49 protein-coding genes and 1 riboswitch (2 of these 50 only partly in view) are annotated in these 57,671 nt (G+C 65.3%); of the genes, 23 read left to right on the forward strand and 26 right to left on the reverse strand.

From position 1 onward, the window contains the following. Nucleotides 1-2, forward strand: partial view of a hypothetical protein gene (locus tag CFE42_RS10755; protein WP_004627974.1) — a 2-nt sliver only. The gene continues 304 nt to the left of window position 1, outside the view; only 2 of the gene's 306 nt are visible here; the start codon falls outside the window, past its left edge; only part of the stop codon is in view: it crosses the left edge, with 2 bases visible at nucleotides 1-2. A 9-nt stretch (nucleotides 3-11) separates the two neighbouring features. On the opposite strand, the gene CFE42_RS10760 is transcribed toward CFE42_RS10755, so the two are convergent. Then, entirely contained in the window at nucleotides 12-263 is a 252-nt protein-coding gene (locus CFE42_RS10760; RefSeq protein WP_004627975.1) for a hypothetical protein, read from the reverse strand. Between the two features lie 96 nt (nucleotides 264-359). Further along, on the reverse strand, nucleotides 360-815 hold the full coding sequence (gene fur / locus CFE42_RS10765) for a ferric iron uptake transcriptional regulator (protein WP_037043717.1): 456 nt from the start codon (nucleotides 813-815) through the stop codon (nucleotides 360-362). Between the two features lie 634 nt (nucleotides 816-1,449). Here fur and CFE42_RS10770 point away from each other — a divergent pair. Beyond that, on the forward strand, nucleotides 1,450-2,337 hold the full coding sequence (locus tag CFE42_RS10770) for a LysR substrate-binding domain-containing protein (RefSeq protein ID WP_004627985.1): 888 nt from the start codon (nucleotides 1,450-1,452) through the stop codon (nucleotides 2,335-2,337). 77 nt (nucleotides 2,338-2,414) lie between these two features. Here the strand turns inward: CFE42_RS10770 and ahpF are convergent, their stop codons facing one another. Next, nucleotides 2,415-3,989 (reverse strand): alkyl hydroperoxide reductase subunit F, encoded by a 1,575-nt coding sequence (gene ahpF, locus CFE42_RS10775; protein ID WP_004627986.1) that lies wholly within the window; start codon nucleotides 3,987-3,989, stop codon nucleotides 2,415-2,417. 125 nt (nucleotides 3,990-4,114) lie between these two features. Then, the gene (ahpC, locus tag CFE42_RS10780) at nucleotides 4,115-4,678 is read right to left on the reverse strand and encodes an alkyl hydroperoxide reductase subunit C (protein WP_004627987.1); all 564 of its coding nucleotides are present in this window, start codon (nucleotides 4,676-4,678) and stop codon (nucleotides 4,115-4,117) included. 402 nt (nucleotides 4,679-5,080) lie between these two features. Here ahpC and glgA point away from each other — a divergent pair, with 402 nt between their 5' ends. From glgA to CFE42_RS10840, 12 genes are all read left to right on the forward strand, one after another. Continuing rightward, entirely contained in the window at nucleotides 5,081-6,712 is a 1,632-nt protein-coding gene (glgA, locus tag CFE42_RS10785) for a glycogen synthase GlgA (protein ID WP_004627988.1), read from the forward strand. A 31-nt stretch (nucleotides 6,713-6,743) separates the two neighbouring features. After that, entirely contained in the window at nucleotides 6,744-10,334 is a 3,591-nt protein-coding gene (locus tag CFE42_RS10790) for a maltotransferase domain-containing protein (protein ID WP_004627992.1), read from the forward strand. Beyond that, the gene (gene treS / locus CFE42_RS10795) at nucleotides 10,331-13,825 is read left to right on the forward strand and encodes a maltose alpha-D-glucosyltransferase (protein ID WP_004628000.1); all 3,495 of its coding nucleotides are present in this window, start codon (nucleotides 10,331-10,333) and stop codon (nucleotides 13,823-13,825) included. Before CFE42_RS10790 ends, treS begins: the two co-directional genes overlap by 4 nt. Further along, on the forward strand, nucleotides 13,822-16,128 hold the full coding sequence (glgB, locus tag CFE42_RS10800; RefSeq protein ID WP_004628001.1) for a 1,4-alpha-glucan branching protein GlgB: 2,307 nt from the start codon (nucleotides 13,822-13,824) through the stop codon (nucleotides 16,126-16,128). The genes treS and glgB overlap by 4 nt, the downstream gene beginning before the upstream one ends. A 598-nt stretch (nucleotides 16,129-16,726) precedes the next feature. After that, nucleotides 16,727-19,027: a glycogen debranching protein GlgX gene (gene glgX / locus CFE42_RS10805; protein ID WP_004628003.1), complete on the forward strand. Its 2,301-nt coding sequence runs from the start codon at nucleotides 16,727-16,729 to the stop codon at nucleotides 19,025-19,027. Then, nucleotides 19,024-20,865 carry a malto-oligosyltrehalose trehalohydrolase gene (gene treZ / locus CFE42_RS10810; protein WP_004628005.1) on the forward strand — a complete coding sequence of 614 codons (1,842 nt, stop codon included), beginning with the start codon at nucleotides 19,024-19,026 and terminating at the stop codon, nucleotides 20,863-20,865. The genes glgX and treZ overlap by 4 nt, the downstream gene beginning before the upstream one ends. A gap of 38 nt (nucleotides 20,866-20,903) precedes the next feature. Then, nucleotides 20,904-23,180, forward strand: coding sequence for a 4-alpha-glucanotransferase (malQ, locus tag CFE42_RS10815; protein WP_037043722.1), 2,277 nt, complete (start codon nucleotides 20,904-20,906; stop codon nucleotides 23,178-23,180). Then, nucleotides 23,177-25,999, forward strand: a complete 2,823-nt coding sequence (gene treY / locus CFE42_RS10820; RefSeq protein ID WP_004628009.1) for a malto-oligosyltrehalose synthase — start codon at nucleotides 23,177-23,179, stop codon at nucleotides 25,997-25,999. Before malQ ends, treY begins: the two co-directional genes overlap by 4 nt. Nucleotides 26,000-26,134: 135 nt before the next feature. Next, complete coding sequence (locus CFE42_RS10825; protein WP_004628011.1) at nucleotides 26,135-27,382, forward strand: MFS transporter; 1,248 nt, start codon at nucleotides 26,135-26,137, stop codon at nucleotides 27,380-27,382. Between the two features lie 55 nt (nucleotides 27,383-27,437). After that, entirely contained in the window at nucleotides 27,438-28,358 is a 921-nt protein-coding gene (locus tag CFE42_RS10830) for an amidohydrolase (RefSeq protein ID WP_004628013.1), read from the forward strand. Nucleotides 28,359-28,476: 118 nt separating this feature from the next. Next, a complete protein-coding gene (locus CFE42_RS10835; RefSeq protein WP_004628014.1) occupies nucleotides 28,477-29,229 on the forward strand; it encodes a class I SAM-dependent methyltransferase in 753 nt (250 codons plus the stop codon). Nucleotides 29,230-29,454: 225 nt separating this feature from the next. After that, complete coding sequence (locus CFE42_RS10840; RefSeq protein WP_004628015.1) at nucleotides 29,455-30,840, forward strand: sensor histidine kinase; 1,386 nt, start codon at nucleotides 29,455-29,457, stop codon at nucleotides 30,838-30,840. Between the two features lie 19 nt (nucleotides 30,841-30,859). Here the strand turns inward: CFE42_RS10840 and CFE42_RS10845 are convergent, their stop codons facing one another. After that, nucleotides 30,860-31,366 carry an acyl-CoA thioesterase gene (locus tag CFE42_RS10845; protein WP_004628016.1) on the reverse strand — a complete coding sequence of 169 codons (507 nt, stop codon included), beginning with the start codon at nucleotides 31,364-31,366 and terminating at the stop codon, nucleotides 30,860-30,862. Between the two features lie 132 nt (nucleotides 31,367-31,498). Further along, nucleotides 31,499-33,148, reverse strand: coding sequence for a diguanylate cyclase (locus CFE42_RS10850; protein ID WP_004628017.1), 1,650 nt, complete (start codon nucleotides 33,146-33,148; stop codon nucleotides 31,499-31,501). A 316-nt stretch (nucleotides 33,149-33,464) separates the two neighbouring features. Here CFE42_RS10850 and CFE42_RS10855 point away from each other — a divergent pair, with 316 nt between their 5' ends. Genes CFE42_RS10855 through CFE42_RS10870 form a run of 4 tightly spaced genes read left to right on the forward strand, consistent with a single transcriptional unit; the run spans nucleotide 33,465 to nucleotide 37,415 of the window. After that, entirely contained in the window at nucleotides 33,465-34,352 is an 888-nt protein-coding gene (locus CFE42_RS10855) for an ABC transporter substrate-binding protein (protein ID WP_004628018.1), read from the forward strand. Nucleotides 34,353-34,405: 53 nt separating this feature from the next. After that, the gene (locus tag CFE42_RS10860; RefSeq protein WP_080633370.1) at nucleotides 34,406-35,116 is read left to right on the forward strand and encodes an amino acid ABC transporter permease; all 711 of its coding nucleotides are present in this window, start codon (nucleotides 34,406-34,408) and stop codon (nucleotides 35,114-35,116) included. Between the two features lie 2 nt (nucleotides 35,117-35,118). Then, nucleotides 35,119-35,886, forward strand: a complete 768-nt coding sequence (locus CFE42_RS10865; protein WP_004628020.1) for an amino acid ABC transporter permease — start codon at nucleotides 35,119-35,121, stop codon at nucleotides 35,884-35,886. Between the two features lie 47 nt (nucleotides 35,887-35,933). Continuing rightward, entirely contained in the window at nucleotides 35,934-37,415 is a 1,482-nt protein-coding gene (locus tag CFE42_RS10870) for an AMP nucleosidase (RefSeq protein ID WP_004628021.1), read from the forward strand. A 16-nt stretch (nucleotides 37,416-37,431) separates the two neighbouring features. Here CFE42_RS10870 and CFE42_RS10875 read toward each other — a convergent pair whose 3' ends face one another. Then, nucleotides 37,432-38,349, reverse strand: a complete 918-nt coding sequence (locus CFE42_RS10875; RefSeq protein ID WP_004628022.1) for a LysR family transcriptional regulator — start codon at nucleotides 38,347-38,349, stop codon at nucleotides 37,432-37,434. A gap of 208 nt (nucleotides 38,350-38,557) precedes the next feature. On the opposite strand from CFE42_RS10875, the gene CFE42_RS10880 reads away from it, so the two are divergent. Beyond that, nucleotides 38,558-40,051, forward strand: coding sequence for a M20/M25/M40 family metallo-hydrolase (locus CFE42_RS10880; protein WP_238563721.1), 1,494 nt, complete (start codon nucleotides 38,558-38,560; stop codon nucleotides 40,049-40,051). A gap of 48 nt (nucleotides 40,052-40,099) precedes the next feature. Here CFE42_RS10880 and CFE42_RS10885 read toward each other — a convergent pair whose 3' ends face one another. The 11 genes from CFE42_RS10885 to CFE42_RS10935 form a co-directional block, all read right to left on the reverse strand. Beyond that, entirely contained in the window at nucleotides 40,100-41,626 is a 1,527-nt protein-coding gene (locus CFE42_RS10885) for a carotenoid oxygenase family protein (RefSeq protein WP_004628026.1), read from the reverse strand. 19 nt (nucleotides 41,627-41,645) lie between these two features. Further along, on the reverse strand, nucleotides 41,646-42,086 hold the full coding sequence (locus tag CFE42_RS10890; RefSeq protein ID WP_004628027.1) for a DUF2141 domain-containing protein: 441 nt from the start codon (nucleotides 42,084-42,086) through the stop codon (nucleotides 41,646-41,648). 222 nt (nucleotides 42,087-42,308) lie between these two features. Next, nucleotides 42,309-42,530, reverse strand: coding sequence for a hypothetical protein (locus CFE42_RS10895; RefSeq protein WP_004628028.1), 222 nt, complete (start codon nucleotides 42,528-42,530; stop codon nucleotides 42,309-42,311). A 97-nt stretch (nucleotides 42,531-42,627) separates the two neighbouring features. After that, nucleotides 42,628-43,419, reverse strand: a complete 792-nt coding sequence (locus CFE42_RS10900; RefSeq protein WP_004628030.1) for a phytanoyl-CoA dioxygenase family protein — start codon at nucleotides 43,417-43,419, stop codon at nucleotides 42,628-42,630. Between the two features lie 126 nt (nucleotides 43,420-43,545). Beyond that, nucleotides 43,546-44,643 (reverse strand): glycosyl transferase family 90, encoded by a 1,098-nt coding sequence (locus CFE42_RS10905; RefSeq protein WP_004628031.1) that lies wholly within the window; start codon nucleotides 44,641-44,643, stop codon nucleotides 43,546-43,548. Nucleotides 44,644-44,943: 300 nt separating this feature from the next. After that, nucleotides 44,944-45,270, reverse strand: a complete 327-nt coding sequence (locus CFE42_RS10910) for a copper-binding protein (protein WP_004628034.1) — start codon at nucleotides 45,268-45,270, stop codon at nucleotides 44,944-44,946. A 35-nt stretch (nucleotides 45,271-45,305) separates the two neighbouring features. Next, nucleotides 45,306-45,794: a cupredoxin family protein gene (locus CFE42_RS10915; protein ID WP_004628036.1), complete on the reverse strand. Its 489-nt coding sequence runs from the start codon at nucleotides 45,792-45,794 to the stop codon at nucleotides 45,306-45,308. 41 nt (nucleotides 45,795-45,835) lie between these two features. Next, complete coding sequence (locus tag CFE42_RS10920) at nucleotides 45,836-47,134, reverse strand: copper oxidase (RefSeq protein ID WP_004628038.1); 1,299 nt, start codon at nucleotides 47,132-47,134, stop codon at nucleotides 45,836-45,838. A 2-nt stretch (nucleotides 47,135-47,136) separates the two neighbouring features. Next, on the reverse strand, nucleotides 47,137-48,549 hold the full coding sequence (locus CFE42_RS10925; protein WP_004628040.1) for a TolC family protein: 1,413 nt from the start codon (nucleotides 48,547-48,549) through the stop codon (nucleotides 47,137-47,139). 9 nt (nucleotides 48,550-48,558) lie between these two features. Further along, nucleotides 48,559-48,900, reverse strand: a complete 342-nt coding sequence (locus tag CFE42_RS10930; RefSeq protein ID WP_004628042.1) for a hypothetical protein — start codon at nucleotides 48,898-48,900, stop codon at nucleotides 48,559-48,561. 96 nt (nucleotides 48,901-48,996) lie between these two features. Then, nucleotides 48,997-49,548, reverse strand: coding sequence for a hypothetical protein (locus CFE42_RS10935; RefSeq protein WP_238563722.1), 552 nt, complete (start codon nucleotides 49,546-49,548; stop codon nucleotides 48,997-48,999). An 18-nt stretch (nucleotides 49,549-49,566) separates the two neighbouring features. Here CFE42_RS10935 and CFE42_RS10940 point away from each other — a divergent pair, with 18 nt between their 5' ends. Next, a complete protein-coding gene (locus CFE42_RS10940) occupies nucleotides 49,567-50,070 on the forward strand; it encodes an acyl-CoA thioesterase (RefSeq protein ID WP_004628061.1) in 504 nt (167 codons plus the stop codon). Between the two features lie 139 nt (nucleotides 50,071-50,209). Here the strand turns inward: CFE42_RS10940 and CFE42_RS10945 are convergent, their stop codons facing one another. The 5 genes from CFE42_RS10945 to CFE42_RS10965 all read right to left on the reverse strand — a co-directional run bounded on the left by CFE42_RS10945 (nucleotide 50,210) and on the right by CFE42_RS10965 (nucleotide 53,368). Then, on the reverse strand, nucleotides 50,210-51,019 hold the full coding sequence (locus CFE42_RS10945) for an alpha/beta hydrolase (RefSeq protein WP_004628065.1): 810 nt from the start codon (nucleotides 51,017-51,019) through the stop codon (nucleotides 50,210-50,212). A gap of 12 nt (nucleotides 51,020-51,031) precedes the next feature. After that, nucleotides 51,032-51,181, reverse strand: a complete 150-nt coding sequence (locus tag CFE42_RS10950; RefSeq protein ID WP_235202088.1) for a hypothetical protein — start codon at nucleotides 51,179-51,181, stop codon at nucleotides 51,032-51,034. A gap of 90 nt (nucleotides 51,182-51,271) precedes the next feature. Continuing rightward, nucleotides 51,272-51,667 carry a carboxymuconolactone decarboxylase family protein gene (locus CFE42_RS10955; protein WP_004628067.1) on the reverse strand — a complete coding sequence of 132 codons (396 nt, stop codon included), beginning with the start codon at nucleotides 51,665-51,667 and terminating at the stop codon, nucleotides 51,272-51,274. 32 nt (nucleotides 51,668-51,699) lie between these two features. Then, nucleotides 51,700-52,482, reverse strand: a complete 783-nt coding sequence (locus CFE42_RS10960) for a sulfite exporter TauE/SafE family protein (RefSeq protein WP_004628069.1) — start codon at nucleotides 52,480-52,482, stop codon at nucleotides 51,700-51,702. 109 nt (nucleotides 52,483-52,591) lie between these two features. Then, nucleotides 52,592-53,368, reverse strand: a complete 777-nt coding sequence (locus CFE42_RS10965; RefSeq protein ID WP_004628070.1) for an NAD(P)H-dependent oxidoreductase — start codon at nucleotides 53,366-53,368, stop codon at nucleotides 52,592-52,594. Nucleotides 53,369-53,454: 86 nt separating this feature from the next. Between CFE42_RS10965 and CFE42_RS10970 the strand changes: the two genes are divergently transcribed. Beyond that, entirely contained in the window at nucleotides 53,455-54,348 is an 894-nt protein-coding gene (locus CFE42_RS10970) for a LysR family transcriptional regulator (protein ID WP_004628071.1), read from the forward strand. A gap of 18 nt (nucleotides 54,349-54,366) precedes the next feature. Here CFE42_RS10970 and CFE42_RS10975 read toward each other — a convergent pair whose 3' ends face one another. Both CFE42_RS10975 and CFE42_RS10980 read right to left on the reverse strand, forming a co-directional pair. Further along, the gene (locus CFE42_RS10975; RefSeq protein ID WP_004628073.1) at nucleotides 54,367-54,537 is read right to left on the reverse strand and encodes a hypothetical protein; all 171 of its coding nucleotides are present in this window, start codon (nucleotides 54,535-54,537) and stop codon (nucleotides 54,367-54,369) included. Between the two features lie 31 nt (nucleotides 54,538-54,568). Continuing rightward, a complete protein-coding gene (locus CFE42_RS10980) occupies nucleotides 54,569-55,024 on the reverse strand; it encodes a hypothetical protein (protein ID WP_004628075.1) in 456 nt (151 codons plus the stop codon). Between the two features lie 312 nt (nucleotides 55,025-55,336). Next, nucleotides 55,337-55,417, forward strand: a riboswitch (cyclic di-GMP riboswitch). 61 nt (nucleotides 55,418-55,478) lie between these two features. Between CFE42_RS10980 and CFE42_RS10985 the strand changes: the two genes are divergently transcribed. Together CFE42_RS10985 and CFE42_RS10990 are read left to right on the forward strand one after the other, a co-directional pair. Further along, nucleotides 55,479-56,333, forward strand: coding sequence for a spherulation-specific family 4 protein (locus tag CFE42_RS10985; RefSeq protein ID WP_004628077.1), 855 nt, complete (start codon nucleotides 55,479-55,481; stop codon nucleotides 56,331-56,333). A 123-nt stretch (nucleotides 56,334-56,456) separates the two neighbouring features. After that, a complete protein-coding gene (locus CFE42_RS10990) occupies nucleotides 56,457-57,539 on the forward strand; it encodes an ionic transporter y4hA (protein WP_004628078.1) in 1,083 nt (360 codons plus the stop codon). Between the two features lie 77 nt (nucleotides 57,540-57,616). Here the strand turns inward: CFE42_RS10990 and CFE42_RS10995 are convergent, their stop codons facing one another. After that, nucleotides 57,617-57,671, reverse strand: the 3' portion of a protein-coding gene (locus tag CFE42_RS10995; RefSeq protein ID WP_004628081.1) for an FAD-containing oxidoreductase. It continues 1,325 nt past the right edge of the window; the window shows 55 of its 1,380 coding nt (coding positions 1,326-1,380); its start codon lies off the right edge, out of view; the stop codon is at nucleotides 57,617-57,619.

The following is a 57,671-nucleotide window of genomic DNA, read 5'->3' on the forward strand; positions in this document are numbered from 1 at the left end:
AAGCGGCGCGGTTACTGCGCGGGCACCACGTTGTACTGCGTGCGGGCCCGCGTCAGCAGCCGCTTGGCGACGGAGAGGCCGCGAATGGCGGCGGCATCGTCGTCCACGGGGAAATCAAACTCGGCGCTCCAATTGCAGCCGGTGTGATCGGGGCGGTGAATGCACATCGCGCGCAATTCGCACTGTGCGCATTCCGGGTGTTGCTGGACGCAGCGGGCCAGCAAGGTCTTGAGTTCATCTTCGGACTTCAGACGGCGTTGCATCGGCATCTCCTGATTAACAGAGAGTTGGAACCCCGAGCGCGCACTGAGTTTCGCCATGAATGCGCTGATACTGTTTCAGCAAGTTACCGGATCACATCACGCGTTCAACCCGACCATGCCGGACACGCCCGCACCGGCCTGACACGCGGGGCACACGCCGTAGAGCGCCAGCGCGTGATCGCGCAGCACAAAGCCGCGCTCATTGGCCACACGTTCCTGCCGCGACTCGATGGCGTCGTCGTGAAACTCTTCCACGCGGCCGCACGACACGCAGATCAGGTGATCGTGGTGTGCCCCCTCGTTCAGTTCATACACGGCATGGCCAGCCTCGAACGCATGGCGCAGCAGCACGCCGGCGTCCACCAGCTGATTGAGCACGCGATAGACCGTTGAGATGCCAACGTCGATTTCCGATGTGAGCAACTGGCGGTACACATCTTCGGCGCTCAGGTGGCGGCCGTGCTCCGTACCGGCGGTAAGGATTTCCAGAATCTTGACGCGCGGCGACGTGGCTTTGAGCCCCGCCCGGCGCAGGTCGGTCGAGTTTGGCATGGCGTTCGTTGGGGCGAGATTTGGGTACAGCAGGCGGGGCACGACAGCGGGCGAGAACCCGAAACGGCGACGTTGCACGCATGCATGCATGCCGGGCCGCTGAGTTCTTGAAAAAAAAACGGCCTGGCTGGCGGCCCGGAAAAGTCGCAGTCGGGAAAGCGGGGTCTGAGTGCTTTCCCGACTGTCGGGCGGCTTGCTACTGCCAAACGCTCTGTGTATCAGAGCGGTCCCCACAAAAGATCGGTTGCCGGGCGCTCGCTCGCAAAGAGCAGCGAGCGCACGCAGCGAAATTCGGTTCGACGCGGTGTGCTTGGAAGACGTGCCCTGGGGGTGAGTCCATGTGCTGCAGCGCTGTCGATGGACACACTATAAATGCGAATCATTCGCATTGCAAGTATTTTCTTTGCGAACGGAGGAAGGCCTCACTCCAAGCGTGGTTGGATCGGGGGAAACGTTAGCCGGGCTCGAGCAGCAACCCGCCGGCATTGACCTGATGGCGCGCAAGCGCCCCGCCTTACGCACGTGCCGTTCATAGGCCATCGAGTGCACCGCTGACGAAATTGCGGGGCGATGATGGTTGCGCCCCTAAACATGTTCAAATTAGATAGTGGACTGATGTTCAGTGGGTTTCTAAATGATCGATCTTGTCTTGCTGCGCAGCTTTGTCACGGTGGTCGATACGGGCAACTTCACGCGCGCGGCCGAGCATTTGCACCTGACGCAATCGACCGTCAGCCAGCAGATCCTGCGGCTTGAGCAGCAACTGGACTGCCGCCTGCTCGACCGCAGCCAGCGCCAGGTGCTGCCGACGGAAGAAGGCGACCGCCTGCTCGGCTACGCACGCCGCCTGCTGCGCCTGGCCAACGAAGCCAGCGAGGCGCTCAGCCCCGAACACACCGGCGGCGTGCTGCGCCTGGGCGTGCCGGAAGACCTTGGCAGCGGCGCGCTGATGCCGCTCATCGCCAGCTTCGCGCGCGAGCGCCCGCGGCTACGTCTGGAGGTGGAAAGCGGCCTCTCCCACCACCTGCTGCGCCTTTACCGCAACGGCGATCTCGACATGCTGCTCGTCAAGCAATGGGGCACCGATAGCGATTGCCATGCGCGCTGGGCTGAGCCGGTTTGCTGGATCGACAGCACCGAGCGGCCGCACACGCTGCCGCTTGGGCCATCGCAACCTTCATTGCCGCTGGTGGTGTTTCCGGTGGGCGCCCTGTATCGGCAGGAGATGCTGCATGCGCTGGAATCGATCGGCCAGCCGTGGCGCATCACATATTCAAGCCCGAGCCTGGCGAGCCTGTGTGCTGCCGTCAGCGCGGGGTTGGGCGTGAGCCTGCTGCCGGCGAGCACCGTGCAGGCCGGGCATCGCGTGCTCGGGGCTGCGGATGGTTTTCCGGAGATCGGCGGGCTGGAGCTGGCGCTGTTTGCGCGGCCCGACCTCGACAGCGCGGGGCGTGCGCTGCGCGATCGCCTGGTCGAGATGTGCGCCGCGCGTGCGCAGGCGCTGCAATCTGCCGCCGGCTGAACGCCGAGGCGCCAAAGAAAAAGCCGGACTCGCTGATCGCGAAGTCCGGCTTCGTACAGGTACGGCTGAGTTCAGCTTCAGGCCGCTTCGGCCAGCGGCACGCGGATCAGATGATCGAACGCCGACAATGCGGCCTTCGCGCCATCGCCGGTGGCGATGATGATCTGCTTGTACGGCGTCGTGGTCGCATCGCCTGCAGCGAACACACCTTCCGCGCTGGTCTGGCCACGTGCGTCGACGACGATCTCGCCAAAGCGATTGCGCTCAAGCGCGCCGTCCAGCCATTCGGTGTTGGGCACCAGGCCGATCTGCACGAACACGCCTTCCAGCGCGACCGTGTGCTCGACGCCATCCACGCGGCTCTTGTAGCGCAGGCCATTGACCTTCTGGCCGTCACCGGTGATCTCGGTGGTCTGCGCGTTGGTGACGATGGTCGCGTTCGGCAGGCTTTGCAGCTTGCGCACCAGCACGGCATCGGCCTTCAGCTCGCTGGCGAATTCCAGCAGCGTGACGTGGCTCACCAGGCCGGCCAGGTCGATGGCGGCTTCCACGCCCGAGTTGCCGCCGCCGATGACGGCCACGCGCTTGCCCTTGAACAGCGGGCCGTCGCAGTGCGGGCAATAGGCCACGCCCTTGTTCTTGTATTCCTGCTCGCCCGGCACGTTGACGTTGCGCCAGCGCGCGCCGGTCGACAGGATGACCGAGCGGCCCTTGAGCACCGCGCCGTTGGCCAGCGTCACCTCGGCAAAGCCGCCCGGCTTGTCTGCCGGCGTGAGCTTGACTGCGCGCTGCGTGTTCATGATGTCGACGTCGTACTGGCGCACGTGCTGCTCCAGCGCGGCGGCAAACTTCGGCCCTTCGGTCTCCTGCACGGAGATGAAGTTCTCGATGCCCAGCGTGTCGAGCACCTGGCCGCCAAAACGCTCGGCCACCACGCCGGTGCGCACACCCTTGCGTGCCGCGTACACGGCAGCCGCAGCCCCCGCCGGGCCACCACCGACGATCAGCACATCAAACGCTTCCTTGGCGGCGAGCTTTTCAGCGTCACGCGCGGCAGCGCCGGTGTCGATCTTGGCGAGGATCTCTTCCACGCCCATGCGGCCCGTGCCGAACGTCTCGCCGTTCAGGAACACGGTCGGCACGGCCATGATCTGGCGTGCTTCGATTTCGCCCTGATACAGCGCGCCGTCAACGGCGACGTGCTGGATGCGCGGGTTGATCACGGACATCACGTTCAGCGCCTGGACCACGTCCGGGCAGTTCTGGCACGTGAGCGACATGTAGGTCTCGAAGCGGAAATCCCCTTCGATATTACGAATCTGTTCGATGACGTCGGCTTCCAGCTTGGGCGCATAGCCGCCCACTTGCAGCAGCGCCAGCACGAGCGAGGTGAACTCGTGGCCCGTCGGGATGGCGGCAAAACGCACGCTCACATCGGCGCCGGTGCGGCGGATCAGGAACGACGGCGCACGCTCGGCGGCGTCGCGTTGTTCGGTCAGCACGATCATGCTGGACTGCTCGGCCACGTCGCGCAGCAGGTCCATCATGTCGCGGGAGCCCTCGCTGTCATCGACGTTGGCGACCAGCTCAATGGGCTGCACGAGGCGTTCGAGGTAGGCCTTCAGTTGGGCCTTGACATCAGCATCCAGCATGACGACTTCCTTTATTCGTTTTGATTCAGTCACAGGGCGCGGCACATGCCTGCGCCCCTAAGCAAACGGCCGGCAGAGCCGGCCGTTTTTTCTCGCTGCATTTCTGCAGCAAACAGCCTTACAACTTAGATCTTGCCGACCAGGTCCAGCGACGGCTTGATCGTCTTGGCGCCTTCGTTCCACTTGGCCGGGCACACGTTGCCCGGGTTGTTGGCGACGAACTGGGCAGCCTTGAGCTTGCGCAGGGTTTCCTTCACATCACGGGCGATGGCGTTGTCGTGCACTTCCATCGTCTTGATCACGCCTTGCGGGTCGATCACGAACGTGCCACGCAGTGCCAGGCCTTCTTCCGGAATGTGCACGCCGAATGCGTTGGTCAGCGCGTGGGTCGGGTCACCCACCAGCGGGAACTGTGCCTTGCCCACGGCCGGCGACGTTTCGTGCCACACCTTGTGCGAGAAGTGCGTGTCGGTCGTGACGATGTAGACCTCGGCGCCAGCCTTCTGGAATTCAGCGTAGTTGTCCGCTGCGTCTTCCACTTCGGTCGGGCAGTTGAAGGTGAATGCGGCCGGCATGAAGATCAGCACGGACCACTTGCCCTTGAGCGACTCATCCGTGACTTCGATGAACTTGCCGTTGTGGAACGCTTGGGCCTTGAACGGTTGGACTTGAGTATTGATCAGCGACATAGTGGTTTTCGGTTGGGTTGCTTGGTTGACAACGGAGTGGATCGTATCGTCGATCGATGCATTGCACAAGTTGATTGATATGATTTTATCGATTGTTTTTTTCTATTGAAGAGGCAACCGAGCGCCCACCGCTCGAAGCGCCGTATATCCCAAAGGTGCGCCTGCGCGCATAGACGAAATTACATAGCGCACCCGCAGGTTGCACACCCCGCACGTGCTCTCGCGGCGCGCATATCACGTAAAGCCAAGGCGGCGCGGGCTAAGACTACAGCCTTGTCAGCGTCTGTCTGACTGGCATAGGTCTTGCGCGATGAGGTCGATCGCAAACCTCCGCCGCGCATCGGCGCCCTCCACTGTCCCTGCAGTTGGCAGACGGCCCGGCAGGCGAATTCCCTCGGGAGCATGACCTTGTCGCTGAACGTTCTCTTCGTCGCTTCTGAAGCTGTGCCGCTGGCCAAGACCGGCGGGCTTGGAGATATGGTCGGGGCCTGCGCGAACGCACTGCGCCGCGCCGGCATGAAAGTGACGGTGATGCTGCCGGGCTATCCCGACGCCATCACGCAGTTGCAGCACACCCGCACGGTGTGCGAGTGGACCGACCTGCCCGGTGGCCCCGCACGCCTGTTGAGCGGGCACATGGGCGCGCAAGGCATCCCGGTACTGCTGTTCGACGCGCCGGCACTGTTCGCGCGGCCGGGCAACCCATATCTGGATGCACATGGCGAGCCCTATGAAGACAATGCGCTGCGCTTTGCGTCGTTCAGCCAGGCCGCTGCGCGCGTTGCCGGCGGCGTAGCCGGGGTGCATCGCTCTGACATCGTGCAGGCGCATGACTGGCACGCGGGGCTGGTGCCGCTGTTCGTCAAGCGCGCGCAGGCGCCGGTGAAGACCGTCTTCACGATCCATAACCTCGCGTTCCAGGGCAATTTCCCGATGCACGTGGTGCCGGACATTGGCGTGCCGCCCGATGCCGCGCATGAAGCCGAGTTCTGGGGCCAGTTCAGCTTCCTGAAGGCCGGCCTGCTTTGGGCCGATCGCATCACCACCGTGAGCCACGCGTATGCGCGCGAAATCCTGACCGACACGGCGGGTTGCGGCATGCAGGACCTCCTGCGCGCGCGCCAGCGAGACCTCATCGCCATCCTCAACGGCATCGACAACGATGTGTGGAACCCGTCGAAAGACCCGCTGCTGCCGCAGCCGTTTGTTGCTTCCAACCTGAGCGGCAAGCACACCGCCAAGCGCGTGCTGCAGCAGCGCTTTGGCCTGCCGGAAGACGCCAAAGCGCCGCTGCTGGCCGTCGGCAGCCGCCTGACGCATCAGAAGATGGCCGACGTGACGTTGCAGGCGCTGCCGCAATTACTGGAATCCAACCCGCAATTGCAGGTGGCGGTGCTCGGCTGCGGAGAGCACGCCTACGAGACCGGCATGGCGGACCTGGCGGCGCGCTATCCGCGCCAGGTGGCCGCAAAAATCGGCTACACCGAGGCTTTTGCCCACCTGCTGCACGCCGGCGCCGACATCCTCCTGCACGGCAGCCGCTTCGAGCCGTGCGGCCTGACGCCGCTCTACTCGATGCGCTACGGCACTGTGCCGATCGCCTCACGCGTGGGCGGCCTGATGGACACCATCACCGACCACGGCTCGCCCGAAGCAGCAGTGCACGGCGCCACGGGTTTCCTGTTCGACGGCGACACCGCCGACGCCATGGTCGCCGCAGTGGAGCGTGCGTTGCACGTCTTTGCCCAGCCGCAGGCGTGGCGCATCCTGCAATACAACGGCATGACGACCGACTTCGGCTGGTCGCAGCCTGCCCGCGAATACATCGCGCTGTATCGCACCCTGGTGCCGGCCGCTACGCCCATGCCCGCTGTGGCGCTGGTGCAAGCGCCCGTCGCACCGGACGCTGTGCACACGCCCCGCCCCGAACAACCTGTGCGTACGCCGGCGCGGCGACGCTCGACGGCGCTGTCCGACGAGATCCGAGCGCACGCGGTGGCGCGCGCCGCCAGTGCCGAAAAGATCCGTGCCTGACCGCGCCTGACGCCCTGCCCCGCTTTCACGCATGCCCGAGACCAAGTCGCCCAAACCCGCCACTTCACGGAAAACCACGGCCGCATTGAAGGCGGCCAAGCCACCCGGCAGCAAAGCCAAATCGGCAACCAAACCGACAGCGATGCCGAGCGAACGCCCGCCAGCTGCGACGCAGCCCCCGTATGCCCCGGCCATCTGCTACGTGCATCCGCTGCAACTCGGCAGGCTCGACCGCTGGGACGGCGAGCTCGATCGCATTGCTTCATTGGGCTTTGATCATGTGTTGATGGCCCCGCCGTTTGCGGTGGGTGCGGCCGGCAACGTCTTCGTCACGCGAGACCATGCGCAACTGCATGCCGCATTGGGCGGTGGGCCGGCCGACGCCGCCCTCGCCACCCTGGCCGAAGGCTGCCGCGCGCGCGGGCTTACGTTGCAGCTCGATCTGGTGATCGACCGCGTGGCCATTGACGCGCCCCTGCGTGCCGACCACCCCGACTGGTTCGCCAGCCAGGCCGAAGACGGCGACGCGCTCGACCCACGCCTGCCGCCGTCGCACCTCGAGGTCGCCTGCTTCCGACACGACGACCCGCGCAGCGCCGACGCCATCCTGATGTGGTGGACGCAGCAGTTGCGTGCGTGGGCCGCATTGGGCATCGGCGGGTTCCGCTGCGAAGCGCCTGCACGCCTGCCAGCGGCACGCTGGCGCACATTGATTGCCGACGTGCGCAAAGACGTTGGCGTCATACGCTTCCTGGCGTGGACGCCCGGCATGGATGGCGCAGCGGTCGATGCGCTGGCAGGTGCCGGCTTTGACGCAACGTTCTCGTCGCTGCGCTGGTGGGATTTCCGCGCCGGTTGGATGGTGGAAGAGCACGCCCGCCTGGCTGCCGTGGCCCCGCCCATCGCCGCAGTGGAAGCACCGTTCGGCACGCGCTACGGCCAGGCATTTGGCGACGCGATGATCCGCGAACGCGCCTACCGCCGTCTCCTGCACGTGGCCGACACGCTCGATGCCGGCTGGCTGATGCCGCTGGGCTTCGAACGCGGCGCACTGCTGCCGATGCTGGCCGAGCGCGGTGACCCATCCGACCAGCAATGGATTGACGCGCACGCCGCGTTTGACCTGAGCGACGCGGTGCGCGATGTGAATGCGACCATCCGCGCCGCACGCGAGACGAACACCGTCGCACCACATGCCGAACTGCGCATGCTGACCGGCCCAGACGCACCCGCCACCGCCCTCTTGCGCGCCGATGGCCCGGACCTGCGCGCAGGCGATGCCGCCACGCTGACGGTCATCAACCCCGACCTGTACATGGGTGTGTCGGTGCATGCCGACCACTTTCTGCCCGGCGTGGCCGGCGGCTTTACGCGCGGCGTAGCGCTCGATCTGTTGACGGAGCCCGTCGGCAGTTGCGACGACACGCTGCGCGCCCGGGCACGGCCCTTGGCCGAGATCGATTTGCTGCCCGGCGACGTGCAGGTCTGGCGCGTGTTCCGCAATGCTCCGGTGCGCACTCCCGCAGCGGTCAAACCGGCCAAGAGCCTGCGCACCAAGGCCGGCGAAGCGAAGGAACCTGTCAACGCTGCCATTGCCTCGCCGCGCATCGGCATCGAACAGGTGCAGCCCTCCGTTGAAGACGGACGCTTTGCCGTGAAGCGCCTGGTGGGCGATGACATCATCGTCGAGGCCGATGTGCTGATGGACGGGCACGACAAGTTGGCCGTGCACCTGCTGTGGCGCGCGCAAGATGAAGACACGTGGCAGCACGTACCGATGATGCCGCTGGGCAACGACCGCTGGCGTGGCGCGTTCCGGCCCGAGCGGCTGGGGCGGCACGTGTACGCCGTGGCCGCTTGGCGCGACGCGTTCGGCACCTACCGGTCCGAACTGGAGAAGAAGCACACCGCCGGCGTGGAGGTGACGCTGGAGCTGGAAGAAGGCGCGCGGCTCGTCGCACTGGCGGCCGAGCATGCGCCCAACGACGCACCGGTCGACGCGCTGCACAAGCTGGCCCGCCTGTTGGCGGAGGCAGACCAGGCGCACCGGCTCAAGCTATTGCTCGACCCGGTGACCGAGCACGTGATGGCGCAGGCCTCGCACTACCGGCCGTTCTATGTCGAAAGCGTGGCGTACCCGCTCGACGTGGAACGCGCTGGCGCGGCATTCGCCAGCTGGTACGAACTGTTCCCCCGCTCGGCATCGGACGATGAACAGCGGCATGGCACGTTCGACGATGTGATCCGCCGCCTGGGCGCCATTCGCGGCATGGGCTTCGACGTGCTGTACTTCCCGCCCATCCATCCCATCGGCCGCACCAACCGCAAGGGCCGCAACAACAGCCTGCGCGCGGAGCCCGACGACCCCGGCAGCCCGTATGCGATCGGCGCGGCAGAAGGCGGACACGACGCCATCCACCCGCAGCTGGGCACGCTGGAAGACTTCCGCCGCCTGATGCGCGCCGCGCGCGAGAAGGGGCTGGAACTGGCGCTGGACTTTGCCATTCAATGCTCGCCCGATCACCCTTGGCTGCGCGAGCACCCCGGCTGGTTTGCATGGCGCCCTGACGGCAGCATCAAATACGCCGAGAACCCGCCCAAGAAATACGAAGACATCGTCAACGTCGATTTCTACGCCAACGACGCCAAGCCCGGCCTGTGGACCGCACTGCGCGATGTGGTGATGTTCTGGGCCGACGAGGGCGTGCGCCTGTTCCGCGTCGACAATCCACACACCAAACCGCTGCCGTTCTGGGAATGGATGATCGGCGAGGTGCGTGCGCGCTATCCGGATACGGTGTTCCTGTCGGAAGCCTTTACGCGGCCCAAGGTGATGTATCGGCTGGCGAAGGTCGGGTTCTCGCAGTCGTACACGTATTTCACATGGCGGCATACCAAGCAGGAATTCATCGATTACCTGACCGAACTGACGCGCACGCCGGTGCGTGAGTATTTCCGCCCGCACTTCTTCGTCAACACGCCGGATATCAATCCGGTGTTCCTGCAGACGTCGGGGCGGCCGGGTTTCCTGATTCGTGCAGCGCTGGCGGCCACGCTGTCCGGCCTGTGGGGCGTCTATAACGGCTTCGAGCTGTGCGAAGGCGCTGCGGTGCCCGGCAAGGAGGAGTACCTCGACTCCGAGAAGTATCAACTGCGCGCGTGGGACCACAACCGCCCCGGCAACATCGTCAAAGAGATTGCGCTGCTCAACCGCATCCGCCGGGCCAATCCGGCGCTGCACTCGCACCTGGGCGTGACGTTCCAGCCCGCCTCGGGCGACCGGATCCTGTTCTTCAGCAAATCGACGCCGCCCGTGCTGCCGGCGCAGCTGGAAACCTCGCAGGCCGAACCGGCCAACGCCCTGTCGCCGGATCGCTTTGGAGACAACACGGTGTTCGTGGCGATCAACCTCGACCCGCACCACGCGCACGAATCCGATATCGAACTGCCACTGTGGCAATGGGGCCTGCCCGACCACGGCGCGCTGATGGCCGAGAACCTGGTCAACGGCCAGCGCACCGTGTGGCGCGGCAAGTGGCAGCACATCCGTCTTGAACCCGAGCATCCGTTTGCCATCTGGCGCGTGCGCCCGGCCCTGCCATCGGAGGAACAACCGTCATGACGCGCAATCCGACCGCGCTGCTGGTGGACGACGCGCTCTGGTACAAGGACGCCGTCATCTATCAGCTGCATGTCAAATCGTTCTGCGATTCCGACAACGACGGCGTCGGGGACTTCCCCGGGTTGATCTCCAAGCTCGACTACATTGCCGAGCTGGGGGTGGACGTCATCTGGCTGCTCCCGTTCTATCCGTCACCGCGCCGCGACGACGGCTACGACATCGCTGAATACCGCGGCGTGCATCCTGATTACGGCAACATGGCCGACGTGCGCCGCTTCATTGCCGAAGCGCATGCGCGGGGCCTGCGCGTAATCACGGAACTGGTCATCAACCACACGTCCGATCAGCACCCGTGGTTCCAGCGTGCGCGGCGCGCCAAGCCGGGCTCTGCGCTGCGCGACTTCTACGTGTGGTCCGACAACGACAAGAAGTACGCCGGCACGCGCATCATCTTCATCGATACCGAGCCGTCCAACTGGACGTGGGACCCGGTGGCCAACGCCTATTACTGGCACCGTTTCTACTCGCACCAGCCCGATCTCAACTTCGACAACCCGCGCGTGCTCAAGGCAGTGATCGGCGTGATGAAGTTCTGGCTCAATCTGGGCGTGGATGGTCTGCGGCTCGATGCCGTGCCGTATCTCGTGGAACGCGAAGGCACGTCGAACGAGAACCTGCCCGAGACACACGAAGTGCTGCGCAAGATTCGCGCGGCCATGGATGGGGAATTCAAGAACCGCCTGCTGCTGGCCGAGGCCAACCAGTGGCCGGAAGACACGCAGGAATACTTCGGCGCCGGCGACGAATGCCACATGGCGTTCCACTTTCCGCTGATGCCGCGGATGTACATGGCGATCGCGCGTGAAGACCGTTTTCCGATCACCGACATCATGCGCCAGACGCCGGAGGTGCCCGCCGGCTGCCAATGGGCCATCTTCCTGCGCAATCACGACGAATTGACGCTCGAAATGGTGACCGATGCCGAGCGCGACTACCTCTGGGAGGTCTATGCAAGCGACCGCCGCGCGCGCCTGAACCTGGGCATCCGCCGCCGGCTGGCACCGCTGCTGGAACGCGACCGCCGCCGCGTCGAGCTGATGAACAGCCTGCTGTTCTCCATGCCCGGCACGCCCGTCATGTACTACGGCGACGAAATCGGCATGGGCGACAACATCCACCTCGGCGACCGCGACGGCGTGCGCACGCCGATGCAATGGTCACCCGACCGCAACGGCGGCTTCTCGCGCGCCGACCCCGAACAGCTCGTGCTGCCAGCCATCATGGGCTCGCTGTACGGCTATGAATCGGTGAACGTGGAAGCGCAGAGCCGCGACGCGCATTCGCTGTTGAACTGGACGCGCCGGCTGCTGGCCACGCGCAAGCGGCATCGCGTGTTCGGCCGGGGCTCCATCCAGTTTCTGCAGCCGTCCAACCGCAAGGTGCTGGCGTATATCCGTGCGCTGGAAGGCGAGGCGCCGATCCTGTGCGTGGCGAACCTCTCCCGCGCCTCGCAGGCTGTGGAGCTGGATTTGTCCACCTTTGCGCAGCGGGTGCCGGTGGAGCTGATTGGCGGGACGGCGTTTCCGCCCATCGGCCAGTTGTCGTATCTGCTCACGCTGCCGCCCTACGCCTTCTATTGGCTGGAGCTGCGCGAGAACGAGCCTGGCCCGACCTGGTCGCAACCGGCTGCCGAGCAATTGCCCGAGTTCACGACGCTGGTGCTGCGCGCGGGGCTGGATGCCCTGGCCGATACGCGACAGCGCGAGGCACACCGCCAGCTGATCGAACGCGAAATCCTGCCAACCTATCTGCCCAAGCGCCGCTGGTTTGCCGCCAAGGACAGTGTGCTGCGTAGCGCAAAGTTTGCCTGGGGCGCCCCCGTGCCGGTGGATGCCGCATCCACCAACCGCCCGCTGGCCGGGGCGACGCGGCCCGAGGTGTTCCTCAACGAAGTGGCCGTCACGCTGGGCAGCCCCGACGGCACCGAGCGCGTCGAGCGCTACCTGCTTCCGCTTTCCATCGCATGGGAATCATCCACGCTGCCGGCCCTGCCGATTCAGCTTGCCCTGGCGCGTGTGCGGCGCGGCCGCCATGTCGGCTACCTGACTGACGCCTTCACCACCGAGACCTTCGCCCGCGCACTGCTCACCAACCTCGTGCGCGGCACCACGCTGGAAGCCAATGACGGCACCGTGCATTTCGAGCCTGAACCGAACATCGCAGAGCTGGCCGAACCTGCCGGGGCGCCTGAAGCCGGCAGCACACGGCCTGCGCCGCTGCCGCTGGCACCCGACACGCCCATCCAGTGGCTGGCGGCCGAGCAATCGAACAGCTCGCTGGTGATTGGCGAGTCCGTTATCGTCAAGCTCATCCGCCGTATCGCAACGGGCATCCACCCCGAGGTGGAGATGACGCGACACCTCACGCGCGTGGGCTATGCCAACACGGCGGCGCTCATCGGCGAAGTCTCTCACCACGCTGCCGACGGCGAACGCTCGACGCTGGCCGTCATGCAGAGCTTCGTTCCCAACCAGGGCGATGCGTGGACATGGGCGCTGGACTATCTGCGTCGCACCATCGACGAACTGGCCGTGCAGATGGAGGGCGTGACCTCCGGCGATGGTGAGTCGTCTCCGGTTGCCGTGTCGGAGGCGCGCGTGGATACCGACGAGGCGTTGGCTGGCTACGTCAACTTCATCGGGGTGATTGGCACGCGGCTGGGCGAATTGCATGCGGCGTTGGCGGCGCCCACCGAAGACCCGAACTTCGGCGCGCGCATTGCAGATGCCGACGATGCCGCCTACTGGATCGCCCGCGTGAGCGAGCAGCTGACCCGCGCGCATGACAACCTGACGGCATGGCAACGGCAAAATCCCGACAGCGCACGGCAACCCGACGTGCAATGGCTGCTGTCGCAACACCAGGCGCTGCTCGACGCCGCCCGCGCGCATGCCGAAGACGGCCTGGGCGCAACGCTCTCGCGCATCCATGGCGATTTTCACCTCGGCCAGGTGCTGGTGGCGCAGGGCGATGCCTTCCTGATCGACTTTGAAGGCGAGCCCTCGCGCCCTGTGGAAGAACGCCGGCGCAAGACCAGCCCCCTGCGCGACGTGGCGGGGCTGATGCGCTCGCTCGACTACGTGGTGGGCGCCATGCGTCAGGGCCCCGATCATGTGGCCGGGCCCGCGCAGGAGCGCCGCAACGTCCTGCTGGAGCGGTTCCGCGCTGCGTCCACCGAACGGTTCCTGGAGGCGTATGCCGCCGCCATTCGCGGGCCAGACCTGAACGCGCTGGATCAGCCCGTGGTCGACTTTCACTTGCTTGATCTTTTCCTGCTGGAAAAGGCCGCGTACGAGGTCAACTACGAAGCATCCAACCGCCCGATCTGGCTGCCGATTCCGCTGGAAGGCTTCACGCGCGTGGCACGCCGCCTGCTGCATGCAGAGCCACCACCACCCGCAGCGGAAGACTCGACCGGAGGCCCACCGTGACCGCGCTCGACTTTGCCACCCCAACCAAAACCGCCACCGAACCCGAGGCGCCGATCGTGCTGCCGACGGGCGTCGACCAGATGCGCGTGGATGCGCTGACGCATGGCCGCCTGGGCGATCCGTTTGCCGTGCTGGGGCCCCATCGCATGGACACCGAGGACGGCCCGCGCTGGGTCGTGCGCGCTTTCTACCCGGGCGCGCGCCGCGTGCAGGCCATCGACTCGCGCGGCCAGATCATCACGGAGATGACGCCGGTGGGCCGGACGGGACTGTTCCACGGACCCCTGCGCGCCGATGCACAGGATGTGTATGGCCACCCGGAGCTGTATCGCCTGCGCGTCATCTGGCCTGCGGGCACCGGCCATGAAGCCGTGCAGGAAACCGAAGACCCGTACGCCTTCGGTCTGCTGCTGGGTGACCTCGACATGCATCTGCTCAACGAGGGCACGCATTGGGCGCTGGCAAGCTGCCTGGGCGCGCAGGCGATGCGCATCGACGGCATCAGCGGCGTGCGCTTTGCGGTGTGGGCGCCGAACGCGCAGCGCGTGTCGGTGGTGGGCGAGTTCAACCAGTGGGACGGCCGTCGCCACCCCATGCGCCTGCGCCATCAGGCCGGCGTGTGGGAACTGTTTTTGCCGAGCGGCTTGGGCGTTGGCCCCGGCGCGCGCTACAAGTTCGAACTGATCGGCGCCGACGGCCGGCTGATGGTCAAGGCCGACCCCGCCGCCCGCCAGACCGAACCGCCGCCCGCCACCGCCTCCGTCGTGGCCGACCCGGCGCCGCTGCGCTGGAACGACGACGCGTGGATGCAAACGCGCGCCGAACGCCAGAAGCCCGACGCGCCCATCAGCATCTATGAAGTGCATGCCGGCTCCTGGCTGCGCGATCTGGAAGACGGCTGCCGCAACCTGCAATGGGATGAGCTGGCTGACAGGCTGATTCCCTACGTCACGGCGCTCGGCTTCACGCACATTGAACTGCTACCCGTAGCAGAACATCCGTTCGGCGGCAGTTGGGGATATCAACCACTCGGGCTGTTCGCGCCGTCCGCACGCTTTGGCCCGCCCGAGGCGTTTGCGCGCTTTGTTGATCGCTGTCATCAGGCAGGCCTGGGCGTCATCGTCGACTGGGTGCCCGCGCACTTCCCGACCGACGCGCACGGGCTGGCGCAGTTTGACGGCACCGCGCTGTATGAACACCAGGACCCGCGCGAAGGCTTCCATCAGGACTGGAACACGCTCATCTACAACTTCGGCCGCAACGAAGTGCGCGGATTCCTCATCGCGAGCGGGCTGGAATGGCTGGAGCGGTTCCACATTGACGGCCTGCGCGTGGATGCCGTGGCGTCGATGCTGTATCGCGACTACTCACGCCGCGCCGGCGAATGGGTCCCCAACCGCTACGGCGGCCGCGAAAACCTTGAGGCCATGGCGTTCCTGCAGCAGATGAACACGGTCGTGCACGAACGCTGCCCCGGCGCCATCACCATCGCCGAAGAGTCGACCGCCTGGCCGGGTGTGACCGCGCCCGTGGAATTCAACGGCCTGGGCTTCGACTACAAGTGGAACATGGGTTGGATGCACGACACGCTGCACTACATGCAGCGCGACCCCGTGTACCGGCAGCACCATCACGACGGCATGACGTTCGGGCTGGTGTACGCGTTCTCCGAACACTTCATCCTGCCGATCTCGCACGACGAGGTGGTTCACGGCAAGGGCTCGCTGCTGGGCAAGATGCCCGGCGATGAGTGGCAACGGCTGGCGAACCTGCGTGCCTACCTCGCGTTCATGTGGACGCATCCGGGCAAGAAGCTGCTGTTCATGGGCTGCGAGTTTGGGCAAGTGGGCGAATGGAATCACGACGCATCACCCGAGTGGCATCTGCTGGATGACCCGCGGCACCGTGGCGTGCAGCGGCTGGTGCATGACCTCAATGCGCTGTACCGGAACGAACCGTCATTGCATGCGCGAGACACCGCGCCCGAAGGGTTCAACTGGGTGATTGGCGATGACCGCACCAACAGCGTGTTTGCGTTCCTGCGGCTCGACGGCGAAGGGCGGCCGATGCTCGTGGTGGCGAATATGACGCCGGTGCCGCGGGAGGGGTATCGCATTGGCGTGCCGCCGGCGGACGGGGCCACGCAGTGGCGGGAGGTGCTGAACACGGATGCTGCCGTGTATGGCGGCAGCGATTTCGGGAACGGTGGGGCGGTGGATGTGGACCACGTGGCGGCGCATGGGCAGGGGCAGTCGTTGGTGTTAAGGCTGCCGCCGTTGGGGGTTGTGGTTTTGAAGGTTTGAGTTTTGTTTTGGCGTTGGTGGCTTGCCTTCCTTTCATCCCCTGCCTGGGCTGACTTACTTTCTTTGTCTTGCCAAAGAAAGTAAGCAAAGAAAGGCGCGCCCGAGATGGCGAAAGACTCCTTGAACTTATGTCGCGGAGAGGGGAAGGGAAAAACTCGCTTCGCTCAGACAGTTTCCCTTCCTCTTTCCTCTCTGCAACAGAAATTCCAGGCGCCATCTAGGGCTCCAAGGGCCAAACCATCGACCACAAGTGCAGTAGGCACCAGCAGCACAACGCGAAGCAAAGCGAGCAACACAGCAACAAGCAAGTGCCACTCGGGCACGCATACCAACGGTTCGGCCGTTGACGTTCCTGCCCTTGATGGCGCCTTGAATTTTTGTAAGCGGGCGGAAACAAGACGGGGAACTGTCTGAGCGAAGCGAGTTTTCCCCGTCTCCGCCCGATTACGAAAATTCAAGGGATGGGTCGCCATCTCGGGCGCGCCTTTCTTTTGCTTACTTTTCTTTGGCAAGACAAAGAAAAGTGAGTCGGGCCCGGCAGGGGATGAAACAGGGATGCACCACCAAGCCAAAAAGACGCACAACGAAACAACCTCTAATGCTCCGCTTCCCCAAAACCCTCTCCCCCGGCAAACCCTTCCCCCTAGGCGCCCAATGGGACGGCCTGGGCATCAACTTCGCCGTCTTCTCCGCCAACGCCAGCAAGATCGAGCTCTGCATCTTCGACCCCGCTGGCCGCAAGGAACTGACCCGCTTCGCCCTGCCCGAATGCACCGATGAGGTCTGGCACGGCTACCTGCCCGGGGTGGAAGCCGGCCTCGTCTACGGTTACCGCGCCTACGGCCCGTGGGAGCCGCAGCACGGCCATCGCTTCAACCCCCACAAGCTGCTGCTCGACCCCTACGCCCGCCGGCTGGTAGGCGCGCTGCGCTGGTCCGATGCGCTGTTCGGCTATCGGCTGAACTCCAACCGTGGTGACCTTTCATTCGACCGGCGCGACAGTGCACCGGCCATGCCCAAGGCCGTGGTCACCGATGAGTCGTTCAACTGGGGCAACGATATCCGCCCGAACACACCATGGTCGCGCACGGTCATCTATGAAGGACATGTGCGCGGGATGTCGATGCTGCGCGAAGACCTGCTGCCGCCCGAGCGCGGCACCTTCAGCGCGCTGGGCGACAGCGTCTTTATCGAGCGCCTGCAGCGGCTGGGCATCACCGCCATCGAACTGTTGCCCATTCACGCCTTCCTGCAGGACCAGTTTCTGGTGGAGCGCGGCCTGCGCAACTACTGGGGCTACAACACGCTGTGCTTCTTTGCGCCAGAGCCGTCGTACCTGTCGGCGCCTTCGCTGCATGAGCTGAAGGTGGCGATCCGGCGGCTGCATGCAGCCGGCATCGAGGTGTTGCTCGACGTCGTCTACAACCACACGTGCGAGGGCAGCGAGTTGGGGCCGACGCTTTCGTTCCGGGGGCTGGACAACGCGAGCTACTACCGCCTCGTGCCGGGCCAGGAACGCTACTACATCAACGACACGGGCTGCGGTAACACGCTGAACCTGTCGCATCCGCGCGTGCTGCAGATGGTGATGGATTCGCTGCGCTACTGGGTCAACGCATTCCATGTGGATGGCTTCCGCTTTGACCTGGGCGTCACGCTCGGGCGCGAGGGCAACGGCTTCGATCCGGGCTCGGGCTTCTTCGATGCCATACGCCAGGACCCGGTGCTCTCCACCGTCAAGCTGATCTCCGAACCTTGGGACGTCGGCCCTGACGGCTACCAGGTCGGCAACCACCCGCCTGGCTTTGCCGAGTGGAACGACCGCTTTCGCGATGGCATCCGCCGCTTCTGGCGTGGCGATTCGGGCCAGCGCCCGGACCTCGCCGCGCGCCTGACCGGCAGTGGCGACATGTTCGACTGCCGCCATCGCCGGCCGTGGGCGTCGATCAATTACGTGGCCTCGCACGACGGCTTCACGTTGCACGACCTCGTGAGCTACGCCGACAAGCACAACGATGCCAATGGCGAAGACAACCGCGACGGCCACAATGACAACTGCAGCGCCAACTGGGGCACCGAAGGCCCCACCCAGGACCCTGCCATCCAAGCCCTGCGAGAACGCGTGACGCGCGCACTGCTGGCCACGGTGTTCTTCTCCAACGGCACGCCGATGCTGTTGGCAGGCGATGAATTCGGCCGCACGCAAGACGGCAACAACAACGCCTATTGCCAGGACAACGCCCTTTCATGGCTCGATTGGTCGCTGCTGCAGAAAGACCCCGGGCAGGCGCTCGCCCGCTATACGGCGCGGCTGATCGCGCTGCGCAAGGCAAGCCCGGCGCTGCGCTGGCCGCATTACGTGCACGGCAATACCGAGATCCTGCCGGGCGTGCCGGACATCGCCTGGTTTGACGAGCGCGGCCAGACGCTCTCACCCGACGCGTGGAACGACAGCGAGGCGCGGGCGTTGGCGCTGCGCCGCGCCTGCGTCGAGACCATCGACGCAGAGGCGCGCCCGCACGTGGCGTTGTTGCTCATCAACGGTGCGGCGACAGACCTGACGTTCACGCTGCCCGAGCCGGCCATGGACTGGCTACTCGCCATCGACAGCGCAGCGCCCGAGCAAGACGCTCGACCACACAGCGGCGGTACCCTCAACGTGGCAGGGCGCAGCGTTGTGCTGCTGCTCGCCACGCAGCTGGCCACGATCGCCCAGATTGCCGGGCAGCCCGATGCAGACGCCAGCGGCGAAACCCTCGGGCACGTTCCCGACGCGCACAACGCAGCGCAGAACGCACTGCAGAACGCCACCCCAGAACAACCGGCGTCTGACGACGAGCGCACCGCCCCAACCGCCGGCCAAGCAGCCAGCGATGCCAATGGAGACGCCACGCGATGACCGCACCCGCCCCCCGGTTTGCGCACGACATGCCGTTCGGCGCCACCGTCCTGGCTGACGGCAACACCCGCTTCCGGTTGTGGGCGCCCGACGCGACCGCGGCCTGGATCGACTTCGACGACGTGCGCGGCGACGAGGCCATCCGCATGGACCCGGAACCCGACGGCTGGTATGCAGCCGTGGCACCCGTGGGTGCCGGAACATGCTACCGGTACCGCCTCACCAATCGAGACGGCGTGACGCTGTCAGTGCCCGACCCCGCCGCACGCGCACAGTGGCAGGACATACCTGGCCCAAGCCTTGTCGTTGATCCGCAGCGTTACCGCTGGCAGCACGCCGACTGGCAAGGGCGGCCCTGGCACGAGACGGTGCTGTACGAACTGCACGTCGGCGCGCTGGGCGGTTTCAAGGGTGTGCGGGGGCGGCTGCCGGAACTGGCGCGGCTGGGCATCACGGCCATCGAGTTGATGCCGGTGGCGGAATTTCCGGGCGCGCGCAACTGGGGCTATGACGGCGTGCTGCCCTTTGCGCCCGACGCCAGCTACGGCACGCCGGACGACCTCAAGGCATTGATCGACACCGCGCACGGGCTCGGCATGATGGTGTTTCTCGATGTGGTCTACAACCACTTCGGGCCGGATGGAAACTACCTGCACCACTACGCGCGCAGCTTCTTCCGCGACGATGTGCATACGCCCTGGGGCGCCGCCGTCGATTTCCGCAAGCCGCAGGTGCGCGAGTTCTTCATCCAGAACGCGTTGATGTGGCTAATGGAATATCGCTTTGACGGCCTGCGGCTCGACGCCGTGCACGCCATCACCGAGCGCGACTGGCTGGGCGAACTCGCCGCCCGCGTGCGACTGTCGGCCGAGCCTGGCCGGCATGTGCATCTGGTGCTGGAGAACGAGCACAACGCCGCATCGCTGCTGCGCGATGGCAACACCCATGGCGACTTCGATGCGCAGTGGAACGACGACGGCCACAACGTGCTGCATGTGCTTCTCACCGGCGAGCGCGAAGCCTATTACGCAGCCTATGCCGATGCGCCCGCGCAGCGCCTGGCGCGCGTGCTGCAAGACGGCTTCTGCTACCAGGGTGAGCCGTCACCCATCCATGACAACGCGCCGCGCGGTGAACCGAGCGCGCACCTGCCGCCGACCGCGTTCGTGCTGTTCCTGCAGAACCACGACCAGATCGGTAACCGCGCCTTTGGTGAACGCCTGACGCAGCTCGCCCACCCCGATGCGTTGCACGCCGCACAGGTGCTGTTGCTGCTGAGCCCGCAGATTCCGATGCTGTTCATGGGCGAGGAATGGGGCAGCACATGCCCGTTCCAATACTTCACCAGCCACCACGGCATGCTGGCCGAAGCCGTGCGGGAGGGCCGCCGCAGGGAGTTTGCCAAGTTCGAGGCGTTTGCCGATCCGCACCAGCGCGAGCGCATTCCCGATCCCAACGACGAGCTGACCTACCTCGCCTCCTGCCCCGGCGAGGCGAACCTGGCCGAACCCGCACAGCTCAACACACTGAACCGCATGCACCGCCTGCTGGCACTGCGTCACGCAGAGATCATCCCGCGCCTGCCCCATGCGCGCGCGCTCGATGCGGTGGCGCTGGGCCACGCCGGGGCCATTGCCCGCTGGCGCATGGGCGATGGCAGCGTGCTCACGCTGATGCTCAATCTGGCCGATCAGACCGTGGCGGTGCCCACGGTGCTGGCGGGCAGCCCAGCCGATCTGCTGCACGAATCGCGCGAGGGCGCCGCCGCCGCGCTCATCACGCATCGCCTGCCGGAGCGCGCGTGCGTGGCATTGCTGCACACGCCATCACCCGGCTGACGTCTGACAACCGCAATGCGCCAACGCACCCGCACACCATGGATCGCACGACCAACCTATCCGGCACGCCGCGCACGCCGCTCCAGCAACTGGCCACCGATGCCGGGCTGCTGGTCGACTGGGAAGATGCTGCCAGCCGGCCCATGCGCGTGGCCGACGAGGTGCTGCGCGCCGTGCTCTTCACGCTCGGCCTGCCGGCCGGCACCCCGGCCCAGGTGTCGGAAAGCCAGGTGCGCCTGCGCGCGGAAGCCGAAGCGGTGGCCATACCGCCGCTCGTGACCGGCGTGGTCGGGCAACCGATCGTGCTGCAGACGTCTGCGCCCCAAGCCGCGTTGCTGGACGGACAACTCTATCGTGTTGATTTCGAGTCCGACGGCAGCACCGAGGGCAAGATCAGCGTCAGCGAGCATCATGCAACGCTGCGCCTGGCAGCGGTACAGGCCGTTGGCTACCACCGCCTGACCATCGACGCGGGGCCGGGCACCGTGATCGAAGCCACGCTCGCCATTGCTCCTGCACGTTGCTATGGTGTGGCCGATGCGCTACGCCAGCACGATCGCCCCACCGACACACGCCTGTGGGGCGCCTCCGCACAGCTCTATGGCTTGCGATGCGATGCCGAACGCGCAGCCAGCAGTGCAGGCCTGGGCGACTACACCGCTGCGGGCACGCTGGCGCGGCACCTCGCGCAGCGCGGCGCGGATGCGTTGGCACTGAGCCCTGTGCACGCCATGTTCACGGCCGACGCGCGTCGGTATTCGCCGTACTCGCCATCGAGCCGCCTGTTCCTGAACGCGTGGATGATCGACCCAGCCGCGCTCTTTGGGAACGAAGCCGTGCGGCAAGCCGTGGTCGACTGCAACCTCGTCGCGGACTATGCCCGGCTGGAAGCCGCACCGCTCATCGACTGGCCGGCCAGCGGCAACGCCCGCATGACGGTGCTGCGCGCGCTGCATCGGCGCCTGCTGCAAGCACCGCTCGGAGACACCATCGGCCAGACGCTGCTGGACGATTTTCGCGCGTACCGCATCAATGGCGGCGCCAGCCTGCGCGACCATGCGCACTTTGAAGCGCTGAATGCGCACCTTGGGCCCGCGCATTGGAAGCAGTGGCCCGCGCAGTATCAAGATCCGAGCTACCTGGGCGTGCAGGCCTTCGCGCGTGAGCATGAAGATGCGGTGAACTTCCACCTCTTCCTGCAATGGGCGGCGGCACGCCAGTGGGCCATCGCGCAGCGCACCGCGGAGGGCGCCGGCATGGCCATCGGCCTCGTCGCCGACCTGGCTGTTGGCACCGACAGCGCAGGCAGCCACGCGTGGGCCCGGCAACGCGACTTGCTGATCGGCGTGACGGTGGGAGCGCCGCCCGATGTGTTCAACGCACAGGGCCAGGGCTGGGGCCTGACCACCTTCAGCCCGCGTGCCATGCGCACGCAAGGCTTTTCGGCCTTTATCGAGATGCTGCGCGCGGTGATGGCCGTGCCCGGCGGTGTGCGCATCGACCACGTGCTCGGGCTCATGCGGCTGTGGGTGATTCCCGATGGCGCGCGGCCGCTCGACGGCGTGTACCTGCGCTACCCGATGCAGGATCTGCTGCGGCTGGTGGCGCTGGAATCGTGGCGCAACCGATGCATCGTCATTGGCGAAGACCTGGGCACCGTGCCTGCTGGCCTGCGCGACAAGCTCGCCGACGACGGCCTGCTCGGCATGCGCATCCTCTGGTTCGAGCGCGAATACACGCGCGACGATGCGCCCTTCAAGGCGCCGCGCACGTGGGCGCCAGCCTCCGTCGCGATGACCAGCACGCACGACCTGCCCACGCTCGTCGGCTGGTGGATCGGCAACGATCTGCGCTGGCAAGCCCAGCTCGGCCTGCTGCCGGCCGGCATGAGCGAGAGCGAGGCGCACGCGCGCCGCATGGACGATCGCGCCGCACTGGTTGCCGCCTTTGCAGAGCACAACCGGCTGGTGCTGGCCGATGGCGGCGTGCCGATGATCGGCGTGGCGTCGCTGCAGGCGGCGCTGGAACAGACGCGCGTGGCCACCGCGGCGCAAGCTGAAGTCATCTTGCAAGCCAGCGCGCAGGACTTTGCCACGGCAGCCACCGTGTTTACGGGCGCGGCCAATACGCCGCTTGCGCTGGTGCCGCTGGAGGACTTGCTCGGCCTTGTCGAGCAGCCCAACCTGCCGAGCACGATCGACACACACCCGAACTGGCGACGTCGTCTGCCAGGGCCGGCCGGCACGCTGATCGAGGCACCCACGGTGCTGGCGCGCCTGTCAGCGCTGGCCAACGCGCGCAACAGCATGTCATGAGCGAACTGACCACACCCCCCGCACCCGTCACCCTCCAACGTGTGCCGCGCGCCACGGTGCGGCTGCAACTGCACCGCGACTTTACGTTCGACCATGCGCGCGCGTTGCTGGATGACTTCGCCGCGCTCGGCATCTCGCACCTCTACACGTCGCCCATCACCACGGCGCAACCGGGCTCCACGCATGGCTATGACGTCGTCGACCCCACACACGTGAACCCCGAGCTGGGCGGCGAACGCGCGCTCGAACAGTTGGTGGATGCGCTGCATGCGCGCGGCATGGGGCTCGTCGTCGATATCGTGCCAAACCACATGGGCGTGGGGGGCGCGCACAACACGTGGTGGTTGGACGTGCTCGAATCCGGCCCCGAGAGCACCTACGCCAACTTCTTCGATATCGACTGGCAACCGCCCAACCCGGCTCTGCGCAACAAGGTGCTCGCGCCCTTCCTTGGCGAAAACTACGCCGACGCGCTGGCCGGCGGCCGACTGCAGCTGACCTACGACGACACGGCTGCGCGCCTGGCGATTGCGTACTACGATCACCGGTTCCCGATTGCGCTGGCCGACTATGCCGCGTTGCTTCGCGCGGGCAACGCTGACACCGCCACCCACGCGGTGGCCGACCGCTTTGCCGCGCTCGGCACGATCCGCTCACTGCGCACGCGCCGCGAACGTGCCGACGAAGCACGCGACGCGCTGCGCAACCTCGCCACCACGGAAGCCGGCGCCGCACACATCGCAGAAGCCGTGCGCACGCTCAATGCGCAACCCGATCAACTCGATGCGCTGATGGCGCGCCAGCACTGGCGCCTTGCCCACTGGTGCACCGCCAATGATGAGATCAACTGGCGCCGCTTCTTCGATATCGGCTCGCTGGCCGGCCTGCGCATGGAGCGCGCCGAAGTCTTTGAAGCCACGCACGCGCTGCTGTTCCGGCTCTATCGCCTGGGCTGGATTGACGGCGTGCGCATCGACCACGTTGATGGCCTGGCCGATCCTGCCGCCTACTGCCGACAGCTACGCCGCCGTCTGCAAGACGAGCATGCCGCACGCCCCGCCGACCGGCTCACGAACCACCCGTGGATCGTCGTCGAAAAGATCCTCGCCAGCGATGAACCCATGCGCACCGACTGGGGCGTCGACGGCACCAGCGGCTACGACTTCATGAACCAGGTGGGCGCACTGTTGCACGACGCGCACGGCGAGACCGCCCTCACCCAGGGCTGGCTGGAGTGGATCGGCGCACCGGTGGCTGACGCGCCGTTCTCCGCGACGGCTGCGCCCGCACGCCGCCAGATCCTGCATGTGCACTTTGCGGCGGAACTCGATTCAGCCACGTCGGCGCTGCACGCGGTGGCGCAGCAGAACCACAGCAGCCACGACGTGACGTGGCACGCCATCCGCCGCGCACTGGCCGAGGTGATCGTCCACTTTCCGGTGTATCGCACCTATGCGAATGCGCAACAACGCGACGCACAGGATTCGGCCATCCTGCAAACCGCCATGTCGCGGGCGGCGACCTGCCTGCGGTGCGTCGATCAGCCTGTGCTCGGCTGGCTCGATGCTTGGCTGGGCGGGCAACCGGCCGGGCAGGACAAACTGCGCCAACTGGCCTTGCGGCGCTGCCAGCAGTTATCGTCGCCGGTGGCGGCCAAGGCGGTGGAAGACACGGCGTGCTACCGATACGGGCGGCTGCTGTCGCGCAACGAGGTCGGCGCGAATCCGGGCGAGTTTTCCATGAGCGCCAACGCGTTCCATCACGCCATGCAAGCGCGCGCCCACACGTGGCCTCACGCGATGCTCACCACCGCCACGCACGACCACAAGCGCGGCGAAGACGTGCGCGCGCGATTGGCCGTGCTGTCTGAGCGTCCGACGCAGTGGCTGGCCGCCGCACACCAATGGCGTGCGGAACACGCTGCGTGGGTGCAAAAACTGCCTGCCGGCCCCGCGCCCTCGCCCGCCGCGCAGTGGATGCTGTATCAAACGCTTGTGGGCATCTGGCCGGCGGACCTCGACTGGCATGACGCCGATGCCGTGCGCGAGTTGGCCGAGCGCGTCGCACAGTGGCAGGAAAAGGCGCAGCGCGAAGCCAAGCTGCGCACTGACTGGTTCGCGCCCGATGCGGACTACGAAGCCGCCAGCCGCAATTTCGTCTTCACGCTGCTGACAGGCGAAGCGGCCCCGACCTTCCTGCCTTCGCTCTGCGCTTTCGTGCAAAGCGTGGCGCCCGCCGCGGCCATCAACGGCCTCGTGCAGACCTTGCTGCGCACCACGCTGCCCGGCGTGCCCGACCTCTATCAGGGCGCCGATTTCTGGGACACCAGCCTCGTTGATCCCGACAATCGCCGGCCGGTCGACTACGCCGCTCGGCACCGCGCATTGCGGGCATTGCACTTGCATGCGGGCCATGGCCTCGCGTCACTGCTCGCGCATTGGACCGACGGCCGCATCAAGCAAGCCGTACTGGCACGTGCACTGGCCCTGCGTGCCGCGCTGCCAGCCGTGTTCGAATCCGGCGACTACCAACCGCTGGCCGTGACCGGCAGCGGCGCACAGCACGTGTTGGCGTTTGCGCGTGTGCATGGCACCAACGCGATCATCGTGATCGTGCCGCTGCATGCCTCCGCACTGCTGGGCCATGCCCCCGCACCAACGTTCGCGGATGGTGCTTGGCGGGACACCACGGTCTGTTTGCCGTCCACGCTCTCGCATCTTCCCCTGCATAACGCATTCGACGGCCAGACACTGCACAGCCCGCGCCTGGCGTTGGGCCAGGTGCTGGCGCACTTGCCGGTCGCCCTGCTGCATACCTGATCGCTGCTGCACCCCTCCGCACGGGTTAACACCGACTGCACCGTCCCTTGGCTCACTCTAGAATTCCTCTATTCATATAAATGACTAGAGCAATGCGTGAATCATGCATCGCTCACGTCACCCGGAGGAGACTGCATGTTCGGCTGGTTCAAAGAGATTTCGAAAGGGGAGAAGCGCACGTTCTGGGCCTGCTTTGGCGGCTGGGCGCTCGACGCGCTGGACGTGCAGATGTTCAGCCTCGTCATCCCGACCATCATCGCGGCCTGGCACATCGGCAAGGCCGAGGCGGGGCTGGTGTCGGGCGTCACGCTGGTGGCGTCGGCCCTGGGCGGCTGGATTGCCGGCGCATTGACCGACCGCTTCGGCCGCGTGCGTACGCTGCAGATCACGGTGCTGTGGTTCTCGCTGGCCACATTCGCCTCGGCCTTCGCGCAGAATTTCGAGCAGTTCCTGGTGCTCAAGGCCATCCAGGGTTTCGGCTTTGGCGGCGAATGGGCGGCGGGCGCCGTGCTAATGGCCGAGAGCATTCGCGCCAGCCACCGCGGCAAGGCCATGGGCACCGTGCAGAGCGCATGGGCCGTGGGCTGGGGCGCCGCGGTGCTGCTGTATGCGCTCACATATACCTTCATCGAGCCCGACCTCGCCTGGCGCGTGATGTTTGCTGCGGGGTTGCTGCCGGCGCTGCTCATCATCTACATCCGCCGTGGCGTGAAAGAACCGGTGCCGGCCGCCAAGCCGGATGCGAACGCCAACGCGATGCCGATCTCGCGCTTTCCGCTGCTCGACATCTTCCGCCCGCAGGTGCTGCGCATGACGCTGATCGGCGGCCTGCTGGGCGTGGGCGCGCATGGCGGCTACTACGCGCTGATGACGTGGCTGCCGACGTATCTGAAGACAGAGCGGCACTTGTCGGTGCTCGGCACGGGCGGCTACCTGGCGGTGATCATCTTCGCCTTCTGGTGCGGCTGCGTGGCCAGTGCATGGCTGCTGGACGTGCTCGGCCGTCGCGGCAACATCCTGCTGTTCTCGTGCTGCTGCGTGGTGACGGTGCTGGTGTATCTGCTCGTACCGCTGTCGGATGGCGCGATGCTGGTGCTGGGCTTTCCGCTGGGCTTCTTTGCGGCGGGCATTCCGGCCAGCATGGGCGCGTTGTTCAACGAGCTGTATCCGCAGGGCGTGCGCGGCACGGGCGTGGGCTTTTGCTACAACTTCGGCCGCGTGGTGTCTGCCGCGTTCCCGGTGCTGGTGGGCAAGATGAGCGCCTCGATGTCGCTGGGCACGGCCATCGGCATCGACGCGGCCATCGCGTATTCGATCGTCGCAGTGGCCGTGCTGATGCTGCCCGAAACGAAGGGCCGCGACCTCGCTGCCGTTACGGTCTGAACACCCATCACAACATCATGACGACGCACTCGATCCGTCGCCGCCAGGAGACCCCATGCCCACCCGCCGCGCCTTCAACACCGGATTGCTTGCCATGCTAGGTTCCACCGCCCTTGCCGGCTGCGCCGCCACCGGCAACAGCGACGCCACGCGCGGCACTTCCGCGGGCATCACTGCCATCGATACGCATGCGCATGTATTCGAGCGCGGCTTGCCGCTGGCCGATGCGCGCCGCTATGCGCCCACGTATGACGCGCCGCTGCCGGCCTACCTGGCGCAGCTCGACGCGCATGGCGTGTCGCACGGTGTGCTGGTCCAGCCGAGCTTCCTGGGCGTCGACAACAGCTACCTGCTGGCCGCGCTCAAACAGGCGCCGCAGCGCTTGCGCGGCGTGGCCGTCATCGACCCGGCCGCGCCCGAAACCCTGCTCGCGCAGATGAACGCCGAGGGCATCGTCGGCATCCGCCTGAACCTGATCGGTGCGGCAGACCCGCAATTGAAATCGCCCGTGTGGCAAGCCGCGCTGGCACGCCTGCATGCGCTGGGCTGGCATGTGGAACTGCACGTCGAGGCACGCCGCCTGCCCGCGCTGCTGCAGCCGCTGCAGGAAGCGCAGGTGAACGTGGTGGTCGATCATTTCGGCCGTCCCGACCCGGCACTCGGCGTGGACGACCCCGGCTTTGCCGCATTGCTCGCCGCCGGCCGCTCGCGCCGCGTGTGGGTGAAGATTTCCGGTGCCTACCGTAACGGCGCCAACGGACGCGGCGAAGCCATCGCGCAGGCCGCCATGCCGCGCCTGAAAGATGCGCTCGGCCTGGACCGCCTGGTATGGGGCAGCGACTGGCCGCACACGCAGTTCGAATCGCAGATCGACTACGACAAGATGTGGGCCTTCGCCGGCGTGCTCCTGCCCAGCGCAGCGGACCGCAAGCAGGTGCTGGTCGACACGCCCGCGCAATTGTTCCGCTTCGGCTGAACGCGCGATACCCCGAAGCGCTCGCGCGATACCCCGTTTCGCGAATCACGAATTTCGCCGCGCGGGCCGCGCTCCTACACTGGCCGCTCCTCATCCCCACAAGCCGTAAGGAGCAGCCATGCAGCAGCATCGACTCGTCGACGCGCAATTCGGCCAAGTCGCCCAGGCCTACCTGACCAGTGCCGTGCACGCACAGGGCGCCGATCTCGACGCGCTGGCCGCGCTGGCGCAATCGGTGCCGCACGCCAAGGTGCTCGATCTGGGCTGCGGCGGCGGGCACGTGAGCTTTGCCATGGCGCCGCACGTTGCCACCATGGTGGCGTACGACCTGTCGGAAGACATGCTGGGCGTGGTGGCCGCCGAAGCCGCGCGCCGCGGCCTCGCGCAATTGCACACGCAGGCCGGCCGCGCCGAACGCCTGCCCTTTGACGATGCCGCGTTCGACATCGTTGCCACGCGTTTTTCCGCTCACCACTGGTACGACGTGCGCAAAGGTCTGGCCGAAGCGCGCCGCGTGCTCAAACCCGGCGGCAAGCTCGTCGTCGTAGATATCGTGGCGCCGGAAGTCCCGTTGCTGGACACTTTGCTGCAAACCGCCGAGGTGCTGCGCGATGCGTCGCACGTACGCGACTACCGTGTGTCCGAATGGCAGGCCATGCTGGGCGAGGCCGGTTTCCAACCCGGCACGCCACGCACCTGGAAGCTGACGATGGCCTTCGACAGCTGGATCGCCCGCATCCGCACCCCGCAGGTCCGGGCCGATGCCATCCGCGACCTGTTCGACCGCGCCGCCGACGAAGCGCGTGCGTACTTTGCCGTGGCGCCCGACCATTCGTTTGCGATCGACGCGATGCTCATCGAGGCGACCTGAATCGTTTGAGCGGACCGGGCGCCTTCATCCTCCCTCATCCTTTTTGTCACACCCGTTGGAGGGGTGGCCTGATACGGCGCCATTTTCAGGGTTTCGCTTAATCCTGAATGAAAAAAATGTGATATCGGAACACGTGTACGAACGCGGGGTTGCCGGTAGCCTTCCGGGTTACCGTCGACTCCGGTCGCCATTGGCGCGCGGCCATCGCGCCGACTTCCGATTTCCATGTACGCCCTGTTCCCCGCCTTCGTCTCGTCGCTCTTCCTGTTCTACGGCGTCTACGTCGTGACCACGCGCGGCCGTACGCGAGCGAGCCTGGCGTTTCTCGGCATGACGACACTCACGTGCCTGTGGCAAGGCATCTGGGCGTTTCTCTTCCAGACCCATGACATTGGCACCGCCCAAGTGCTCGCCAAGCTCGGCTGGATTGCCATCCTCGTCATGCCGACCATGCTGTATCACTTTGCCGTGGAGGTGGCCGAGGCGCCGAGCGAGCGGCCCTGGCTCCTGGCCGCCTATGCGCTGGACGCCGCCCTGATCGCGCTGCTGCTGACCACCAACCTCGTCATCGATGGCGTGCACGCGTTCCACTTCGGTTTCTATCCGAAGGCGGGCGTGCTGGAGGCCGTGCATATCGCCCAGACAGTGGCGCTGGTCACGCGCGGCATGTGGGTGCTGTACCGCGAGCAGCGGCATGCCACCGCCGAAAAGCGCAAACGGTTGCTGACGTGCCTGTTCGGCGTCGGGCTGATTTCGCTGGCCGCGGCCGACTACGCGGTCAACTACGGCGTTGCGTTCTACCCGCCGGGCGTCCTGCCGCTCGCCATTGCGCTGGGCATCATCGCCGTGGGCGTGGTCAAGTTCGACCTGATGCGCCCGTATGCACTGGCCGCCACCGTTGCCCATGAAGTGCGTACGCCGCTGACGACCATCCGCCTGCAGGCCGCCGAAATCGCCCGCGCGTGGCCCGACGTCTACCGCGGCTATCAGCTCGCCATCGACAACGGCCTGTGCCAACCGCCGCAACATCCGGCCATGCTGGATCGCCTGTCCAAACTGGCGGGCGCCATCACGTCGGAAGTCGCATCCGCGCACAGCGTGATCGAAATGGCGTTGGCGTCCGTCACGCTGGAGCGCCTCGACCGGCGCACCTTTGCGGCCCACTCGCTGCGCGAATGCGTGGAGACGGCCGTGGCGCAGTATCCGTTTCAGGCCGGCGAGCGCGAACGCGTGCACGTGGAGGCATTCAACGCCGACTGGCGCTTCGTGGGCTCCGACACGCTGCTGGTCTATGTGTTGTTCAACCTGCTGAAGAACGCGCTGCACGCCATCCAGATCGCGCGCAAGGGGCACATCGAAATCTCCGCCCGCCAGGATGGAGACAGCTATGTGCTCGTGGTGCGCGACAGCGCCACCGGCATTCCGCCCAGCGTGCAACGTCGCATCTTTGACCCGTTTTTCTCCACCAAGCATGTCGGCAAGGGCTCGGGCGTGGGGCTGACATTCTGCCGCCGCGTCATGCAGGCATTCGGGGGGCGCATCCAATGTGAATCCGTGGTTGGGGAATACACGCTGTTCTCCATGCGGTTTCCCCAACCGCCTGCTATCTGACGTTTACACCTTTAGAACGTCAGGACGCGTGTGCCAGCTCCGACAGCGTGTCCAGCTCGTACGCCTTCACACGCATGCGCACGTGCTCCGGCAACCGCTGGATGACGCGCTCGGCGTTGGCGCACACCACCTGCTGATACCCCAGCGACACCAGCCGCCCGCCTGAAACAAAGCGGAACACCAAATAGAACGAGCACGGCTGCACCCGGAAGGTGTTCAGGTGGCATTCCACGCGCTGAAACGGGAATGTCTCTTCAACGAATTCCTGATGCGCCAGCTTGGTCACGAAGATCACGCGTCCGCTCATGAGCAGATCTGCGTCAATGCATTCGTGGAACCAGCGCTCGCGCACCACGCCCTGCCACTCGAAATACCGGGCGAAATACGTGTTTGCGTAGGCGTTGGAATCCTTCAGATAGACATCGAAGGCGTGCTGAAACGTCTGCTGCGCGGAAATGGCTTCGGGCAGCTCGGCATTGCGCAGATAGTGGTCGACGACTGTGGCAATGGATTGGCCTGTCGGCATCGCATACTCCAAGAATGGATTTGGCTGCTGGCGGCAGCCGCGCATGTGCGGTGGTCCCGCGCATGTGTCCATTCTTCCGATGCACTTGCCGTTGCGTAACAGGCCAATGACGTAGCCCTACGAACGGGCGGCCTACTCCGCGGTCGCCACACTCCGCAGCCCTGGCGGACTCTGGTGAAAGCGGAACGTATTGCGCCCGCTGCGCTTGGCATCGTAGAGCGCTGCATCGGCCCATTCGAACAGCTCGTCCAGGTGTTCGTCGGCGGGCGTGAGCGTGACGGCGCCGGCTGATAGCGTGACGTACGGCGCGACGACAGACGCCGCGTGCGGTTCCGCCCGTTCGGCCACCATGGCCACGGCGCGGGCCACGACCTGGCGGGCGTCATCGCGGTTCAGGTCGAACAGCATGGCGACGAATTCTTCGCCGCCCACACGCGCGATGAAGTCATCTGGGTGCCGGCACGCCATGCCCAGCGTGTCGGCCACCATGCGCAGGCAATCGTCGCCACGAAGGTGGCCGTAGGTGTCGTTGTATTGCTTGAAGCAGTCGATGTCGAACAGCGCCAGCGTGACTGGGCGATTGTCGCGGCGGGCGTGGTCGAACAATCGCGGGGCCTGCGTCTCAAAAAAGCGGCGATTGAACAGCTGTGTGAGTGCATCGCGGTTGACGTCGTTCTCAAGCACGCTGAGCAAGGCCCGCGTGCGCTGCAACTCGCCGCGCAGTGCATCCTGGGCGCTGGCCATGCCGGCACGCTGCAACTGCTCGACCGTCACGTCGCGCAGCAGCAGGAAAACACCCGCGTGGCGTCCGCGCGCGTCGCGCAAGCCTTCGAGCGTGACTTCCAGCGTGCGGCCCGTGTCGGGCAGCCAGACCTGCTGGCGGTTGGGCAGGCGCGTACGTTCGAACTCGCGCAGGATGCCGGCCACGTTCAGCACGGGGGGCGGCATGGCATGCACCTGGGCAGTCGGCAACAGGTGGCGCGCGGCGGCGTTGATGCTGGCGATGGAGCCATCGCGGGCCAGCACGATGCAGCCGTCTCGCATGGCTTCGATGATCTTGCCTCGCGCATAGCCGGCGGTGTCGCGCAAGCGCGGCCGCAGCACGACCCACCCGAGCATTGCGGTGCTGACGGCAAACGTGGCGGGTGTGAGATCGCCGCCCAGCGCCGTCGTCCAGTGCTGCAGATATGCCAGATGCGCGACCAGCGGCAGCAGTTGCCCGATGACGAGCACCAGCCGCACCTGCGTGCGCGACGACACGTAGAGCCCGGAGGCGGCTTCGTCGATGGGCAGCACCAGCAACACAAGGCTGATGGCCAGCAGCACGTAGTTGTAGGCGGTGCCCACCCAGAACATGCGCCCGTGATCGAACACCGCGCGCTTTATCCCATCAATGACGACGAAGCGCCAATCGAGCCATACCAGGTGGTGCAGTTCATTGGTGGCGACCAGACCGATGAAGCCGGCGGCCACCAGCAGCGCCAGCACCCAGCCTGCGCGCACCACCGGCAATGCGTTGAATTCGGGCCGTATGAGGCCAACGACCATGCGCAGCCATGCCGCGGGCACCATCATGATTCCGAGATAGGCGACCTTGGCCCAACCCACGCGCACGGGCATGTCGAAGGTGACGACTTCCATAAGACGCGCGCCGCTCCACAGCGCGGTGCCGAGCGCCAGCAGCATGAAGGCGGAGACTTCCGCGTCATCGCGGCGCGGCCACGATAGACCGATCAGCGCGATCGAAACGAGTGCAGCGCTAGCCAGTGCAGCGATCAGCATGATCGGCAGGCCCAGCGCGCATGGCGATGCCGGCGAATGACGACGCCAGCCGATTGCTCCACGTGTATTCCCCGTTCGTTCGTTGTTCTTGCAGTGTATCGCGCACTGTTGTTGGGTGAATGACAGCGTGGTGCGCCTTCGATCACCTGCCATTTCTATCGGCATGAAATGTAAAAACTGAAGGCCCGCGCGGCTTTGCGGCGCATGGCTGGACCAGTGCGCGCGGGCGGACGCATATCGATCTGCCAACGAATTCGTTTGCGCGGCGCAACAACCGCCCTACGCTTGGCCCCTAAAAATTCATCAGGGGGTTGTCATGCAGGCACGCGTTTCGGGCGCATTTTCGTTGCAAGGTCTGGCGCAAGCGCTGACGAAATTGTCGCGCCAGGCAGTGGGGGTGGTCATCGGGGCGGCGCTCGCGGTGGCGGTGCTGCACGCGCCGCAAGCCCACGCCGACAAGCTGGACGACATCAAGAAGGCGGGTGTGCTGCGGGTGGGCGTGTTCGATGCCAATCCGCCCTTCGGTTACGCCGATGCCAAGACCGGTCAGCCCGTTGGGTTGGACGTGGACTATGCGCAAGAGATCGCCAACAAGCTGGGCGTCAAGCTGGAACTGCGCGCCACAAACCCGGCCAACCGCGTGCCGCTGCTCACCTCGGGCAAGGTCGATATCGTGGCCGCCAACTTCACCATTACCGACGAGCGCAAGAAGCAGATTGAATTCAGCACGCCGTACTTTGCCAGCGGCCTGCAGTTCATCGCCAAGAAGGGGGTGCTCAAGCAGCCGGACGATTTGAAGAGGGACGGTATCCGCCTCGGTGTCGACAAGGGCACCACGCAGGAAACCACGCTGCGCGACGGCTATCCCAACGCCCGCGTGATCGCCTATGACGATTCCCCGCTGGCGCTCACCGCACTGCGCACCGGTGCCATCCAGGCATTTGCACAGGATGGTGCCAAGCTCGGCGCGCTGCTTGCCACGCTGCCCAACCGCAGTGAGCTGGAGATCTCGCCTTTCGTGCTGACGCGCGAGTACATGGGCATCGGTGTGCCGAAGGGTGAAACGAAGCTGACGGCCACCATCGACCAGATCCTGCAAGGGCTTGAGAAGGACGGCTCCGCCGGCCGCATCTATGACCGCTGGTTCGGCCCGAAGAGCGCCGCCCCGCTGCCGCGCGACTTCATCATCGGCAGCACCAAGTGAGCTTGAGCCTGCCGGCCGTCTTCCAGCCCCTGCCGCCGCGTTATCTCGGCTGGATGCTGGAGGGCTTCGGGATGACGCTGCTGGTGTCGGCGGCTGCCATCGCGGGCGGGCTGGCGGTTGGCCTGTTGCTCACGGCGCTGCGCGCAAGTTCACTGGCGTGGCTGCAGTTGCCGGCACGCGCGCTGGTGGCTTTTCTTCGCAAGACGCCGTTGCTGGTGCAACTGTTCTTCTGGTATTTCGGCGCGGCGCAATTGCTCGGCGAAGACGTGGTGGGTGCCATCACCGGCTGGAGCGGCATCGCCGTGGGCGCCTGGCGGTTGCCTGCGCCATCGTTCGAATTTCTGGCGGCGGCGTTCGGCATCGCGTTGTATGCCGGTGCGTTTTTCTCGGAAGAGCTGCGCGCAGGCATCCGGGCCGTGCCGCGCGGGCAGCGGGAGGCCGCGCTATCGCTGGGTTTCACGCCGCGTGCCGCCTTCCTGCATGTGGTGCTGCCGCAGGCACTGCGCGTGTCGGCGCTGCCGTTGCTGGGGCAATGCGCCAACACCATCAAGAACACCTCGCTGGCCATGGGTATCGGGCTGGCTGAGCTTGCGTATAGCGCGCGACAGGTGGAAACCGACACGCTGCTCGCCTTCCAGGCCTTTGCCGTGGCAACCGTGCTGTATGCCGGGGGGATTCTGTTGCTGCAATGGGCCGCGCCCGTAGTGCTGCGGCAGCTCGGTTGGGCACCCACATCGACGCTGCCAGCCGGAGGCCCCACGTGACGATGGAAGCCGTGCTCCTGCACCTACGCTACCTGCTGGTTGGCCCGTATTCGAACGGCCCGCTGGCCGGCGCGGCGCTCACGTTGTGGATGGCGCTGTGGGCCTGTGTGATCGCCACCGCGGCGGGTGTCGGCGGTGCGCTGTTGCTCGACAGGCTCGACACCACGCCAGGACTGCGCCGGCTGGCGCGCCTGCTGCGCGGGCTGCTGGCCACGCTGCGGGCTATCCCGGTACTCATGCTGATGTTCTGGGCGTACTTTCTGATCCCCATGGCCCTGGGCGTGTCGGTGCCGGAAACCGCCACGGTGGTCGCTGCACTTGCCGCCGTGGGCGCGGCCTACATCACCCAAAGCATGGAAGCCGGCTTGCGTGCCGTCGGTGCCGGGCAGCGCAATGCGGCACTGGCGCTGGGCATGTCGCCCCCACAGGCGCTGCTGACCGTGGTGCTGCCGCAGGCGTGGCGCATCATGCTGCCGTCACTCGCCAACCAATGGGTATCGACGGTCAAGGACACATCGCTGGCGTATATCGTGGGCGTGGTGGAACTGTCCACCGCCGCCAGCCAGGTCAACAGCCGCACGGTGGCCTACCCGGCCGAGGTGTTCGGCGCGGTGGCCGTACTGTATTTCCTGCTGTGCACCGGCATCGAGGCCTTGCCCAATTGGTTGCGCGCAGGCCCCCGCACGCCTGCGGCGCAACCGGACCACATGTCGACCTGGCAACGCTTTTTGCGCTGGCGCGAACGCCCTGTTTCAGATGCCGTGACTTGAGCCACACCGCTATCTTGGCTTCACAAAACGTCGGTATCATCGAGAACATGACCGATACCCGCGCCACCGCCCATCTCTATCCTGCGCACGACCTGGCGATCTGTACCGACGCCAATACCGCCGTCGAGCGCATCACCGCCATCTACGAGCGCTCTGCGCAGGCGGTTCGCGATCGCTTCCACGCCTTTGCGCGTGGCGAGGATTGCAGCGAAGACCTGTCCGCCTGCTACCCCTACCTCGGCATCACCGTCGACCCGAAAACGCTGGTGAGCGACGCGCGGCCGGCATGGGGCACAGTGGCGTATCCGGGCGTGTACGGCACGACGCTCACGCGGCCGGACCTCTTCCGCGACTACTACCGCGTGCAGATCGAGCGGCTGCTGCACTATCACAACAGCCCCGTCGTGGTGGGTGTGAGCAACCGGCCGATCCCGCTGCCGTTCGTGGTGGAGGCGTCCACCGTGGACATCACGCCCGAACAAGCACGCGCGTTGGGCGGCGCGTTTACGCTGCCCGACCTCGCGCAGATCGACGACTCCATTGCCAACGGCACGTACCGCCCGATTGGCGACGAACCGCAGCCGCTGTCGATGTTCACCGCCGAGCGGGTCGACCTCGCCCTGCAGCGCCTGTACCACTACACCGCCACGCATCCGAAGCATTTCCAGCGCTTCGTGCTGTTCACCAACTACCAACGCTACGTCGATGAGTTTGCCGCCCTCGGGCGCAAGCTGATGGAAGACGGCAACGACGAGGGCTACATCCGCTTTGTCGAGCCCGGCGACACCGAACACGAACTCGGCACCCCGGCGCCTGACGACTCCCACCGCATCAAGGGTCTCCCGCAGATGCCCGCCTACCATTTGGTGCGCGAAGACCGCCTGGGCGTGACGCTGGTGAACATCGGTGTGGGCCCGTCCAATGCCAAGACCATCACCGATCATCTGGCCGTGCTGCGTCCGCACTGCTGGATGATGATCGGCCACTGCGGCGGCCTGCGGCGTTCACAGCAGTTGGGCGACTACGTGCTCGCCCACGCCTATGTGCGCGACGACCACGTGCTAGACCAAGATCTGCCGCCATGGGTGCCCGTGCCGCCCATCGCCGAGATTCAGGTGGCGCTGCAGGAAGCGGTGGCGCGCATCACGGGGCTGTCCGGCGCCGACATGAAGTCACGCATGCGCACCGGCACGGTGGTCTCCACCGACGACCGCAACTGGGAGCTGAAGTACCAGGCGCTGTACAGCCGCTTCAACCAGTCGCGCGCGATTGCCATCGACATGGAAAGCGCGACCATTGCCGCCAACGGCTTCCGCCTGCGCGTGCCCTACGGCACCCTGCTGTGCGTGTCCGACAAGCCGCTGCATGGCGAACTGAAGCTGCGCGGCATGGCCAACCTGTTCTACCGCCAGCGCGTGAGCCAGCACTTGGACATCGGCATGGAGGCCGTGCGCCTGTTGCGCGAAAGCGGCGTTGAAGCGCTGCACTCGCGCAAGCTGCGCAGCTTTGACGAACCCGCGTTCCGATAGCGCGGGTGAGCACCGGTTAGCGCGGGGGCTGCTCCGGCAGCGCCTCGCGCAGGAAGTCCAGAAACACCCGCACCACCTCGGGCAAGGTGCGCCCCGCGAGGATCTGCAGTTCTACCGTCCGCCCGCGCATGCCGCGCTCGCGGATCTCCGCGGCATGCAGCTCACCGCGCTGCACGCGCTCGCGCACCGTGATCTCCCCCGCGATGCCCAAGCCGCCGCCTTGCAGCACGAAACTCAACAGCCCATCGAAGCGGTTGCTGACCAGCACCGGCTCGAACACGAGCCCGCGTTGACTGCAGCCCATGTCGAACAGCTGGCGCACCGTGTTGTCCGGCCCCGAAAGCGCAATCGGAAACGGGTGCATCTGCGCCAGCGTCACGCTGTTGAACTTCGCCAGCGGGTGGTCGGGCCGCATGATGGCAAACACTGAGCCACGCTGCTGATACGCCACGCGAATGCCGTGCACGGCGGCGCGGCTGTAGGTCAGGCCGATGTCCACGTCGCCACGCAAGACGGCCTCGGTCACGCGCATGGGCTCTTCGGCGCGCAGGTCGAACTGAATGCCGGGATGCCGCTCGCGAAACGCCACGATGGCGCGCGGCACAAACTCGATCGCAAAACCATCGGAGCACGCAATGCGCACACGGCCGCGCTGCAGCCCTTGCAGGCGCTGAATATCCGAAACCACGCGCTCCGCCTCCAGCGCCTCGCGCAGGGCATGCGCGGCAAGCAGCTCGCCGGCTGCGCTGGGCCGCATACCGCGCGGTTGACGCTCGAACAGCGGCACGCCCAACAGCTCTTCCAGCATCGCCACTTGCCGGCTGATGGCCGAGGCGCTGACATGCAGGCGCGCGGCGGCCTCCGTCAACGAGCCCGTGCGCACGACCTCTAGAAAATAGCGGAGGGACGTCTCCTGCAGGCGATGAGATGACATAGGCGACGTAGGCGCAGGGGGCCTTTTTGCTTTGCAGAAAACGCAAAGATATCCCAAGAAAATTCTAATGGTCAAAAAGGTGTGGTATGCGCAGACTCACCCGGAACTGTTCGATCAGCGGAGTGTCCTGATGCCCCTTCAGCAAGCAGCCCGTCAAACGACCGCGCACCGCGCTTCCCATCGCCTCCGGGCTCTGGTGCCGGCCCTCATGCTCGGTGCCGCTGGCCTGGCCGGCGCCGCCGAGCTCTCTTCGGCAGACGCCGAACGCCATGCGCAGGCAACCTACCGCGAATACTTCGAGCTGCTCTCCGTGCCCAACGACGCCATCGTGCCGGAGGATGTCCGCAAGAATGCCGATTGGCTGGAGCAGGCGTTCCGCAAGCGCGGCTTCACAACAAAACAGTTGGCGAACAACGGCAAACCGATGCTCTACGCCGAGCTGCCGAACGAGGATGCTGCGCGCAAGACGGTGCTGTTCTACATGCACCTCGACGGCCAGCCCGTGATTCCCGCACAGTGGGCGCAGAAGAGTCCGTGGACGCCCGTGCTCAAGCACAAGACCGCACAAGGCGACTGGGAAGAGATCGACGCGGCGCAGCTTTTCAGCGGCCCACTGGATCCGGAATGGCGCGTATTCGGCCGATCGTCCGCCGACGACAAGGGCCCGATCATGATGATGCTGGCCGCCATCGACGCACTGAAGGCCAGCGGCGCCCAGCCGGCCGTCAACGTCAAAATCATTCTCGACAGCGAGGAGGAGAAAGGCTCGCCGTCGATCAGCAAGGTCATGCAGGCAAACCGCGAGCTGCTGCGCTGCGACGCCATCGTCATCCACGACGGCCCCATGCATGCAAGCAACCTGCCAACGCTGGTCTTTGGTAACCGCGGTGCAGCCGAAGCGAGGCTCACCGTCTACGGGGCCAAGGTGCCGCTGCACAGCGGGCACTACGGCAACTACGCCCGCAATCCGGCCCAGCAGTTGGCCAACCTGCTGGCATCGATGAAAAACGACGCGGGCCGCGTGACGGTGCCAGGCTATTACGACCACGTGAAGATCAGCGAGGCCGACCGCAAGATCATGGCTGCCGTGCCCGACGACCAGGCAGCGCTCAACAAGCGCCTGGGCATTGCGCATGCCGACAAGGTCGGGGCCAACTACCAGGAAGCGATGCAGTACCCGTCATTGAACGTGCGCGGCATGGCCTCTGCAGCGGTGGGCGACAAGGTGGCGAACATCGTGCCCGACAAGGCCGTCGCCGAACTGGACCTGCGAACCACGCCAGACTCCAGCGCGGCCTACCTCGGCAAGCTGATCGAGCGGCACATCGAGCGCCAGGGCTACCACCTCGTCAAGAACGCCCCGACCGACGAAGAGCGCAGCCGCTACGACAAGCTCGCCACGTTCACGTATCAGAGCGAGGGCGCGGATGCCGCGGGTTCACCGATCGACTCGGCTGTGGGCACATGGGCCTACAGGTCGCTGACCGACACCTTTGGTGCGAACCCGGCGCCGGTCCGCATCCGCATGATGGGCGGGACGGTGCCCACGGCGGAAATCGTTGGTGTGCTGCAGGTGCCGTTCGCGATCATTCCTCTGGTCAATGCCGATAACAACCAGCATGCCGCGAACGAGAACCTGCGGATGGGCAACTACGTGAGCGGCGTGCGCACGCTCTACGGCCTGCTGACGCACCCGCTCTGACAGGCGGGCGCTTTAAGCCCTTTAACCCCCTTAAGCCCTTTACCCCCTTTAAGCCGCACGAAACAAGCCATGCAGGCCGAGCGGCGCGACGCCGTTCAGGCTCGCCGTGGCGATGGGCCCTGCGGCAACATGCTGTGCATCGAACGCCGTCAGCCTCGTACAGCCGGCATCCACATCGAACACCGTACCGATCAACCAGCCCTCGCCTTCACGGGCGGTGGCCGATGCCGGCACGAACACGTGTTCTTCCACCAGCGTGCGGTGCCCGAAGCGGTATTGCTCGGCCTGCCCTGAATCCGTATCGACGCGCATGACCGTGTCGAAGCCGTGCAGCGCGTGCGGGCTTCCATTCGACAATGGCGCCGTGTGGGCCACCATGAACAGCGCACGATGACGCTGCGCGGTGCGCCGCGTGTCGATCTTCGGGAATTCGGCCACATGCGCGGTGCTGAACTGCTCAGCCCGACCTGTTCGCAGGTTCAGTTGCACTTGCGTGAGGCGCGCGCCCGGCGACGGGCGAATCTGACCACGCATAAATTCACGCAGCGACGTGGTGACGACCGAGGCATCGTCCGAGCGAAGGTAATCGAGGTGGATCTCCTGCCCATCCGGCGACGACCAAGCATTGCCCAGGTGGAACACAAAGCCCTCCGGCAACTTCAGCCAGCGCATGCGCGTGATGTCGTCCTTATCCAGCACCAGCACGCGCATGCCCAGCTCCGGCCGCCAGACATGGGAATCGAGAAACGACATGCCGGCGTGCGAGCGTTCAACGTCGTACACGAACGGAGGCAGCAGAAACACCAGGTGGCGCTGCGTCACGGCAAAGTCATGCACCATCGCCACGTCCGGAACGTTGACCGATTCCACACGCTTGAGCGCAGCGTCCGCGCCCACGCAGTAGACAGTCAGCAGACCCGCCGCGCTGCTCACGCCAAAATTCCACAGCGTGCCGTCGGGCTCGACCTTGGGGTGGGCGGAGAACGGCATGCCCTTGTAGTCGTCGCGCCAGGTCTGCACCCCCAGCGTACGCAGAGAATCCGGATCGACACGCGTGGCCGAGCCACCTTCCCAAAGCGCGAGCATCTCCTCGCCATGCATCACCAGGCTGGTGTTGGCCACATTGATGCTGTCGGGCGAAGCGACCGGCTCCATGTCGGGGCTGGCCGTACCGAACGTTGCGCGCAAGGGCCGGCCGGCGGTGCTGTCGGCGACAAACTTGTCGGTGCGCACAAACACGCCGCGATGCGTCACGCCCTGCTCGGTGATGTCGTACCGCTGGATCATGCCGTCGCCATCAAACAGATGGTGATAACGCACGCCGCCGATCTCATGCCGCGCGGGGCCATTTCGGTAGAACGCGCCGTGCAACGCGGGCGGGAACCTGCCTTCCACCTTCAGCGCGCGAGTCGGCATGTCGGCGCTGACGCCCTGGTAGCCCGCCAGCCACGGATACTGCGCGCGCGCCGCTGCAAACCCCGCAGCCCATGGGTCCGGGGTGGCGGCCATTACATCGGTCAGGGTCAAGCCAAACGGTGCGGCGCCCAGGGCCGCAATGAAGGATCGGCGTTGCATGACGGGGCCTCGCTCAAGATCAATGCAAGTGAATCGTCACGCGCTGGTCGCCCTGCACGTCGATGGCGGCATCGTCAAATGCGGGCGGACCGAAGCGGCCGCGCGCATCGCGGCTGAAGCCGTAGGGCTCGATGGGAATGCCGGCCGGGTTGGTGCCGAGTTTGCCGTCGTTGTTGGTGTCATGAAAGACCGACAACGCATAGCGCCCCGCCGGCAGATCCGGATAGACGAAGGTAACGCTCGCGCCCGACACGCTATCAAGCGCAGCAATGTCGGCGCGGATGGCGGAATCGGGCTTGAGCCAGCCGGCGGCGTCGCGGAACAGTGCGGCACGCACGGCGCCCTGGCGCCCTTGCGCGCCCTCCACCACCACCGTGAGCGTGGCTGCGGACACACTTGCGGCAAGCGTCGCCAACATCAGGGCCAGCGCAACGCGCGGCAGAGCAAACATGGCACGCATGAAAGTCTCCTAATGGCCGGCGATGCATTGGCAGGCCGGCGGTCAGGAGGCAATGTAGGCGGACACTGAGCGCCAGTCAGCGGTCTTGCGACGAAGTGTGGATGCCGCGGCGCAAACGGTCGCTTGCGCGCGATGAGCGAATCACAACAGCTTGATGGAATCACGCCAGACGTGCTGACAAAAACGCCCGCAGGCTCGGCGGGCGCTTTGTGGAGGTGGATGCTAATGCGGCAAGCTCGACAAACGGTGGTCGGCCAGCAGCACACTCGCACTCAAGGCGAGCTGGGCGGAGATGAAGCCCTCGGGCATCTCAACGTTTTCCCAGTCACAGATGATGTGGCCGGCGCGGCAGATCTGGAAACGGGCCGTCCAGCGACGATCATCGCGTTGCAGCGGATCAACGAAGATGACATGCGCGCCATGTGTCACTTCCTGAATTGGCATTGTGGTTCCCCGTTGTTGATCGTTGGAAGACCACGTTAACAAAGGCGCGTGACACAAATCTGTCCGCCGCTCACCTACAAATGGGGGAGGGCGCACCTCAACCGACCAGGGGATCGGGCCGCGCCGACGAGCGCGTGCCCGGCAACGGGTAGTTATCGGGACCGTAATACGTGAACACTGCCGAGAACTTGACGGCGGCCGTCTGGTTGGCACGGGCCGCATGGAAGGTGTTGCAGTGGAAGAGCAGCACGTCGCCGGGCAGCAGCGGCACGGGGCGCGCGGTGTCGATCAGCGCGCGGTTCTCTGGCTGCTCCTGGCGCAGGAACAGCTTGGCGTCGAACCGGTCAGCGGGCAGGTCCAGCGTGTGGCTGCCCGGAATCACCCACAGACAACCGTTGTCGACCGTCTCTTCCACCAGGGCCAGCCACGACGACACCAGTTCGTTCCGTGCGAACGACCAGTAACGGCTGTCGCGGTGCCAATGGGTGGCCGTGCCAAACGCGGGGTGCTTGGTCATCACGCAGTTGTGGTGCGCGAGCGAAAGATGCACAGGGCCGCCAATCAGTTGTGCAATCGCGGCGGCCACGCGCGGGTCGCGCGCCCATTCCGTATAAGGCGTGCCGCGTGAATCGGCGTCGAGCAGGCGGCGCACCGTCTGGCCCCCTTCGGCTTCGCGCGAGGTCGGTGCTCCGGCATAGCCGACGTCGGTTTCCAGCTCCACCGGCGCCGCCGCGCTGGCCAGCCCGTCCTGTGCGGCGGCAAGTAACGCGGCGCTCACCTGCTGGCTGGCAAACCCGCGCAACACGACGTAGCCGTGCTCCTTGAAGAAGGCTTGCTGCTCGTCGGAAAGCGGATGTGCGTGGGTGGCGGTGGGGGCAGACGCAGACATGGTGGAAAAATGCGTACGGAGACGGCGAAAGACAACGAGTGTAACGCGCCGCCGTATGCGTTGCAGACCCGACACACGACGGGCCTGCGCAGGATCAAACGTGGGATGTGCTGTCCTGTTCGAGCCTTACCAAAACGACTGTTGGCCCGACAACCGGAAATACTTTGCGATCACCATCAAACCGAGCAGGCGTTCCTGGTCACGGTTCATGAATTGCGCCACCCACCGATTGGCGTTGCGGACGATCGCCAATGCATCGCCAGGGTATTTCCGGTAATGCTCAATTTTCTCCTGGAGGTCGGAATAATCATCTTTCAGAAGGACATAATGCACGTCCGGGATCAACCTTCCTTCCATGAACCACGTCTCATACCGGGGCCGCCTCATGAAGCACAGCGAATTGGACGCCATGATCCATTTCAAATTCGTTGCAACGTCGTTTCCCTCGACACTCACAATAAATTTGTATTGCAATTGCTCCGCAATCGTCATCGGCGATTTGTAAGTCGCTTTCCCAAGTTCTGATTTTCGAGTATCCCCGATGTTAACGTTTGCCAGGTCATGACATCGCTCCACAAACGCCCTGCGGTGTTCCTGATGGCACGGCCCCCGAAAGACCGCCATGGGCTTCTTGTCTTGGAAATCGATGGGGTCGCATGCCAGCGAAAAATGCCGGATGGCGTCGAGCTTCAAGAGAATGCCATTATGGGAGCTGTTCTTGATCGGGCGGCTTTTTACGAACGCCGGGTGGTTCGGCTCGGCAGTCACATCCCCGCAGTCGTAGTCAAAGCTGTAGCCCGGACCAAAATAATCCATCAGGTCGACCAGATCATAGAAATAGGTACTCCCTATTTCACAATCCTTGTCGACGATGGTGCTTGTTGAGGATTTCAACAAGAAATTTGAATATTCCACGGCATTGCAACTGGTGTCGAATGCCTCCGAAATTGAGTTGTAATAGCTCAATCGATCGAAGACGTCCTGCGTACGACGCTGACCACTTTTTCTTTTCAGAAGCGTCTCAGCTTTTCCATTTTTTGTAGCACGCGCGAGAAAATGGTTAGAGGCATTCGAAAAGTAATACCAGAATTTTTTTGCAGAGACTCTGCTCAAGCGGTATTTGAGATGACGCATGAAACAAAAGATGCCGCGGAAATTTAAACCCAGGGTGTCGCTTTTCGGGCGAAAAGCTGTAGCCCCCACCCGCAGAAATGAGTGGCACATGATCCACTTTCTACTTGGTGCCGATGTACGGGACCACCGATCGCGCTTCCCCCTGCAGACAGCGCGTCGGCCCCGGTTATGCCTCGTATCGGCAGCGGACCTCACTTTACCGTAAGAATCTTGCGACTCATTCCGTTTCTGGGTGGCAAGCCGCCCGCTCCCGCACCGGATCTATTCCCGGCCGGCTGACCGTTGTCATGGCGTCACAGTGTTCTCCCGTCAGCGGCCGGCCCCTCACGTTGGCTTCACCCACGGCCCTGAAGGCGCGAGCGGGTAGGTACCTCCCCGCCCGCCTCGTTACTACTGCACGTCCAACGCGGTCACGGTCAGCACGCCATTCACCTTCTCGGCGACGAAGTGCACTTTGCTGCCGACCTGCACTTTGGTGAGCATGGCCGGATCCTTCACGCGGAACACCATCGTCATGGGCTCCATACCAAGGTTGTCGAGCGGGCCGTGCTTGATGGTCAGCTTGCCGGCAACCGTGTCGATCTTCCTGATCTCGCCTTCGGACATGGCTGCGGGAGTTGTGGCCGCGGGCGCAGGCGCAGGGGCGGTGTCTTCGGCGGCGTGAACAAGCGGTGTGCCGACCAGCAGCGCGGTCAGCATCAGGGCATGACGAAACATGTTGGGCTCCTTGTCGAAAGAGGTGGTTGGGGGGATCAGGACTTGTTGCCGCGCACCTGCACGGCGCCGCGCATGCCGGCCTCGAAATGGCCGGGCTGCAGACAGGCAAACTCGACCGAGCCGGCGTGCGTAAAGTGCCAGACGATCTCGCCGCGCTGGCCAGGGTCAATGGTGACGGCGTTGGCGTCGGCGTGCTCCATCTCGGGGTGCCTGCGCATCTGCTCGGCGTGGGCGAGGAGGTCGGCCGGCCTGCCCAGCGTCATCTCATGCCGCACCTGGCCGCTGTTGACGACTTCGAAGCGGATGGTCTCGCCGCGCTGAACGGTGATCTGCGCGGGCGTGAAGCGCATGGTGTCGGTCATGTCGACGTGCACCATGCGCGTGATGCGGGCGGCGTCGCCGGGTTCACCGATGGCGGCATCGCCGTGGTCGTGCCCGCCGGCGTGATTGCCGGATGCGTGGGCGATGGCGGCCATGGACATCAGCGCGGCCAGGAAGGTGGAACGGAGCAGATTGCGTTGCATGTTCGGTCTCGGTTTCGTATGGGATGTGGATTCAGCATCGATCAGTCGTCGATGCTGGTGCCGGTGTATTCGTAGGCGACGGTGCCCTTGGGGTGCTTGTACCAACCGGGGTCGGCATAGCTGTTGCGCGGCAGATCCCGGCGCACCTTCATCACCGTGAACATGCCGCCCATTTCAATGGGGCCAAACGGGCCCTGCCCCGTCATCATCGGCAGCGTGTTGTCGGGCAGCGGCATTTCCATCTCGCCCATGTCGGCCATGCCAGCCTGGCCCATGCCCATGTAGTCGGGCACCAGCGCATTCATCTTCTTGGCGAGATCTTTCTGCTGTACGCCGATCATGGTCGGCACGTTGTGCCCCATGGCGTTCATCGTGTGATGCGACTTGTGGCAATGGAAGGCCCAGTCGCCGGGGTTGTCTGCAATGAACTCGATCGCGCGCATCTGGCCCACGGCAATGTCCGTCGTCACCTCCGGCCAGCGCGCGCTGGGCTGGACCCAGCCGCCGTCGGTGCCGGCCACTTCGAAGGTGTGGCCATGCAGGTGCATCGGGTGGTTCGTCATCGTGAGATTGCCCATGCGGATGCGCACGCGATCGCCCAGACGCACGGGCAATGGGTCAATGCCGGGGAAGACGCGACTGTTCCACGTCCACATGTTGAAGTTGGTCATCTCGGCCACGCGCGGCGTGTAGGAACCGGGGTCGATGTCGTACGCGGCGAGCAGGAAGACAAAGTCGCGGTCCGCGCGGTGCTGCGCCGGGTCTTTCGGATGCACAACGATCAAGCCCATCATGCCCATCGCCATCTGCACCATCTCGTCGGAATGCGGGTGGTACATGAAGGTGCCGGACTTCTTCATCTCGAACTCGTAGACGAAGGTCTTGCCCGGCGGAATGTGCGGCTGCGACAAGCCACCCACACCGTCCATGCCGGCGGGCAGGATCATGCCGTGCCAGTGCACCGTGGTGTGCTCGGGCAGCTTGTTGGTGACGAAGATGCGCACGCGATCGCCTTCCACGCATTCGATCGTCGGGCCGGGGCTCTGGCCGTTGTAGCCCCAGAGGTGGCCCGTCATGCCGGGCGCGAATTCGCGCTCGACCGGTTCGGCCACGAGGTGGAACTCCTTCCAGCCACCGCGCATGCGCCACGGCAGCGTCCAGCCGTTGAGCGTGACGACGGGGTTGTAGGGCCGGCCGTTGGGCGGCGCGAGCGGCGGCTGCGTGGCGGGCTTCGTTTGCAGCGGTGCTTCGGGCAGCGAGGCCGCGCCGGCGCGCGAGACCATCGCTGCGCCCAGCATGGCCGCGCCCGTGCCGCCGAGAAATTGACGTCGGGAAACCATGTTCAGTGTCCTTGAGGAGGGTTCGGCGCTGTGGTGGCCGCATTCGCTTCAGCCGTCGGCAGCTTGCCGCCCAGCGCCATCTGCAAGTCGGTCTGTGCAATCCAGTAACCGCGCAGCGCGTCGATGTAGCCGTTCACGGCATTCACCTGCTCGCGCGCATCGGCCAGCAGTTCGAACACGCTCACGAGCATGCCGTTGTAGCGCAGCAGCATCTCGTCGGAGATGCGCTTGCGCACGGGCACGACCTCGTCGCGGTAGTGGCGCGTGAGGTCATATGCGGTCTGGTAGCGCACGTACGATTCGCGCACTTCCGAACGCGCACGCACGGCCGTGTCGGCAAGCTGATCGGCGGCCTGCATGTAGATCGACTGCGCACGTGCCACGCGGGCGCCGCCCCAGTCGAACAGCGGGATCTCGATGCCGATCTCGTAACCCGTTTCGCGTGGTTCGTTGGATTTGCTATTGCGCACGTAGCCGAGGTCGAGCACGTTGATGAAGCGCGTGGCCTGCGTGAGCCCCAGCGACGATGCCAGGCCATCGACCTGCAACCTGCCCGCCTGGATATCGAGCCGGTTGCGCAACGCATAGCCCTCGATCTGCTGCAGCTCGGGGCGATCCTTCGGCAGGTCAGGCAGCCGCTCGGGCAATTTGAAGCCGGTATCCGTGCCCCACACACCAAGCAGGCGGATCAACGCCTCGCGCTCGGCCTGCGCCTGCTGACGCGTGCGCGCCAGGGTGGCAGTGGCTTCCGCATAGAAGGCGTGTTCACGTGCACGATCAAGCTTGCTGAAGTTACCTGCGGAAGCCAGACGCTTGGCGAACTCGGCACCGGCTTCTGCGGCTTGCTGAACCTGCTCGGCATAGCGCGCCGATTGCTCCGCCGCCACGGCATTGATGTACGCGCGGCGTGTGTCGGTCGCCACCTGCAGCATCTGGTTGGCGACCAGCAACTTCGTTTGTTCGAAGTAGCGGCCTTCGATGCGCGTGGCCATCGGCAGCGTCAGCAGGTTCAGAAAAGATAGCGAAAACGTGCGCTCGATCGACAGGTCGTCGCCGCTGCGCGTGCGTTTGAAACTGAAGCCGGGATTCGGCAGACGGCTGGCCTGCACGAGCGCGGCTTCGGATAGCCCCAGCTCCGCATACGAAGCCTGCAGGCCACGGTTGTTCAGCAGCGCGATCTGCACGGCGCTGTCCATCGTCAGCGGCTGGGCGAGCAGCTCGCGCGTGCGTTGCGCGGCGCTGTCGCGGGCTTCTGGTGAACGCTGCCACGTGGCGTCCTTGCCGAGCCGATCGCGCGCCACGTCGGCAACGGTCTTGAAGCCGCTGTCTTGCGTGATGGTGGCGCAGCCTCCCAACAGCAGCAGCGTGCCGGCCAGCGCGCACAGGGCGAGGCGGCGTGTGGATGGTTTGAGCACGGCGCCTCCTCAGTGGTGGTGCATGCCGGGCATGGACTCGCCGGCAGGCTTGTTGGAGGTGGCGGCTGGTGCGCTCGCTGGTATGACGTGCCCCGCGTGGCCGCCATCCGCAGAAGCGTCTGACTTGGAGCTCACGGCTGCGTTGGTCTCGCGCCAGGGCGCGGGACCGGTATCGCGATACGCGTGGTAGCTGTCGAATGTGCGCGGCGCGGCCACGGCGGGCACGGCCGCGTCCGCATTCAGTGGGTCAGGCGGTGATGCTGCCGGCGCAGACCCAGCACCTTGCGCCAACACCCATGGCGGCGCCAGCGCCAGAAGCGCGGCAGCCACGAACCATCGTGTGAAAAGCATGAGAAACCTCGATCGAGCGTGATGACGTACGGCCCCATGTCTTGCAAGGAGCCGTCAAACCAGAGGCCAGCCCGTTCTATGGACGGACTGGCGGCGTCAAACGCGAATCGAGGGTGGACGTTGCAGCGCTTCGGGAATGAAGCTGCGGAAGGAAACAGCAAGGCCGCGCGGCGCAGCGGCCGGCAGCTTGATCAGCGGCACACCAAGGCTGGCGGCCAGGGGAACGACCGAACCGAGCGAACAGGCCGCGCAGATCGGGCAGGTCTTGCAGTGCGACTGTGCCGGCGCTTTCGACTCGGCGCCGGTGGCCATGGCATCTTCATGCTCATGGCAGGCATCGGACATGACGGCGCCGCCATCCAGCATTGCCACGGCAACCGTCGTGTCGTCCAGAGCGCCGCCGCGCGCCATCATGGTCGTCGCGGCCAACCCTTGCAGGGGGAGTGCCAGGACAACCAGCCAGAGCAGGAGGCGGGTCAGGAATCGGTGCATGGAAAGCAGGAGGGGGCTGAAAATCGTTTGCCGGGCAAACCGGTAGTGTAGCGCGATGCCATCAAATTTCACGCCATGCAGCACAAGATGAGTTGAGCGCGGCACAATGTCGGCCTGCTGCGTACCCATTTCTGCGCGCCCTGCTTTCCCCATCATTCCAGCTTCAACGCCTCCATGAATACGCAATCCCACCAGCTCAGCATGACGGTGCTGATGACGCCCGACATGGCCAATTTTTCCGGTAACGTGCACGGCGGCCACATCCTCAAGCTGCTCGATCAGGTCGCGTATGCGTGCGCGAGCCGCTACGCCGGCCGCTATGTCGTGACGCTGTCGGTGGACCAGGTGGTGTTTCGCCAGCCGATTCACGTAGGTGAACTGGTGACGTTCCTCGCGTCGGTCAACTACACCGGTCGCACGTCGATGGAAATCGGTATCAAGGTCGTGACGGAAAACATCCGCAACCAGGTCGTGCGCCATACCAACAGCTGCTACTTCACGATGGTGGCTGTCGATGACGACGGCAAACCGGCCGACGTGCCTCCGCTGGTGCCCGCCAACGCCGAAGAAAGGGAACGCTTCGAAGCCGCGCAGCAGCGCCGCGCCCTGCGGCAGGAAATGGAAGCGCGCCACAAGGCGATCAAGGCGACCTACAGCACGCCGGTTTCGGGCGGTTGAGCTGCCTGCCTACGCCGTCAGCAAGGAACTGCAGGCCGCGTGGTATCGCCGTCGGGCATCGTTATCCACAGGCTTACCCACTGTTTCTGTGGATAACGCGGCGCCAGTGTTGCGCAAACCCGTTCGGCCTCGACGCGGCCTACGTCTGACAAATTCCGTGAAGGAACGCGCGCACGGCGTCGTTGAACAACGCCGGTCGCTGCAACGGCGCGAAATGGCTCACGCCCGGCAGCAACACAAACTGTGCTTCAGGAAGGGTCCGTGCCAGATAGTGCGCGTGCTCGGGCCAGATGAACTCGTCGTGTTCGCTCTGCGCGATGGTGACCGGCACACGGGTCGCCGCCAGTTCCTCGGCTGTTGCATTCGGCTGCGTCTGCATCATTTCGGTGACGGCCTCGACAAAGGCATCGAAGTCGTCCGGTGTGGATGACAGCGCGGTGTAATCCTTTAGGTGGCGACCGAAGCAGCGGTCGATGACGGGCGTCGGCGCGAAGGGTTTGGCGCCGCTTGGATCCATGTTGCAACCGAAGAAGAACACGCCAATAGCGCGCTCCGGTGTCTGCATGGCGAGGGTGAGCGCAACGCAAGCACCGTCGCTCCAGCCGATGAAGGCGGCGCGGTCGATGCGCAGCGCATCCATCACGGCCCGCACGTCGGAAGCCATGCGCGTGTAGGCGTAAGGCTGCGCATCGCGCGTGCTGCGACCGTGCCCACGGCTATCAATGACGATAGGCCGGTAGCCAGCAGTCATGAGTGCCGGAACCTGATATCCCCAATTGCCGCCATGGCCGAGCCCGCCATGCAGCAAGATCACAGGTGTGCCGGCACCGAAGGTCGCATACCAGATGCGGGCGCCGTCGTGCTCGACATGGCCTTGCTCAACGGCGGGGGGCAGCGGTTCTGCACCGTGGGCGGCAAACCGCGTCAGATCATCGTCGAAGGTGTCCATCTCGATCAGGTATCAGCCGGCATAGCCGAGTGCCGCAAACTGCTGCTTGAACCACCAGTAACAGAGCGCTGCTGGCGCCGCAAAGATGGCCACGAGCACCCAGCCAAGTGGCGTGAGGCGCTTGCGTCCGGCATCGCGGTAGGCCAGCTTGTCGCCGTCCACCAGAAACGTGATCCTGCGAGAATAGGGAAGCGACCCCAGCCACGCAACTTGTGTTAAGCCCGTGAGCACAAGCCGCAAACCCGACGCTGGCTACCTCGGCTCTTCGATGTGGATGCCCAGCTCATTGAGCACCTCACGTGCCGAACGAAACGCCTCGATGGCAGCCGGCGCGCCGGCATAGATGGCGCTGTGCAGCAGCACTTCGCGGATCTCCACCGCCGTTGCGCCGTTGTTGATGGCGCCGCGCACATGGCCCTTGAGCTCGGTGCTGCGGCCCAGCGCGGCGAGCATCGCGCAGGTGCACAAACTGCGCGTCTTGAGGTCGATGCCGTCCCGCTGCCACGTGCTGCCCCAGGCGTGTTCGTTGAGCCAATCCTGCAGCGGCGCCGAGAAAGCGTCCAACCCGCTCATCGCACGCTCCACGAATGCGTCGCCCATTACCTGCGCGCGGCGTGCGCGCCCGGCCTGCTTGTCTTGTTCCGACACGATGCCCTCCTCCGCATTGAAAATCAGGTCGATCAGGCTGGCTTGACCAGCAACATCATCAGCGCCGTACCAAGCAGCACTGCGCAGAACGCCAGCCGCAAACGCCGCGCTGAAAACCGATATGCCAGGGCCACACCCCACGACACGCTGACAACACCGCCGGCCGCCAGCGGAATGCCCGTACCCCAATCCACGTGGCCCGCATGCGCATACGCGGCGAGTGCAATGAGCGAGCCTGGCACCACCAGCGCGAGCGCCATGCCCTGCGCGCGCGTCTGCGGCATGCCGAAGAACGTCACCAGCGCCGGCACCACCACCAGCCCGCCCCCCACCGTGAAGATGCCCGACATCGCGCCGCTGGCGATGCCCATCAACGGCAGCGCGGCGGCCGGCATGGTGTGCGGCACAGCGTGCGCAGCACCAGCGGCATTCGGCTTCTCCTTGAGCTGCGAGGCAAAGTACACGGCGAGCACGATCAGGAATACGGCAAACGCCGTATGCAGCAGGTTGGCGTCCAGCCCCGCCGCAAAGCGCGCGGCAACGTAGGTCGCCCCCATCGAGAACACGCAGATCAGCGCGACGGAACGCACATGCACCGGATGCCGCTGGTGATACCGCCAGAAGCCGATCAGCACATTGGGCGCAATCATCACCAGCGCCGTGCCCTGCGCCAAGTGCTGGTCCATTCCGTACAGATAGCCGAGCAGAGGAATGGCGATGAGCCCGCCTCCAATGCCGAGCAAACCGCCCGCCACGCCGAGACCCATGCCGAGCAGCAAATTGATCAGGCCCGTGAAAACCGCGTGAGACGTCATGCCGACAAGAAGGGAGGGAGGAGAAACAAACGCGGCGGCGCGCTGTATCCGCTACAGCGCGCCGCCGGAGATGAATGCGAAATTGTAGCGCTTGCCGCCCAGGCGAGGGCTAGGCGAGATGCGCAGCGAAGCCCGATTTTCCGGGTGCGATTCCGGCACGCAGCGTGAGCGACGGGATCTCGTATTCACCTGCATTCTGCGGGCGGAACGGGATCGGCGCGGTGGTGAACAAGGTGTCGAGTCGCTGGCCCAGCGCCTGCGTGGTCTGCGCAAAGCGCGCGTCGTCCATGCGGCCGGTGCGGTAGCTCACGAACGGCGGCACGACCTCAAAGCCGGGGTAGTACAGGATGCCGTGCTGGATCGGGAACAGGATGTCATCGATCGGGCCGTTGATGCCGCGCGGGCTGTAGTGCGACTCCCAGCCACCCGTGGTGACGATCAGCATGGCACGTTTGCCGGCGAGCGTGCCTTCGCCGTAGCGGTCGCCCCAGTGGGTGTCGGAGTGCTCGCCAACGCCATAGGCAAAGCCGTATGCATAGACGCGCTCGACCCAGCCTTTCAGGATGGCCGGCATCGAAAACCACCACAGCGGAAACTGCAGGATCACGGCGTCGGCCCATTGCAGCCTGGCCTGCTCGGCAGCAATGTCTGCAGCTTGTAAGCCGTTCTCGAACGCGTACTTGGAATCGAGTGACGGGTGGAAATGCGGACCGACCGGCGCAACGGAGCTGTCGCTGGCATCGAGCGCGGCCTTCCACTGCATGGCGTACAAGTCCGATACCTGCACGGTGTGGCCGGCGGCTTCCAGGCGCTGGACGGCAAGGTCCTTGAGGGCGCCGTTGAGCGACTTGGGTTCGGGATGGGCGTAGACGATCAGGACATTCATGGTGGCAACTCCAAATAAGGAATGGCTCCAGAATGCGGGGCGCCCAGGTATATTGGAAATGAATTGTCAATATTCCAGGCATAGCCATGAATAATCTCAGGCGGTTGGACCTGAACCTGCTGGTGACACTCGATGTGCTGCTGACCGAGCACAACGTCACGCGTGCGGCCGAGCGGCTGAACTTCTCGCAGCCTTCCGTGAGCGTGCATCTGGCCAAGTTGCGAGACATTTTTGGTGACCCGCTACTGCTGCCCGGCCCGCGCGGCATGCGCCCAACCGCCCGCGCGGAAAGCTTGCGCGAACCGCTGCGGCTGGCGCTGGAAGCGCTGGAGCAGGCCGTCGCGCCCGCCAGCCCGTTCGACCCGGCGCACGCCACCAACACCTGGCGCGTGGCCGCCACGGACTACGGCGAATCGACCATCGCGCTGCCGGTGCTGAACACCCTGCGCACAAGCGCACCGGGCACACGGCTCGCCATGCTGGGACTGGTGCCCACGCGTATTGAAAAGCAAGCCGAGCAAGGGGAGATCGACCTCGCGTTCCACACCACAGACGGCGCGCCACCCGGCCTGCGCCGCCGTGCGCTCTTCACTGAACGCTATGTGTTGATCGGCCGCGCGGGGCACCCGCGCCTGAAGCGCAGGCCGACACTGGCGCAGTTTTGCACGCTCGATCACGTGATCGTGTCGCCCGATGGCGGTGGCTTCTTCGGCGTGACGGACGAAGCCCTGGCGGCAGCCGGTGCCACGCGACGCGTAGTGCTGTCGGTGCCGCACTTCCTCTTTGTGATGACAGCGGTGGCAAGCACTGACATGGTCGCCATGCTGCCCGAGCGGCTGGTGCGCGGGGCCAGTGCGCTACAGGCGGTTGAACCGCCGGTGGAGGTGCCAGGCTATGAGATGTCGATGCTGTGGCATGAGCGCGTGCATCGAGACCCCGGGCATCAGTGGTTGCGTGATGTGATTGCAGGCGCGGTCTGAAGCACCGCGCCGCAGCCGTCACAGCCCGACCGTCGGCGCGGTGAAGATCCGATGCAGCCCGAGCCCGCCGATCGCCACGGCCGCCACGCGATCGACCCAGGTCTTGGCACGCAGGTACATCTCACGCGGCACCCGGCTCGAAATGCACAACTCGACGATGGTGTACCCACCGAACTTGACCAGGGACACCAGCCGCGGCCTCCGCTGCCTTCCACCCCCCTTACTTGCACTGCGACTTGTTGATGGACACGTCGCTCAAGTCGGAGGCGGTGTAGAGCACCGGCACGTTCGGGTCGCCGGCAATCGTCATTGCCGCGTTCAGGTTCGCCAGGGCCTGAAGGTGGCCAGCCTCGCCGCTTGAAAAGCGCTGCTGCGCCGGTTTCGATGCGCCGTACATGCCGTTGCACAGCAGCGCCTTGCGGAAGATGTCCAAAACCGCGATCCGCGCTGAATACGTCTCGCGCCGTTCGGCCGCAGTGGCGGGCGCGTGGTTGATCTTGGCGTAGTGGTTGGCGCACTGCGTGCCGAGAATCGGGTACGCATCCTTGATGCCGTCACAGGATGCGACGGTCGCTGGCGGCGCAGCCAACGCGGCCGTGGCCGCCAGCGAGGCGATCAGGGACACCACCGTCAACAGCACGATACGGATGACAAGCACATTCGAGCGGATGTTCATTGCAGCTTCTCCTCAGTCAGATACGTGGACAAGAAACACAGCGGCAACCGGCAGCGCTGCGTGGACTGACGATACGGGCGGGGTCTGCGGCGGCGGAATGCACCAGAGGTTCTGGCGCAGGTCAGGGGAAGCGCGGCATGGGAAGAATGGCGGAAGGCCGTCACTGCTTCATTGGCGTGATGGTTGATTGCCATGGCAACGCGCAACGTGGGGTCTCGACAACGCTTCATGCGACAGCCGACTCGTTTGCGCATTCTCCGTTTGCCGGGCTGGCGCCGCCCCGGTAGAGTCCTTCTCCAATGGGTTCACACCCAGAGGTCTGGGCAAAACCGGAGTGATCCGGCGACGCAAAGCTACAGGGACTTCTCCAGAAGAAGTCAGCCAGTTGCCCGCCAACCCGCGGGGGGGCGGGCCTGAGGACGCACGCAGCGATTTGCGTGGTCAGGGGCACACAATGAAAACGATACAAACGGGGGGGCGTTCGCCCGCATTCGCCACGCTGGCCGTGGCATCGCCAATGGGCAACGCAAAGCGCAGGTTTGCGCGCGCCGCATGTGCTGCATTCGCTCTGGTGTCCGGCGCGCTGATGGGCGCCCCGCATGCCAGTGCTGAAGCGCTGCTGGTACCGTCCTACATCTATCCGTCGGGCACCGGCGCCACGCAATGGGGTGCGCTGGCCACAGCGGCGACGTCGGTACCGACCACAGTCATCCTCAACCCGAACAGCGGCCCAGGCACCACGCAGGACGCCAACTACGTTGCCGCCGTCGCCAAGGTGCATGCCGCCGGCGGCAAGGTGATCGGGTACGTGTCCAGCTCGTACGCAAACCGGTCGTTGTCGGCGGTGGTGCAGGACATCAACACCTACCAGGCGTTGTATCAGGTCGACGGCTTCTTCATCGACGAGATGACCGCCGACAGCACAACGGCACACATCCAGTTCTACCAATCGGTCTACAACTACATCAAGGGGCTGTCGCCCAACTACACGGTCACGGGCAACCCGGGCACCAATGTGCCGGAAATCTATGCAAGCCTGCCGGTAGCGGACCAGCTCGTTGTGTTTGAAGACAGCGCAAAGCACTACGCCAGCTATGCGCCACTGGCGTGGCAGGCCAACTATCCGACGGCACGCTTTGCGCACATCGTCTACGCGGCATCGGCCACGCAGATGCAAACCTTCGTTCGCAACGCATCCAGCAAGGGCGCTGCCGCCGTGTTCATCACGAACAAGACGTTGCCGAACCCGTATGGCGCGCTGCCGACTTACTGGAGCCAGGAGGTGTCCGCCACGGCCGTTGCCCCGTAACCGCGCGGGCGTGACGCACGCCGCTTGTGCGGGCTGAGGCTCCGCACATGCTTTATATTCGGGCCACACCGCATCCATCCCTTCGCTGCATGCCGGCGTTGAGGCAACAACAAGGAGAACTCCGTGGCCCTTTCTTCCAACAAGCTGCCCCCCTGGACAGTCGCTGCCCCGCTGCTCGCGTGGGTGGTGCTGGCCGGCGGCGCGTTCATGACGCCCCCCGGCTGGCTGATCGCACTGATGGCGCTTGCACTGGCGAGTGCCGTCTTTGCAGCCGTCCACCATGCCGAGGTCGTCGCGCACAAGGTGGGCGAGCCCTTCGGCACGCTCGTCCTGGCGATTGCCGTGACCGTGATCGAAGTCGCGCTGATCGTATCGGTGATGCTCTCTTCGGGGCCAGAGAAGGCGGGATTGGCGCGCGACACCGTGTTTGCCGCGGTCATGCTCATCTGCAACGGAATCGTGGGCGTGTGCCTGTTCGTGGGCGGCCTGCGTCACCGCGAGCAAGCCTTTCAAGCGCCGGGCGCCACCGCCGCGCTGGCCGTGCTGGCTGCACTGGTCACGCTGACCATGGTGCTGCCCAATTACACGAGTTCCACGCCGGGGCCGGTCATGACTTCGTCGCAATTGGCCTTTGCCGGGGTGACGTCGCTGGTGCTGTACGGCTGCTTCGTCATCGTGCAGACCATCCGCCACCGCGATTACTTCCTCGTCGACAGTGCCAACGAAGACGTGCACGCACCGCCGCCGCCCGCACGCGTGGCGGCGCTCAGCGCGGTGTTGTTGATGGTGTCGCTGGTGGCAGTTGTTGGGCTGGCCAAGGTGCTGTCGCCTTCGGTGGAAGCGGCCATCCTGAATGCCGGCGCACCGCCCGCCACCGTCGGCATCGTCATCGCCGCGCTGGTGTTGTTGCCGGAATGCCTGGCCGCCCTGCGCGCCGCCAATGCAGACCGCATCCAGACGAGCCTGAACCTCGCACTGGGCTCGGCGCTGGCGAGTATCGGACTGACTATCCCGACGGTGGCCGCCGTGTTCATCTGGATCGGCCGTCCGCTCGAACTGGGCCTGGGCCCGAAGGAAATGGTCCTGCTGTTCCTCACGCTGATCGTGTCGTCGCTCACGCTGGGCAAGGGTCGCACGACCATCCTGCATGGCGTCGTGCATCTGGCGATCTTCGCGGCGTACCTGTTTCTCTCGATCGTGCCCTGAGCGGCACGCACGCTAGCGGATCAATGTGTGGGGCGCCTGGAAGGCGCCCTTCTTTTTTTCAGGCGCCACGTCTTGCGTTATTGCTCGGGCTCCATGCTTTGCAGCAACGTGGGAATCAGCTCCGACACCGTG

The sequence above is a fragment of the Ralstonia sp. PBBBR1 genome, from assembly GCF_002256165.1.
GTDB lineage: Bacteria > Pseudomonadota > Gammaproteobacteria > Burkholderiales > Burkholderiaceae > Ralstonia > Ralstonia thomasii.

What these genes read in the sequence shown, in the direction of transcription:
- CFE42_RS10855 (WP_004628018.1), top strand. Translation starts at nt 33,465, where the DNA reads ATGCAGGCACGCGTTTCGGGCGCATTTTCGTTGCAAGGTCTGGCGCAA.
- CFE42_RS10770 (WP_004627985.1), top strand. Translation starts at nt 1,450, where the DNA reads ATGATCGATCTTGTCTTGCTGCGCAGCTTTGTCACGGTGGTCGATACG.
- CFE42_RS10965 (WP_004628070.1), bottom strand. Translation starts at nt 53,368, where the DNA reads ATGAATGTCCTGATCGTCTACGCCCATCCCGAACCCAAGTCGCTCAAC.
- CFE42_RS10845 (WP_004628016.1), bottom strand. Translation starts at nt 31,366, where the DNA reads ATGCCGACAGGCCAATCCATTGCCACAGTCGTCGACCACTATCTGCGC.
- CFE42_RS10910 (WP_004628034.1), bottom strand. Translation starts at nt 45,270, where the DNA reads ATGTTTCGTCATGCCCTGATGCTGACCGCGCTGCTGGTCGGCACACCG.
- CFE42_RS10860 (WP_080633370.1), top strand. Translation starts at nt 34,406, where the DNA reads ATGCTGGAGGGCTTCGGGATGACGCTGCTGGTGTCGGCGGCTGCCATC.
- treY (WP_004628009.1), top strand. Translation starts at nt 23,177, where the DNA reads ATGAGCGAACTGACCACACCCCCCGCACCCGTCACCCTCCAACGTGTG.
- CFE42_RS10970 (WP_004628071.1), top strand. Translation starts at nt 53,455, where the DNA reads ATGAATAATCTCAGGCGGTTGGACCTGAACCTGCTGGTGACACTCGAT.
- CFE42_RS10945 (WP_004628065.1), bottom strand. Translation starts at nt 51,019, where the DNA reads ATGGACACCTTCGACGATGATCTGACGCGGTTTGCCGCCCACGGTGCA.
- CFE42_RS10940 (WP_004628061.1), top strand. Translation starts at nt 49,567, where the DNA reads ATGAATACGCAATCCCACCAGCTCAGCATGACGGTGCTGATGACGCCC.
- CFE42_RS10850 (WP_004628017.1), bottom strand. Translation starts at nt 33,148, where the DNA reads ATGCTGATCGCTGCACTGGCTAGCGCTGCACTCGTTTCGATCGCGCTG.
- ahpC (WP_004627987.1), bottom strand. Translation starts at nt 4,678, where the DNA reads ATGTCGCTGATCAATACTCAAGTCCAACCGTTCAAGGCCCAAGCGTTC.
- CFE42_RS10900 (WP_004628030.1), bottom strand. Translation starts at nt 43,419, where the DNA reads ATGTCTGCGTCTGCCCCCACCGCCACCCACGCACATCCGCTTTCCGAC.
- fur (WP_037043717.1), bottom strand. Translation starts at nt 815, where the DNA reads ATGCCAAACTCGACCGACCTGCGCCGGGCGGGGCTCAAAGCCACGTCG.
- CFE42_RS10840 (WP_004628015.1), top strand. Translation starts at nt 29,455, where the DNA reads ATGTACGCCCTGTTCCCCGCCTTCGTCTCGTCGCTCTTCCTGTTCTAC.
- CFE42_RS10920 (WP_004628038.1), bottom strand. Translation starts at nt 47,134, where the DNA reads ATGGTTTCCCGACGTCAATTTCTCGGCGGCACGGGCGCGGCCATGCTG.
- CFE42_RS10790 (WP_004627992.1), top strand. Translation starts at nt 6,744, where the DNA reads ATGCCCGAGACCAAGTCGCCCAAACCCGCCACTTCACGGAAAACCACG.
- CFE42_RS10760 (WP_004627975.1), bottom strand. Translation starts at nt 263, where the DNA reads ATGCAACGCCGTCTGAAGTCCGAAGATGAACTCAAGACCTTGCTGGCC.
- CFE42_RS10825 (WP_004628011.1), top strand. Translation starts at nt 26,135, where the DNA reads ATGTTCGGCTGGTTCAAAGAGATTTCGAAAGGGGAGAAGCGCACGTTC.
- CFE42_RS10875 (WP_004628022.1), bottom strand. Translation starts at nt 38,349, where the DNA reads ATGTCATCTCATCGCCTGCAGGAGACGTCCCTCCGCTATTTTCTAGAG.
- malQ (WP_037043722.1), top strand. Translation starts at nt 20,904, where the DNA reads ATGGATCGCACGACCAACCTATCCGGCACGCCGCGCACGCCGCTCCAG.
- CFE42_RS10980 (WP_004628075.1), bottom strand. Translation starts at nt 55,024, where the DNA reads ATGAACATCCGCTCGAATGTGCTTGTCATCCGTATCGTGCTGTTGACG.
- ahpF (WP_004627986.1), bottom strand. Translation starts at nt 3,989, where the DNA reads ATGCTGGATGCTGATGTCAAGGCCCAACTGAAGGCCTACCTCGAACGC.
- CFE42_RS10880 (WP_238563721.1), top strand. Translation starts at nt 38,558, where the DNA reads ATGCTCGGTGCCGCTGGCCTGGCCGGCGCCGCCGAGCTCTCTTCGGCA.
- CFE42_RS10895 (WP_004628028.1), bottom strand. Translation starts at nt 42,530, where the DNA reads ATGCCAATTCAGGAAGTGACACATGGCGCGCATGTCATCTTCGTTGAT.
- CFE42_RS10870 (WP_004628021.1), top strand. Translation starts at nt 35,934, where the DNA reads ATGACCGATACCCGCGCCACCGCCCATCTCTATCCTGCGCACGACCTG.
- CFE42_RS10930 (WP_004628042.1), bottom strand. Translation starts at nt 48,900, where the DNA reads ATGCTTTTCACACGATGGTTCGTGGCTGCCGCGCTTCTGGCGCTGGCG.
- CFE42_RS10960 (WP_004628069.1), bottom strand. Translation starts at nt 52,482, where the DNA reads ATGACGTCTCACGCGGTTTTCACGGGCCTGATCAATTTGCTGCTCGGC.
- CFE42_RS10835 (WP_004628014.1), top strand. Translation starts at nt 28,477, where the DNA reads ATGCAGCAGCATCGACTCGTCGACGCGCAATTCGGCCAAGTCGCCCAG.
- glgA (WP_004627988.1), top strand. Translation starts at nt 5,081, where the DNA reads ATGACCTTGTCGCTGAACGTTCTCTTCGTCGCTTCTGAAGCTGTGCCG.
- CFE42_RS10885 (WP_004628026.1), bottom strand. Translation starts at nt 41,626, where the DNA reads ATGCAACGCCGATCCTTCATTGCGGCCCTGGGCGCCGCACCGTTTGGC.
- CFE42_RS10915 (WP_004628036.1), bottom strand. Translation starts at nt 45,794, where the DNA reads ATGCAACGCAATCTGCTCCGTTCCACCTTCCTGGCCGCGCTGATGTCC.
- treS (WP_004628000.1), top strand. Translation starts at nt 10,331, where the DNA reads ATGACGCGCAATCCGACCGCGCTGCTGGTGGACGACGCGCTCTGGTAC.
- CFE42_RS10985 (WP_004628077.1), top strand. Translation starts at nt 55,479, where the DNA reads ATGAAAACGATACAAACGGGGGGGCGTTCGCCCGCATTCGCCACGCTG.
- glgX (WP_004628003.1), top strand. Translation starts at nt 16,727, where the DNA reads ATGCTCCGCTTCCCCAAAACCCTCTCCCCCGGCAAACCCTTCCCCCTA.
- CFE42_RS10830 (WP_004628013.1), top strand. Translation starts at nt 27,438, where the DNA reads ATGCCCACCCGCCGCGCCTTCAACACCGGATTGCTTGCCATGCTAGGT.
- CFE42_RS10935 (WP_238563722.1), bottom strand. Translation starts at nt 49,548, where the DNA reads ATGATGGGGAAAGCAGGGCGCGCAGAAATGGGTACGCAGCAGGCCGAC.
- CFE42_RS10890 (WP_004628027.1), bottom strand. Translation starts at nt 42,086, where the DNA reads ATGCGTGCCATGTTTGCTCTGCCGCGCGTTGCGCTGGCCCTGATGTTG.
- CFE42_RS10905 (WP_004628031.1), bottom strand. Translation starts at nt 44,643, where the DNA reads ATGTGCCACTCATTTCTGCGGGTGGGGGCTACAGCTTTTCGCCCGAAA.
- treZ (WP_004628005.1), top strand. Translation starts at nt 19,024, where the DNA reads ATGACCGCACCCGCCCCCCGGTTTGCGCACGACATGCCGTTCGGCGCC.
- CFE42_RS10865 (WP_004628020.1), top strand. Translation starts at nt 35,119, where the DNA reads ATGGAAGCCGTGCTCCTGCACCTACGCTACCTGCTGGTTGGCCCGTAT.